Raw genomic sequence first — 55,976 nt, forward strand, 5'->3', positions numbered from 1 at the left:
CATCCGACCCGACAGTGGGCCCGATGGTGGGGGCATGGAGCCGCCTGGGGGAATCGAACCCCCGACCTATTCATTACGAGTGAATCGCTCTACCGACTGAGCTAAGGCGGCGTGCTCGGCGAACCGGGCGGCACGAGTCTACGGCAGGGCCGGGCCAGCTCCAAAGTCAGCCGCGCAGCGCCTGCCCGACCGTGGCGACCATCGCATCGACCGCGAACTTCGGCTTGACGTTGACGGCCAGGGCCTCGCGGCATTCCAGCACCGCCTCGATGCAGCGCAGCAACCTGTCCGGTGACGCGTGCGCAGCCATCGCCGCCACCTTGTCGGCCATATCGGGGTGGTTGGCCGTCACACCCGTCGCCCCCGACGACACCAGCAGCGCATCGCGGAAGTACGTCGCGAGGTCGATCAATGCTCGATCCAGCGCGTCGCGCGACGCCCGGGTCTGCCGAGATTTCTGGCGTTTCTCCAGCTCTTTGAGCGCACCCGCGGCGCCTCGCATGGTGCCCGCGGTGCCCTTGCCGGTACCGCCGGCGCCGAGCGCCGTCTTGAGCTCTTCGGCCTCGGTCTCGTTGCGGCCCGCCGTCAGAGCCAGCGCCTCGGCTTCGGCGACTGCGACCATCTCCTCGGCGGCGGCATAGGCCCGTGCCGGGGTGGCCGCGTCGCGGGCCAGCCCGAGTGCCCGCTTCCGGCGCTCCCTGGCTTCGGGATCGGTCGCGAGCCGCCGGGCCCGCCCGACGTGCCCACCGCTGACCGAGGCGGCCCAGCGAGCGTCTTCCTCGGGCAGGCCGTCACCGCTCATCAGCACGTCGGCGATGGCGTCCGCGCCCGGCGTCGTCAACGCCACGTGCCGGCAACGCGACCGCAGGGTGATCGCGATGTCCTCGGGGTCCACCGAGGGCGCGCAGAGCAGGAACACGGTCGACGGCGGCGGTTCCTCCACCACCTTGAGCAGCGCATTGGCAGCGCCCTCGGTGAGCCGGTCCGCGTCCTCGATGACGACGATCTGCCAGCGCCCGGTACCGGGCCGCCGGGAGGCGATCTGGACGATCTCGCGCATCTCCCTGACCGCGATGGACAGCCCCTCGGGAATGATGCGGCGCACATCGGCGTGCGTGCCCGCCATCGTCGTCGTACAAGCGCGGCACTGTCCGCATCCGGGCGTCTCGTCCGACGTGCACTGCAACGCGGCAGCAAAACAAAGCGCGGCCACCGACCGGCCCGAGCCCGGAGGCCCTGTGATCAGCCAGGCATGTGTCATGGATCCTGTCGCGGTGCCGTTGTGCGCGGAATCACCCCGCGCCGCCGCGGCGGCCGCCACCAGCTCCTGTTCAACCGCGTCCTGGCCCACCAGCCGCGAAAACACACCGCTCATCACGGCCAACAGTAGTGGTCCGGGCCGACACAACCTGCACACAGCGGCGCTGAACGTCGCCCGGGACCGATACGGTGAACGGGTGAGCACGGGGGCAGTCCCGATCGGGCGAATCAGCGCATTCGTCCGATGGGTCGCGCGTACCCCATGGCCGGTCTTCACGCTGGGCATGCTGCAGTCCGACATCATCGGCGCGCTGTTCGTTCTCGGCTTCCTCAGATTCGGGCTGCCACCCGAGGATCGCATCCAGCTGCAAGACCTACCGGCCGCCAACCTGGCGGTCTTTCTCGGCTACCTGTTCATCGCGTTCACGGTCGGCGCCTACCTGAGCCTGCGCCTGCTGCTGCCGGTCATCCGCTGGCAACGCCGCGACACCCTGATGACCGACGGTGACCCGGCCATCACCGAACTGGCCCGCACCCGCGCGCTGCGGATGCCGTTCTACCGAACGCTGATCAGCGTCACCAACTGGTGCCTGGGTTCGGTCGTTTTCATCGTGGCGAGCTGGCCGGTGGCCAGCCGGTCGGCACCCGTGGTCGCGGTGGCCACCGCGCTGGGCGCCACCGCCACCGCCATCATCGGCTACCTGCAATCCGAACGCGTGCTGCGCCCTGTGGCGGTCGCGGCACTGCGGGGCGGCGTGCCGGAGAACTTCCACGCCCCCGGGGTCATCCTGCGCCAGGTGCTGACGTGGGTGTTGTCCACGGGTGTGCCGCTGTTGTCCATCGTGCTGGCCCTGGTCGCCAGCAAGTTCTCGATCCTGACCGCGACGGCCGATCAGCTGACCACCCCGTTGCTGTTGCTCGCCGTCGCGGCGCTGGTGATCGGGCTGGCCGGCACCGTGCTGGTGGCCATGTCGATCGCCGACCCGCTACGCCAGCTGCGCTGGGCGCTGGGCGAGGTGCAGCGGGGCAACTACAACGCCCACATGCAGATCTACGACGCCAGTGAGCTGGGCCTGCTGCAGGCCGGGTTCAACGACATGGTGCGCGACCTGGCCGAACGGCAGCGCCTGCGGGATCTGTTCGGCCGCTATGTCGGCGAGGACGTCGCCCGCCGGGCGCTCGAACGCGGCACCGAGCTCGGTGGCCAGGAGCGCGACGTGGCGGTGCTGTTCGTCGACCTGGTGGGCTCCACCCATCTGGCGTCGACCATTCCCGCCGCCGAGGTCGTGAACCTGCTCAACGAGTTCTTCCGGGTGATCGTCGACACCGTCAACCGCCACGGTGGTTTCGTCAACAAGTTCCAGGGCGACGCCGCGCTGGCCATCTTCGGTGCCCCCATCGAACATCCCGACGCCTCCGGCGCTGCGCTGGCGGCCTCTCGCGAGCTGCACGACGAACTGCTCACGGTGCTGGGCAGCGACACCGAATTCGGTATCGGCGTCTCGGCCGGCCGCGCGATCGCCGGGCACATCGGCGCGCAGGCCCGGTTCGAGTACACCGTGATCGGCGACCCGGTCAACGAAGCAGCCCGCCTGACCGAGCTGGCCAAGATGGAAGAGGGCCATGTGCTGGCCTCGGCCATCGCCGTCAGCGGTGCACTCGACGCCGAGGCGCTGTGCTGGGACGTGTGCGAGATCGTCGAACTGCGCGGCCGCACCGTACCCACCCAGCTGGCCCGCCCGGTGAACCTGGTCACGCCTGCCGAACTCGACGCCGAACGCCAACTCGTATCGGAGAATTCGCCCGAATCCGGGGCGTGAGCCCGCAGATTTGGTCAGGCCTTCTTGGCCGCAGCCTTCTTCGCCGGCGCCTTCTTGGCCGCAGCCTTCTTCGCCGGCGCCTTCTTGGCTGCCTTCTTGACCGGGCCGCGGGCCCGGCGATCGGCCAGCAGTTCCGAAGCGCGCTCGTCGGTGATGGATGCGACGTCGTCGCCCTTGCGCAGGCTCGCGTTGGTCTCGCCGTCGGTGACGTACGGGCCGAACCGGCCGTCCTTGATCACCATCGGCTTGCCAGATGCCGGGTCATTACCCAGTTCTCGCAGCGGTGGAGCCGACGCAGCCTGGCGGCCACGGCGTTTGGGCTCGGCATAGATCTTGAGTGCCTCGTCGAGGGTGATGGTGAACATCTGCTCCTCGTTGGCCAACGACCGAGAGTCGGTGCCGCGCTTGAGGTATGGCCCGTAGCGGCCGTTCTGCGCGGTGATCTCCTCGTTGTTCGACGGGTCGACACCCACCACCCGCGGCAGCGACAACAGCTTCAGCGCGTCGTCGAGCGTCACCGTCTCGAGGTCCATCGAGCGCAGCAGCGACCCGGTGCGCGGCTTGGGGCCGGTCGGCTTCTTGCCCTTCTTCGCCGTCGCACCGGCGGCACCGTCGTCGGGCTCCTCCGGCTCGGGCAGGATCTCGGTGACGTACGGGCCGAACCGGCCGTCCTTGGCCACGATCTCGTGCCCGGTGGCCGGATCGACACCCAGCACCCGACCCTCTTGCGGTGTGGCGAAGAGCTTTTCGGCGAGTTCCAGGGTCAGCTCGTCGGGCGTCAGCTCGTCCTTGAGGTTGGCGCGCTGCGGTTTGAGCTCACCGGGATTGTCGGGATCGGTGACCATGCGCTCCAGGTACGCCCCGTTACGGCCCACCCGGACGTTGATGGCACGCCCCTCGGAATCGTCAAAGAGCTTGATGGAGTTGACTTCTCGAGCATCGATGCCCTCGAGGTTGACGCCGACGAGCTTCTTGAGCCCACCCGCGCGGGCCACCGAGCCCTCGACTCCGTGATCGCCGCCGAAGTAGAAGTTGTTGAGCCAGTTGGTGCGTCGCTCCTGGCCGTTGGCGATCTCGTCGAGCTCGTCCTCCATGGCCGCGGTGAAGTCGTAATCCACCAACCGGCCGAAGTGCTGCTCGAGCAGGCCGACGACGGCGAACGCCACCCACGACGGCACCAGGGCGCTGCCCTTCTTCTGCACGTAACCGCGGTCCTGGATGGTCTTGATGATCGAGCTGTACGTCGACGGGCGACCGATGCCCAGCTCTTCGAGCACCTTGATCAACGAGGCTTCGGTGAAGCGCGCCGGTGGCGACGTGGTGTGACCGTCGGCGGTCAGATCGGCTGCGTCGACGCGCTGGCCCTGGGTCAGGTTGGGCAACCGGCTCTCGGCGTCGTCGGACTCGCCGCCTGCGAGCTCGTCGATGCTCTCCACGTAGGCCTTGAGGAAGCCCGGGAACGTGATGGTGCGGCCCGAGGCGTTGAACACCACCTGCTCGCCGGAAGCCGCGGTTCCGGAGATCCGCAGGCTGAGCGTCGTGCCGCGGGCGTCGGCCATCTGCGACGCGACGGTGCGCTGCCAGATCAGCTCGTAGAGCCGGAACTCGTCGGTGTCGAGCTGAGCGTGCAGCTGGCCAGGGGTCTGGAAGACGTCACCGGCCGGACGGATGGCCTCGTGCGCTTCCTGGGCGTTCTTCACCTTGCGGGTGTACTGCCGAGGCGTCGGGTGCACGTACTCGTCGCCGTAGAGCTGGCGGGCCTGGTTGCGTGCGGCATTGATGGCCGACTCCGACAGCGTGGTCGAGTCGGTACGCATGTAGGTGATGTAGCCGTTCTCGTACAGCCGCTGCGCGATGCTCATCGTGCGCTCGGAGGAGAACCGCAGCTTGCGACCCGCTTCCTGCTGCAGCGTCGAGGTCATGAACGGGGCGTACGGGCGCCGGGTGTACGGCTTCTGCTCGACCGAGCTGACGGCCAGCTGAGCGCCGCGCAGCCCGGCAGCGAGGGCGGACGCACCGGCCTCGTCGAGCACCAGCACCTCGTCGGGCTTCTTGACCTGGCCGAGCGAGTCGAAGTCGCGGCCGGTCGCCACCCGGCGGCCGTCGACGGTGTTGAGCTTGGCGGTGAACTTGGGAGGCGTGGCCTCCGGATCGGACACGCTGGCGTCCAGCTCGGCGGTGACATCCCAGTACCCCGCGCTGCGGAACGCCATGCGCTCGCGCTCGCGGTTGACGATGATGCGGGTCGCCACGGACTGCACGCGGCCCGCCGACAGCTTCGGCGCGACCTTCTTCCACAGCACCGGGCTGACCTCGTAGCCGTACAGCCGGTCGAGGATGCGGCGGGTCTCTTGCGCGTCGACCAGGGAGATGTCCAGGTCACGCGGGTTTTCGGCGGCCGCGCGGATGGCGGGCTCGGTGATCTCGTGGAACACCATCCGCCGGACCGGGACGCGTGGTTTCAGCGTCTCCAGCAGGTGCCAGGCGATCGCCTCGCCCTCGCGGTCACCGTCCGTCGCCAGATAGAGCTCGTCGACGTCCTTGAGCAGGCCTTTGAGCTCGGCGACCGTGGTCTTCTTGTCAGGACTGACGATGTACAGCGGCTCGAAGTTGTCGTCGACATTGACTCCGAGGCGGGCCCAAGGCTCGGATTTGTACTTCGCCGGCACGTCCGCGGCGTTGCGCGGCAAGTCCCGAATATGGCCGCGCGAGGACTCCACAACATAGTTGGAGCCCAGGTAGCTGGCTATTTTGCGCGCTTTTGTCGGCGACTCGACAATGACGAGTCGCCGGACATTACCGGTCCTACCGCTACTGGCCCTTTTAGGGTCGTCGCCAGCCAACTGTGCCTACGCTCCACTTCTGTCAACGCCCCGACGTGCAGGGCAACTGACAATTTCGCATTCTGCGCGAGCCTACGCAAACTGGCTCCCCCATGGGCAACCATTAAATACGTGGCCAGTGCGCTAACGCAGCAGGCTCCCGCGGTGGTTCCCCCACGTTTTCTACCAGGCGCGATAGCCGACGCCTGCCGCTGACCCGCAACGCCGGGTGCGAACCACGGGTCCCGATGAGCGTCGGGGCGATGCCGACCCGCATCATCGCCGCTGCAAGTGGGGCGTGCGTATCGGGTGCATGGGGGTCCAGGCCCAGCAGGTAGCGGTCGTCGGCCTCGGGCGTCCCGGCCGCCAGCGTCCAGGCCCGAAGCTCCCGCGCACCGGGCAGCCAGGACGCCGGGACCGTCTTGACGGCGCCCCTGGTCCAGTCCCGGGCGATCGGCAGCAGCTGGGGGTCCACCGCGGTGCGCACCAGCGGCGTGTTCTCGTCGGTGCGCGCGATCTCCGGCCTCAGGCCGGCCTGGCGCATCATCTCGGCCAGTGCCGTGGCCCGCCACGGTGCGTCTACCACCACGGAGATGCGGGCCGCCTGCTGCCCGTCGACGTTGACCAGCACGATCTGTCCCGGGCCTGCGAGCAAGCCGGTGAGATCGGTGACCGTAGGGGGCACCGACTCCGCCGAGAAAAAGGACAGCTGGCTCACAAATCGACAGTAGGCCAGCCGACGTCAGAAAGCAGAACACCCCCGCGGGTGTCCGGTGTGGGACTGTCGCGGGGGTGTCCTATCAGGTTTGGGTTGGCTCAGACTGCCCGAACACCCGTGGCCTGCGGCCCCTTGGGGCTCTGGCCGACCTCGAACTCAACCTTCTGGTTTTCCTCCAGGGTGCGGAATCCGCTGCCCTGGATTTCCGTGTAGTGGACAAACACGTCGGCGGAGCCGTCCTCGGGGGCGATGAAGCCGAAGCCCTTCTCCGCGTTGAACCACTTCACAGTTCCCTGTGGCATCTCTCGTTCTTTCCTTCTCTTCTTACCGGGTGCGGTCCACCGACTTCCGGCGTACCGGGCCCGTTCCGACCGCCATACCTTCGTGGAGTCGTCGGAACTGACCCGACCTACAACCCTCGCAGGAACCGCGATCGCAACGACGATCCTGCGAGTGCGAGTGACAAACACAGAAGCTGCGACCGTCGTTAGTCAATCACGTTCTCCGCTGGTGCGACAGTCTCGACGTGCACTGTGTGGTGAACAATTCGTTTACAAAGCCGGGTGGGTAGCCCCGGGGGACGTTTCAGGAGGTCACGGAGTGTCGGATCGCGGGTCGGAATTGGGCCGCGGACGCGAGGAGCAATTGGGCAGAGGACGCGAGGAGCAATCAGGCAGAGGACGCGAGGAGCAATTGGGCAGAGGGTTCGGCCGCGAGCTGCTGGCGTGCGCGGTCGACGGCACACCGGCCGACGAGCATCCGCTGCGGCACGTCGCCGACTTGCCCCCGCGTCAGGGACACCGAGCCGACTGGCCGGCGTGGGCTCATCCAGATGTGGTGCGGGCGTTCCATGATCAGGGCATCACCGCGCCCTGGGCGCATCAGCTGGCGGCCGCCCAACTCGCCCACGAAGGCAGGCATGTGGTGATCTCCACCGGTACCGCCTCAGGCAAGTCGCTGGCCTACCAACTGCCGATCCTGTCGGCCTTGGCGAGCGATCCTCGTGCCCGGGTGCTGTACCTGTCCCCCACCAAGGCGCTCGGACACGATCAGCTGCGCACTGCTCACGTGATGACCGAAAGCATCACCGCGCTACGGGATGTCGCGCCGGTGTCCTATGACGGCGACAGCCCCACCGAGGTGCGCCGCTTCGCGCGCGAGCGGTCGCGGTGGATCTTCTCCAATCCCGACATGATCCATCTGTCGCTGTTGCGCAACCATGCCCGCTGGGCGGTATTCTTGCGCAATCTGAAGTTCGTCGTCGTCGACGAATGCCATTATTACCGCGGCATTTTCGGATCCAACGTGGCGATGGTGCTGCGCAGGCTGCTGCGGTTGTGCGAGCGCTACGCGCCGGGCGGGACCGAATCGGTCGCGCCGACGGTGATCTTCGCGAGCGCCACCACCTCCGCACCCGCCGACACCGCTGCCGAGTTGATCGGCCAAACGGTCACTGCGGTGACCGACGACGCGTCGCCGCAGGGCGCCCGCACCATCGCACTGTGGGAGCCGGCACTGCTGCCGGATGTGACGGGTGAGAACGGCGCTCCGGTACGACGCTCGGCCGGGGCCGAAGCCGCCCGGGTGATGGCCGATCTGGTCGCCGACGGCGCCCGCACCCTGACGTTCGTGCGGTCGCGGCGCGGCGCCGAACTCACCGCGCTGGGCGCCAGGACCCGATTGGCCGACACCGCACCGGAGCTGGCCGAGCGGGTCGCGTCCTACCGCGCCGGCTACCTCGCCGAGGACCGCCGCGAGCTCGAGCGCGCGCTGGCCGACGGACAGCTGCGGGGGCTGGCCACCACCAACGCGCTCGAACTCGGCATCGACATCGCCGGCCTGGACGCGGTGGTGCTGGCAGGCTTTCCCGGCACGGTCACGTCCTTCTGGCAGCAGGCCGGGCGCTCCGGGCGACGCGGGCAGGGCGCCTTGATCGTGTTGGTCGCGCGCGACGATCCGCTGGACACCTACCTCGTGCATCACCCCGCCGCGCTGTTGGACAAGCCGATCGAGCGCGTGGTCATCGACCCCACCAACCCGTACGTGCTCGGGCCTCAACTGCTCTGCGCCGCAGTCGAACTCCCGCTGACCGACGCCGAGGTCCGCCGGTGGGACGCCGAAGCGGTGGCCGCGACGCTCGTCGACGACGGATTGCTGCGGCGGCGGGCAGGCAGCTACTTCCCCACTCCCGGCGCCGATCCGCATCCCGCAGTGGACATTCGCGGCTCCATCGGCGGGCAGATCGCCATCCTCGAGGCCGACACCGGCCGGATGCTGGGCAGCGCCGGCGCCGGGCAGGCGGCCGCCTCGATTCATCCGGGCGCGGTCTATCTGCACCAGGGCGACAGCTATATCGTCGACTCGCTGGATTTCGAAGACGGCATCGCATTCGTGCACGCCGCCGATCCCGATTACCGCACCTACGCCCGCGAGATCACCGACATCACCGTCACCGGCGAGGGCGAACGCGCCACGTACGGACCGGTGACCGTCGGCCTGGTTCCGGTTTCGGTGAGCACCAGCGTCGTCGGCTATCTCCGTCGGGGCCTCGACGGAGAGGTCATCGATTTCGTCGAACTCGACATGCCCACCAGCACCCTGGACACCATGGCCGTGATGTGCACCATCACTCCGGAAGCACTGCAGGACAACGGCATTGACATGTTGGCGACCCCGGGCGCCCTGCATGCCGCCGAGCACGCCTCGATCGGCCTGCTGCCGCTGGTGGCCAGTTGCGACCGCGGCGACATCGGCGGAGTGTCAACGGCGGTGGGCCCTTCCGGCGTCGGTGGGCTGCCCGCCATCTTCGTCTACGACGGCTATCCGGGCGGGGCGGGATTCGCCGACCGCGGATTCCGACAGCTGAGCACCTGGTGGGGCGCGACGGCCGCGGCGATCGAGGCATGCGAGTGCCCGCACGGCTGCCCCTCGTGCGTCCAATCGCCGAAGTGCGGCAACGGTAACGATCCGCTCGACAAAGCGGGCGCGGTGCGGGTACTCCGTCTGGTGCTCGGCGCGCTGAATAATGCCTGAGCGTGACCCCCGACCGCGACGACGACCGACCCCTCGACGGTCGACTGCGCGGATCGACATCTCTGCCACGTTCGGGCACGCCGAACACACAGACGTTGCAATGAACGGTCGGACAACGCGATCCGTTCTCAATCCCGGAGGCCGGGTGCAGTCGCAAAGTACTTGAATCCACTCATGTTTGCAACTCACTCGCCGGTCTGGAGAGCGCACGTGGCGGCATCCGCGCTCCGACTGCTACGGATTTCGTCGTTGCTCGGGCGATAACCGGGCCCGACACCACCGGTAAAATGCCCGCCATGACCCACGACTGGCTGCTCGTGGAGACACTGGGTGACGAGCCCGCCGTGGTCGCCCGGGGTTCTCAGACGAAGAACCTCGTTCCGATCAGTGTGTTTCTGCGCCGCAACCCCAACCTGATGGCCATCCAGAGTGCCATCGGGGCAACCGTGCGGGCTGGTCAGGGCCTGAGCAGCATCACCCCGAAGAACGACCGCGTGATCCGCACCGAAGTGGTCCAGATGTCCGACGGACGCATCCACGGCGTGCACGTCTGGATCGGTCCAGCCGACGTCGAGCCACCGCAACGCCCCATCCCAGGCCCGCTGAAATGGGATCTGACCAATGGCGTCGCGACCGATACTGCGGAATCCATACGTAACAGCGGCATGAATCCCGAAACCGAGGCCACCCACGGACGGGCGTTCGCCGACGATCTGCCCACCCGCGATCTCAACGCCGGGGAAACCAAAGTGTTGTCGATGGCAATAAAACCGGAACCGGGCAACACTCTCTGCACCACGTGGGATGTCACCGATTTCCGCGGTGAGCCGATCACCGTCGGATTCGTGGCCCGCGTCGCGTTCGAGCCTGATGACGACGGCACCGAGAACCTGATCTGCCGGGCAATGAACTGGCGTAGCGAACGCGAAGGGACCGTGGTCGCCGCCGATTATCTGGCGCAACGCATCCTCGACGGCCTCGCCCGGCCCGGCGTGCACCGCGCGCTGGTCGATCTCAAGAACTGGAAGTTGTTGAAATGGCTCGATGAACCGGCGCCTTTCTTCGACTGGCGCAGCAGCGACGGCGGGCCTGCACGCGTACATTCCGCCGATGCGCGCCACATGGCCAGGATGACAACGGAATTCGCCGGCGGCATGACGGCCGCGGTGCTACGGATGCGCGCGGCCGACGACAGCTGGCACCCGATCCACATCACGATCAACCGGATCGAACTCGAACCGGGCACCTTCGCCGGCCTGGTCGCTCTGCGGCTGCCCACCGAAGCCGAGATCACCGCCGCCGACCTCGACGCCATCGAATAGCTAAGCCGCCGAATCCGTTTCACTCGGTCCCGCCCGGGCCGCGGCTGTCGCCGGACCGAGGCCCCACCGACCCAGCCGCACCTCGGCGTGCACCGTGAGCACCACGTCGAGACCGTCCACCCGGCACTGCGCCACCGTGGCACGCATCGCCGACGTGACCGCTGCCGCCTGGGCGCACGCCGCATCCGGTCCCGCGGTCAGCGCTCCCGCCGCGGCGAGCGCACCCAGATCCGCTGCGGCCTGGGCCCGGTGCCGTGCGATCACGGCCGCACCGAGACTCGCACCCGCCACCGCGAACGTGATGAGCACGCCGATCATCGCGGCAGCCAGCACACTGGCCGACCCGGTGTCACCGCACACCCGGCTCCATCGCCGCGGCGGCCTCGGCCGCGATGGTGAGCCCCGGCATCTCAGCGGCCACGCTGACCCGCGCCACCACCAAGGCGCCTTCACGCCGCAACTGCACCACCGCTTCTCGCGGGGCGATGCGCTGGGCCACCTCGGTGGCCGAACGATCGTCGCCACGGGCCGCCAGCCGAGCCGCTTCCCGCGCCGCGTCGACACAGCGGACCTGCATCGACACCGCACCCAGCCCGGCCAGGCACATCGCAAGAACGACCACAAGGGCCGCGATCGCGAAGGCCGCCTCGACAGTGACCGCACCGCGGTCACCTAGACCTTGGTGCTCAGCGCGCGGCTGATGATGTTGGTCAATGCCGTGACGATCGAGTCTCCGGTGACCACTGTGTAGAGAATCGCGCCGAAGGCTGCCGCGGCGATGGTGCCGATGGCATATTCGACCGTCGACATGCCGTCCTCGTCGACCGCCAACACCGCCAACCGTGTCTGAATCTGCGCAATCAGTTTTCCCGCCATGATGTTTCCTCCCGATGTGTGCCGATGTCACCACAAACCTGAACTCAGAACGTCCCCCGCGAGCCCTGCCACGACGGGGATGATTCCCAGGCACACAAAGGCCGGGAGGTAGCACAGCCCGAGCGGCCCGGCGATGAGTACCCCGGCCCGTTCGGCGGCGGCCTCGGCTGCCGCGGCGGCTTCATGGCGGGACTGGTCGGCCAACTCGGCGACACCACGGGCCAGTGCCGATCCCGACGACGCCGACCTGCGGGCGAGCCGCAGCAGTGCCTCGGCATTGCGATCTTTCAAGCCAACATCATTCGGCCACGCCGTCACGGGGTCCGCCCCCAGAGCGAGGAGATCAGCGGACCGGGTGAGCAATCCGGCGAGCGGCTCGGGTGCCGACGGCGCGGCGGCGGCCGCCGCGCTCGACACCGCCATGCCCGCGGACAGGCAGGCGGCGAACAACTCGAACGTCGATGCCGCGGCCAGCGGGTCGTCGGCCGACGGTCGCAGCGATTGCCGCGCCGGCCCGGCCGTCGGGTGCGCCCGCAACCGCGTCGCGGGCCGATCCGCCGACACCAGCAGTGCCGTCGCCAGAAGGATTGCTGCCCAGGTCATCTCAGCACCCCGCCCACGATCCGGTCCGACCACAACAGGCCGGCGCACGCCAGCAGCACTCCGATGACCAACAGCCATCCGCCCGCGCCGGGAGCCAGCAGGAACGCCATGGGCTCCGCACCGATCAACTGCCCGAGCGCGATACCGATCACCGGCAGCCCGGCCAGCATGGCCGCGGTAGTGCGAGCCCCCGCCATCGCGGCGGTGACGCGTGCGGAAAAGCGTTCCCGCTCAACGATGTCCTGCGCGGCGGTCTGCATCAGCGTGGCGACGGCCAGGCCGCGGGCCTCTGCCAGTCGCCAGCACACCGCGAGCCGGTGCCAGTGCATCGGCAGCGGCGACGCCACAGCGACATCGTCGAGCCCGGCCGCGACATCGGCACCCAGCCGGGCCCGTGCCGCCACAGCGCGCATCCCACCGGCCACCGGTCCGGAGACCTCTTGTGCTGCAACGGTGAACGCGGCAACCGGGTGCGCTCCGACGCGGAGTTCACCGACCAATACCTCCAGCGCTGATTGCAGCGCAACAGATTCGGCCGCTCGGCGCCGCTGGATGTTTCGCCGATGACGGCGCAGTGCCACGGTGCCCACCATCGCGCCTGCCGCCACCGCGACCGGGAGCGGCACCAGCCACGCCAGCGCGATCAGCACCGGCGTGAGCAATGCCCACGGGCGACGCCGCGGCGGGCGGGGCAACGCGCGTAGCCGCCGGGGCGCCGCGGGCCACACCAGCAGGGCCGCCGCGAGAGCCAACGCTGCGGCGGTCACGACACACCCCGTTCGGCGAGCATCCGCCGCAGAGTGCTTGCGCCGGATGCGAGTCCGGTGTCCGCGTGCCATGCGGTGCGCACGTCGAGAACACCGTCGACACCGCGCTGCAGCACAGCGATCTCCGAGAGCCGGCGCCGCCCTTCGCGGTCCCTGCCGACATGGAGTAGTACCTGCACAGCGGCCGCAACCTGGCTGCGCAGCGCGGCCGTACCGAGGCCGCCGAGCGCCCCGAGTGCCTCCAATCGGGCAGGCACCTCGGCGGGGCTGTTGGCATGCACCGTGCCCGCGCCGCCGTCGTGCCCGGTGTTGAGGGCTCCCAGGAGATCGACGACCTCAGCCCCGCGCACCTCTCCCACGACGATGCGATCCGGTCGCATCCGCAAGGCCTGCCGCACCAGATCGCGGACCGTGATCTCGCCGATCCCTTCGACATTGGCACCGCGAGCCACGAGCTTCACCAGATGGGGATGTGGCGGGGCGAGTTCGGCGGCGTCCTCTACGCAGACGATCCGTTCGCTTGCGGCCACCGCACCGAGCAACGCCGCGAGCAGCGTCGTCTTGCCACATCCGGTTCCGCCGGAGATCAGGAACGCCAGCCGGGCGTCGATGACCGCCCGTAGCAGCTCGGCCGCGTCGGACGCGATGGCGCCGGATGCGGTGAGGGAGGCCAGATCCTGGGTGGCAGGACGCAACACGCGCAGGGACAGGCAGGTGCCGTCGACCGCCACGGGCGGCAGCACCGCGTGCAGCCGTACCGTAGCCCCGCCCGGCCCGGCGAGCTGACCGTCGACCCACGGTTGCGCCTCATCAAGCCGGCGCCCGGCCAGCAGGGCCAGTCGTTGCGCCAGCCGTCGCACTGCCGCCTCGTCGGGGAACCGGACGGTGCTGCGCCGCAGGCCGTTACCGTCATCGACCCACACCGCGTCCGGCGCGGTGACGAGCACGTCGGTGGTGCCGTCGGCCGACAGCAGCGGTTCGAGCAGCCCCGCGCCGGTCAGTTCGGTCTGCAGTACCCGCAGACTGCTCAGCACCTCGGTATCGCCCAGCAGCCCACCGGATTCGGCCCGGATGGCCGCGGCGACCACTCCCGGCGTGAGCGGGCTGGCTTCGGTTGCCAACCGCTCACGCACCCGTTCGATCAGCGATGCCGTCATGCCGCCGCACCCACGGGGTGAGACGCCAGCACGGCGAGCACCCGCCGGGCCGCCCCGGCCAGCGGTGCCCGCCGGCGCATCCGCAAGCCACCACGCTCGAGAAGTTCGGTGATGCCGGGCTCCGGCCGCATGGCGGCCAACAGCGGCAGTTCCACGATGCGGGCCACCTCGGCCGAGCGCAATCCTCCCGGGGCCGGACCGCGCACCACCACACCGGCATTCGGGTTGCAGGCCAGCAGCCATGGACGGGCGGCGGCGGCCGCTGCGCAGGACCGCACATCGGCGGGCGCCACGACAACGACGAGATCGGCGGCATCCAGCGCGCCCTCCACAGCGGTGGTACACCGGCGCGGTACGTCGCACACCACCGTCGCACCTCCTCGGCATCCGGCGTCGATGACCGCGCCGAGCGGCCCAGCATCGATGTCGACAGCTGTTCTGCCGCTGGACAACACGCTGACCTGACTACGGCGCGGCAAGGCGTCGCGCAGCGCGGGGAAGGCCAACCGGCCGCTCTGCAGCGCGAGGTCGGGCCATCGCAGACCCGGCACGTCCTCGGTCCCCATCACCAGGTCGATGCCGCCGCTCCACGGGTCGGCGTCGACCAGGAGCGCCGGTCCGGTGTCGGCGGCAGTCTGTGCCAATGCGGCGGCGAACACGGAAGCCCCGGCGCCGCCGCGGGATCCGACGACGGCCAGCACCGGGCCGCGGCTGCCGTCGTCGGCCACCGCGGCGGCCGACAGCGCGGCGACCAGTTCGGCATCCTGCGCAGGCAGGGTCAGGACCTGTTGGGCCCCAACCGAGATCGCGGCCTGCCAGTCCGCGGGCGCAGGTGCGGCGGCGCTGACGAGCGTCACGCGGTCGCGCCGCGGCAGCACCCGCCGGGCGCAGCGGGCCGCCGCGTCGGCGTCGAGAAGCACGGCCGCCGCTGCCGTCCACGCCTTGCGACTGGAGGGTTCGCCGACGTGAACGAGTGCCACACCTGCAGCGGCGGCAACGCGATCGGCATCGTCGCGCAGCACCGGATCACCGATCATGGCGAGCACCGCGTGCGTCGAACTGGTCATGGCCCCAAGCCTGTGGCTGTCGAGGCCGAGGCGCCAGCGCCGAACCGAAGAATGTGGATGAACGACGGGTTGGGGATAACTCACCACGGGCCGTGCGTCGGCGAATTTCTCCCCGGAAAAAGAGACGACCCCCGCCAGGGGGGGAGGAGGCGGAGGTCGTCGTGTATCAGCCCCGGGGGGTCGGGCTGATGCACCTCGGCATAAGCCGAGTAATGCTCACTATACACACGGAACTGCCCAAAGACGCAAGAGATACGACTGCGAGTTAACAACGCGCCGCCTGTGAGACAGATCGCCTCGACATGTGCCGTGAACTGCCCATTTGTCGGCTCCGTCGGAGCGCCGCGGACACCGGCCTCTATGCTGGCGCATGTGAGTGCATCCGATCCGGTTGCCGGGGAGCCGATCGCACCGCAAGCCGGGCCGACCAACGGTCGCCCGGTGCGCACAGCGGCGTTCTTCGACCTCGACAAGACGGTGATCGCCAAGTCCAGCACGCTTGCCTTCAGCAAACCTTTCTTCGATCAGGGTCTGCTGAACCGCCGCGCTGTTCTCAAGTCGACGTACGCGCAGTTCCTCTTTCTGATGTCGGGCGCCGACCACGACCAGATGGACCGCATGCGGTCGTACGTCACCAACATGTGTACGGGCTGGGACGTCGAACAGGTCAAGTCGATCGTCGGGGAGACGCTGCACGACATCGTCGACCCGTTGGTGTTCGCCGAAGCCGCCGAACTGATCGCCGACCACAAGCTGTGCGGGCGCGACATCGTCGTGGTGTCGGCGTCCGGTGAGGAGATCGTCGCTCCGATCGCGCGGGCGTTGGGCGCCACCCACGCCATGGCCACCCGGATGGTCGTCGAGGACGGCCGCTACACCGGTGAGATCGCGTTCTACTGCTACGGCGAGGGCAAGGTCGAGGCCATCCGGGCGCTGGCCGCCCGCGAGGGCTACGCGCTCGACCACTGCTACGCGTACTCCGATTCGGTGACCGACATCCCGATGCTCGAGTCGGTGGGCCACCCCACTGCGGTGAACCCGGACCGGGCGTTGCGCAAGGAGGCTCTTGCGCGCGACTGGCCGGTGCTGACGTTCACCAAACCGGTGTCGCTGCGCGACCGGCTGCCTGCCGCCCCGTCAGGGGCCGCCGTGGCCACCACCGCCGCGGTGGGTGTGAGTGCGCTGGCGGCCGGCGCGCTGACGTATTCACTGTTGCGCCGCTTCACTTTCTGAGCTACCGGGTGTAGTAGCTGAGGCGTGGGCGTAACGATCGGGAAACTCGCTCATTTTGGGCCTTGATGTGACTGTGGTCACGTAGTACAAAGGAACCACGGAAGCTTGGAGAAGCCAAGATATAGCCAGAAGAGAAGGCTAAATCTCCCGAACCAGGCTCCCTAGCACGGGTCCCGGCACCCACGCGGAGCACATGCCGCGGAATAGGTAAAAGTGTTGCGGGCCTGCGTGATTGCGAGAAGCGGACGGACACGACGGCCTCTTGGGTGGGGTTGCATCCGAAGCGCATCGCAAGGACGCCGAGGCCACCCACGCAACCCACATTGCACGCTTGGTAACCGGAATCCGTGCTAGCGGGCGGCGAGCCGAACACAGTTCGGAACGCCGCCCGCTTTGCGTTTGCTGGACGGATCGCCGAGAAGTGCTCAGCCAGCAGCAGACTGGGCGATCTGCAGCGCTTCCCGGGCACCGGCGTGCAGGGCCTCAGAGCTCAGCAGCAGCCACGCCGTCAACCCCTCGCGGGTGCCCGCCGCGAATCCCCGTGCGGCAGCACGGTAGTCGCCCGACTTCTTCATCCAGTGCACCTCGGGCACGCCGAGGCCGTGTGGATCCAGACCGCTGGAGATGGTCACCAGTCGTGACAGTCCGCGGGCCACCACGCCGTCGGCCGTACCGAACGGCTCCAACGTCAACAGTTCGCCGTGCGCGACGGCAGCCAGAATCGGCGCGGGTACGCGCGATCCTCCGGTGAGGATTTCGGCGAGCATTTCCAACCGGCGGCCCACGGCCGGATCCGTCCGTGGCCGGCCCAGATGTTCGTCGTCGGTGAGATCTGCGGCGGCCAGCGCATGCAGCCGGGCCAGCGCCTGCAACGGCGCCCGCTGCCACACCCCGACCAGCGTCGTCGCGCCACCCTCGAGGGCTTCGGCAACGCGGATCGCGCCTGCTGTCACGGGATCCGGCTCGCCGTCGGGGGTCAGTTGGATGGACCCGCCGTCGAGCACCGCCGAGGCCCGGGCCGCCCGCATCGCGGCCTCGCCCGCGGTCTGTGGCCAGCCGCGCAGGTTGAAGCGGTGCCGGTGCGCCCGCCCGAGCGCCTCCCTGGCCTCATCACACGCCGCGGCCACGCCGGGAAGCTCGGCGAGCGGCGCGAGTGGGTCCGTGTTGGTCACGCCCACATACGCTAGCCGACCGCTGGACGCCGGATCTTCGACCGTTCGGCGCATCGGGCGCGCCGCCCGGCCGACGGCGTTGGGCGTCTCCAACGCCGGTGCAACGTTCGGTGACTAGGCTCACAAACATGTCGAACCCGTCAGTGACGCACGCCGAAGCTCCGTCAGCCTATCCCCCACCCGCCGACTTCGCGGCCAGCGCGAATGCGACGGGCGAGTTGTATGCCGAGGCCGAACGAGACCGGCTGGCGTTCTGGGGTGAGCAGGCCGAGCGGCTCGCCTGGCAGACCCCGTTCACCGAGGTGCTGGACTGGTCGGAGGCGCCGTTCGCGAAGTGGTTCGTCGGCGGCAAGCTCAACGTCGCCTACAACTGCGTCGACCGGCACGTCGAGGCGGGCAACGGCGACCGGGTCGCGATCCACTGGGTCGGCGAACCGGTCGACGACGCGCGCGACATCACCTACGCGCAGCTCAAGGATGAGGTGAGCAAGGCGGCCAACACCCTGACCGATCTCGGTCTGGTGGCCGGTGACCGGGTCGCCATCTACATGCCGATGGTGCCCGAGGCCATCATCGCCATGCTGGCCTGCGCGCGCCTGGGCGTCATGCACAGTGTCGTTTTCGCCGGGTTCTCCGCCAGCGCGCTGCGCGCCCGCGTCGAGGACGCGCAGGCCAAGCTCGTCATCACCACTGACGGGCAGTACCGGCGTGGCGAGGCCGCGTCGTTGAAGTCCGCCGTCGACGAGGCGGTCGCCGATCAGGCGTCGGTGCAGAACGTTCTTGTGGTGCGGCGCACCGGAATTGACGTCGACTGGACACCTGGCCGGGATCTCTGGTGGCACGAGACGGTGGAGCAGGCATCGCCCGACCACACCCCGGAGGCTTTCGACGCCGAGCAGCCGCTGTTCCTGCTGTACACCTCGGGCACCACGGGCAAGCCCAAGGGCATCGTGCACACCTCGGGCGGGTTCCTGACCCAGGCGGCCTACACCCACCACAACGTCTTCGACATCAAGCCCGAAACCGACGTGTACTGGTGCACAGCCGATATCGGCTGGGTCACCGGGCACACCTACATCGTCTACGGGCCGCTGGCGAATGGCGTCACGCAGGTGGTCTACGAGGGCACCCCGGCCTCGCCCACCATGCACCGGCATTTCGAGGTCATCGAAAAGTACGGCGTGACAATCTATTACACGGCGCCGACGCTGATCCGCACGTTCATGAAGTGGGGGCGCGTACTGCCCGAGGGCCACGACCTGAGCAGCCTGCGGCTGCTGGGCTCGGTCGGTGAGCCGATCAACCCCGAGGCGTGGCGCTGGTACCGCGAGTTCATCGGAGGCAACCGCACCCCGATCGTGGACACCTGGTGGCAGACCGAGACCGGGGCCATCATGATCTCCCCGCTGCCCGGGGTGACGGCCGCCAAGCCCGGCTCGGCGATGACCCCCCTGCCCGGCATCGCGGCCAAGATCGTCGACGACGAAGGCAACGACCTGGTCCCCGGCGCCGACGAAGCCGAGCACGTCACCGGATACCTGGTGCTCGACAAGCCGTGGCCGGCCATGCTGCGCGGCATCTGGGGTGATCCGGAGCGGTTCAAGGAGACCTACTGGTCGCGCTTCGCCGAGCAGGGCTGGTATTTCGCCGGCGACGGCGCCCGGTACGACTCGGACGGCAACATCTGGGTGCTGGGCCGCATCGACGACGTCATGAACATCTCGGGCCACCGCATCTCGACCGCAGAGGTCGAGTCGGCGCTCGTCGGCCATTCCGGGGTCGCCGAGGCCGCGGTCGTGGGCGCGTCGGATGAGACCACCGGCCAGGCCATCTGCGCCTTCGTCATCCTCAAAGAAAGCGCCCACGGCGGTGCGGCGAACATGATCGAGGAATTGCGCGCGCAGGTGTCCCGCGAGATCTCCCCGATCGCCAAACCCCGCGAGATCCACGTGGTGCCCGAGCTGCCCAAGACCCGCAGCGGCAAGATCATGCGCCGGCTGCTGCGTGACGTGGCAGAGGGCCGCGAACTCGGCGACACCTCGACACTGGTCGACCCGAGCGTGTTCGAAGCCATCCGCGCCAGCAAGTAGGCGCCTTCTCTTTCACCGGAACTGCATTCCGGGTGGTCAAATCGCGAGATTAACGACCTGGAATGCAGTTCCGCGGGAAGGGGGGTCAGGCGATCGGCACGTACCCCGTACCGGGCCGGTTCTTGGCGGTGATGTCGGCGAGTTGCGTGTTGATCGACATGGTCACCGCGGGCGTGTGCAGCGGCACGTATTTCACGACGCAGGTCGGCAGATCGTTGGTGTAGGCCCCGTGCAGCATGCCCACCAGCTTGTTGTCGACCGTGACGGGCGCACCGGAATCGCCGGGCTGACCGCACACCTGGTTGACGATGGTGCCCGGGTCCTGCCCCGGTCCCCACGTGACACCGCACGAATAGCCGGTGGTGCGGCCCAGCTTGCAGGCGATCTGGCCGAACACCGGGTCGGGGCCGATACCGTCGATCTGGAAGCCGTTGACGTTGTCGGTCGGCGTGACCTTCTGCGGGTCGAACTGGATCACCGCGTAGTCCAGGAGCTCGTTGCCTGCGACCATGGTGCCCAGCTGCCCGGCCCCGGTGGCGTTCTCGGCCGCGACCGTCGCGCCTGGGCCACCGCAGTGCGCCGAGGTGAAGCCGATCAGCCGGCCCGCGTTGTCGTGACCGATCGTGGTGAGAGTGCAGAACGTGTCGCCGTTGACGACGATGCCGGAGCCTCCACCCAGCACCACCGGATCAGCGTGTGCGACCCCCGGCGTCAGCATGGCGGCCAGCGCCAGAATCATTGTCCCGACAACGAACTTCCAGCGGCGTCTGGTCGCCAAGTGTCCTCCCATCGACGCGCCCCGACCCGCGCACCCCAAGCGAATACTCGCATCCTACTTGTGCTCAGATGTCGGCCGGGATCGTTATCCGAGCCACCACATGGCAACATGAACCGCGACCACACCACCGCAACCAGGCATCGGACCCGGGGAGGAAGCTACTTGTGAGCAACGGCGACCGCAGGACCGGAATTCCGGCAACTGTGACCTCGATTCCGCTGGTAGATCCGCACGCGCCCAAGCCCGACCCGTCCATCGGAGACCTGGTCAAAGATGCGACCGCCCAGGTGTCGACCCTGGTCCGGGCCGAGGTGGCACTGGCAAAGGCCGAGATCACCCGCGACGTCAAGAAGGGTTTGACCGGCAGCATCTTTTTCATCGCCGCGCTGGTCGTGCTGTTCTACTCGACCTTCTTTTTCTTCTTCTTCGTTGCCGAACTGCTCGACACCTGGCTGTACCGCTGGGCGGCGTTCCTGATCGTGTTCGGGATCATGGTGCTGACGACCGTGGCGTTGGCGCTGTTCGGTTTCCTCAAGGTGCGCCGGATCCGCGGACCGCGGCAGACCATCGAGTCGGTGAGAGAAACCCGTGAGGCACTGACGCCCGGGCACGACAAGTCCGTCGCGCTGTCCACGGCCGACGCGGCGCGGGCCAAGGCGACCCCGGCCGACCCCTCGGGCTGGTAATGCCCCCACCCGACCCGTCGATCACCCGGATCGACGGGCCATGGCGGCATCTGCAGGTGCACGCCAACGGCATTCGCTTCCACGTTGTAGAGGGCGAGAGCGCGCAGCCCGACCGTGGGAAAGCGGGCGAGAGCTCGCAGCCCGACCGTCCGCTGGTCATCCTGCTGCACGGATTCGGCTCGTTCTGGTGGTCTTGGCGTCATCAGCTCACCGGGTTGCCCGACGCGCGCGTCGTCGCCGTAGACCTGCGTGGCTACGGCGGCAGCGACAAGCCCCCACGCGGCTACGACGGCTGGACCCTGGCCGGCGACACCGCCGGGTTGGTGCGCGCTCTGGGCCACAAGACCGCGACGCTGGTGGGTCACGCCGATGGAGGCCTGGTGTGCTGGGCGACGGCCGTGCTGCACCCGCGGGTGGTGCGGGCGATCGCGTTGGTCAGCTCGCCGCATCCGGTGGCGCTGCGCGCCTCGGCGCTGACCCGGCGCGATCAGGGCCGCGCGCTGCTCCCGTCGCTGATGCGTTATCAGCTACCGATGCTGCCCGAGCGCGCGTTGACCCGGCACGACGGCGAGGAGCTGGAACGCCTGGTACGCAGCCGGGCAGGCACCAAATGGCAAGCCACCCAAGACTTCTCCGAGACCCTCGGTCACATGCGGCGAGCCATTCAGATCTCGGGAGCGGCCCATTCGGCGCTGGAGTACCAGCGCTGGGCGGTGCGCAGCCAGCTGCGCGGTGAGGGCAGGCGCTTCATGCGGTCGATGAAGCGGCCGATCAATGTGCCGGTGCTACATCTGCGCGGCGACGCCGACCCCTACGTGCTGGCCGATCCGGTCTACCGCACCCAGCACTTCGCGCCGCACGGCCGCTACGTGTCTCTCGCCGGTTCAGGGCACTTCGGCCACGAAGAAGATCCGGACATGGTCAACGAGCAGTTGCGCAGATTCCTCGCGCACCTGGGCGAGCACTGATCAGGAGCTGATGCACGTCCCGGTGGCCACCCGCTGGGTGTTGCCGATCTTGGCCATCTGCTGTTCCACTTCCTTTGCGGTCAGCACGAATCCGGTGTCGGCGTCGTCGACGGCCGCGCCGAACACGACACCCAGCACCTTGCCGGCCCGGTTGATCATCGGCCCGCCCGAATTGCCCTGCCGCACACTGCCCCGCACCGTGTAGACCTCACGGGTGACGGTCGTGGTGCGGTAGATGTCGGGACCTTTGAGCTCGATGATCTCGCGGACGCGGGCCGGGGTGGCCAGGAAGTCGCCGCCGCCTGGATACCCCATCACCACCGCGTCGGTGCCCTGCGGGGCCGCCTGCTCGGCGAAGGTCAGCGGGGCGGTCGGCAGGTCGGGCACATCGAGGATGGAGATGTCGGCGTTGGGGTCATAGGACACGACGCTCGCGTCGTAGGTCTTGCCCTCGGCTTCGACGGTCACGCTGTCCGCTCCGGCGACCACGTGCGCGTTGGACATCACCCGGTTGGGCGCCACGACGAATCCGCTGCCCTCCAACACCTTCTGGCAGCTCGGTGCGACACCCTTGATCTTGACCACGCTCGGCCGGGTCGCGGCGACGACGGCGTCGGTGGCCAGGCTCGCATCGGGCGCGTCGACGTTGACGATGGGGGTGCGGCCGAATGGCTGCAAGACGTCGAACCCGGACGTGTCCAGCAGGCTGGACAAGCGCGTCGGCACCGACTTCAACCACGGCGGAGCCACCTTGTCCACCTCGGTCAGCACCCGCGAATTCTTCACGGCGGCAGCGAGGTTCGGCTGGTCCGACGATGTCAGCGGGGTGGCCAGCAGGTAGGCGGCCACCAGGACGGCCACCAGTTGCAGGGCCACGCCGGTGGCCGAGTCGAACACCCGGAGCACCGGGTTGCGCAACGCGCTGCGGACCGCGCGGCCGAGCACCACGCCTGCGATCTCGCCGACCACCACGAGCGCCAGGATCAGGAACAGCGACGCGAACAGTTTGGTGCGCGGACCGTCGATGTGGCTGACGATGTGCGGGGCGAGCAGCAGGCCCGCGACCGCGCCGAGCACCACGCCCACGAAGGACAGCAGCGAGCCGAGCGCGCCGGAACGCCAGCCGGAGATGGCGGCGACGAACGCGATGCCGATGATGGCCAGGTCAAGCCAAAGCGAAGGTGTCATCTACTTCCAGTTCAACGTTGCGCTTCACCGTAGCCGTTCGGATGCCCGACGAGCGCCATTGCCTCGTCGAGTTCCCGTACGTCGTCGGTGTTCCACGGCTGCGCCCAGCCCGCGACATCGAGGATGGCCGAGATGACCTGCCCGGTGAAACCCCACACCAGCATCTCGTTCAGCAGAAACGCCGGGCCGGCGAACCGGCGGGTGGCCGCTTCGCGACAGACCATGAGCCGATTCTCCGGATTGATGAACGCGCGCACAGGCACCCGCGCGACCACCGCGGTCTCGGACGGGTCGACGACGGCCACCGGGCCTGGGTCCGGTGAGTAGGCCAGCACCGGGACGACGTGGAATCCCGACGGCGGGATGAACATGCGTTCCAGTGTGGCCAGCGGACGTAACCGTCCGGTATCGATGCCCGTTTCCTCCCACGCCTCGCGAAACGCCGTGGCCACCGGGCCGTCGTCGCCCGGATCGGTGGCGCCCCCGGGAAAGGCGGCCTGCCCGGCGTGGTGCCGCAGCGTCGACGCCCGGACCGTGACCAACAGGTCGGCATCGTCGGGAAGGTGGGGCGCAGGCAGATCGGCGGGGCCGGAGAACAACACGAGCACCGCGGCGTCCCGGCGGGCACCGGCCAGGACCGCCTGTTTGTCCAATTCGACGATGCTGGCCAGCACGTCCGGCGGAACCCGGCGACGATACGCGTCGGGCACCCCGTCGACGTTGTCCACCAGAGGTCGCAGCCACGGCGGTGCGGCATCGGGATTCAGCTCGCCGAGCTGGGAAGTCAACGCGCCGCTCCTAGGCCCAATTTGTCCGACACGGCCGCGGCGATCTCGTCAGCGTTGGAGAAGGGCCGCGGCAGGATTCCGGCAACGCTACCGTCTGCGCGCAACACCACCGTCGCAGGCATCACGTTGGGCACCCGCAGAGCGGCGGCGACCAACCGACGACCGTCCTGCAGCGTCGGCAGCCGAACCCCGAGCTCGGCCAGCCGCAGCAGTGCAGCGGCCTCGTTCTCGTCCTGGTGCACCGTGACGACGAGGATGTCGGACCCCATGCGGCGCTGATACTCGGCCATCGCGGGCAGTTCGTCGGCGCACGGTCCGCACCAATACGCCCACAGGTTCAGCACCACCGTGCGTCCGGCGAGTGCGCGAGCCACGTCGACCGCGGCGCCGTCACCGACACACTGCAGCGTGATACCGCCCAGTGCTTGCGGGCCTGGCCCTTGCCCGGGCGGCGGGCACGGCGGCAGGGCCGCTCGGGCACGCGGACCGGCGAGGGCCTGCGGGGTGTCGGCATCGCGGTGATCGCGGCCGGCCGCAGGCGCGACGCCTGTGCTCGGGACGTCGCGCATCTGCATCCAGAACGCCGCACCCAAGGCCACCAGGACCACCAGCACGGCGATGGTCCACCGGGTCGAAGTCTTCACAACCCGGCGAGAGCCAGCAGGTGCTCGGTCTCGGGGCCTTTGACCAGCGGGGCGGCGATCAGCGGATCGGTGGGACCGGTGCCGAAGGACGGACAGTCCTTGGCCAGCACGCACACACCGCAGGCCGGTTTGCGGGCATGGCACACCCGGCGGCCGTGGAAGATCACCCGGTGGCTGAGCAGCGTCCACTCGCTGCGTTCGATCAGCTCACCGACGGCGTGCTCGACCTTCACCGGATCTTCCTCTTCGGTCCAGCGCCAGCGCCGCACCAGCCTGCCGAAATGGGTGTCGACGGTGATGCCGGGGATGTCGAAGGCGTTGCCCAGGATCACGTTCGCTGTCTTGCGGCCGATGCCCGGCAGCGTCACCAGGTCTTCCATGGTGGCGGGCACCTGACCGTCGAACCGCTCGACCAGCTCCTGGCCCAACCGGATGAGCGACGTGGTCTTGTTGCGATAGAACCCGGTCGGCCGGATCAGCTCTTCCATCTCGGTGCGGTCGGCTTGCGCATAGTCCAGCGCGGTGCGGTATTTGAGGAACAACGCCGGGGTGGTCAGGTTGACGCGCTTGTCGGTGCTCTGCGCCGACAGGATGGTTGCGACGGCGAGCTCGAGCGGGTTGGTGAAGTCCAGCTCGCAGTACACATGCGGAAAAGCTTGCGCCAGCTCACGATTCATGCGTCTGGCGCGGCGGACCAGGCCAAGGTGCGTCTCGGTGTCCCATTTTTTGGGACGGGCTGTTTTCCCTGTTCGGACGGCACCCGTGCTCACCCTTGTCAGGGTACTGATTCCCTCCGACACACCCGGCAGCGGACCTGGTGGCATTTCGTGACCTCCCTGAGACCTACACCGTGTTTACTTCACCCTTGTGTCGTGGTTGCTGGTGGCGCTCGTCCCCGCCTTGCTGATGCTGGTGGCGGTCGGGCTCGGCCGGCTCGAGAATTGGCTCGCCACCGAGCGCCCGGCCGGTGCGCGCGACACGTTCAACGGTCTGCAGCGGCGGCTCGCGAGCCTCGACGGCGACCGTTTGCCCACGCGGGTCTACAGCCAGCATGCGACGAATCCCGGATTTCATACGCCTCGCCATGCCAATCGTGTGTAGCGTGGGCTAGTCGCGAAACCGCGTACCTCTAGACTGATCATGAATTGTCAATAGAGGGTCAATATCACCCGACACCTTAAGAGGAACAACGTGGACGAGATCCTGGCCAGGGCCGGAATCTTCCAGGGAGTCGAACCCACCGCCGTATCAGCGCTCACCAAGCAGCTGCAGCCAGTCGACTTCCCGCGCGGGCATACCGTGTTCGCCGAAGGCGAGCCCGGTGACCGGCTGTACATCATCATCTCCGGCAAGGTGAAGATCGGCCGCCGCTCACCGGACGGCCGAGAGAACCTGCTGACCATCATGGGTCCGTCGGACATGTTCGGTGAACTGTCGATCTTCGACCCGGGTCCGCGTACCTCGAGCGCCACCACCATCACCGAGGTGCGCGCCGTGTCCATGGACCGCGACGCCCTGCGGGCCTGGATCGCCGACCGGCCCGAGATCGCCGAGCAGCTGCTGCGCGTGCTCGCCCGTCGCCTCCGGCGTACCAACAACAACCTGGCCGACCTGATCTTCACCGACGTGCCAGGCCGCGTCGCCAAGCAGCTGCTGCAGCTCGCCCAGCGGTTCGGCACCCAGGAGGGCGGCGCGCTGCGCGTCACCCACGACCTGACGCAGGAAGAGATCGCTCAGCTGGTCGGCGCCTCACGGGAGACCGTGAACAAGGCCCTTGCCGACTTCGCCCACCGCGGCTGGATCCGCCTGGAGGGCAAGAGCGTGCTGATCAGTGACAGCGAGCGCCTCGCGAGGCGAGCGCGCTAGCCGCGTAGATAGTCCAGCTGGGCCTGCACCGACCATTCGGCTGCAGGCCACAGTTTTTCGTCGACATCGGTGTACACATGCTCGACGACCGCACGCGCGGTCGCATCGTCGCCGAGTTCCCGCAATGCACCCCGGACCTGATTGAGCCGGTCCTCGCGGTGCGCCAGGTACATCTGGGCGACGGCCGCGAGGTCGCCCAGCTCCGGGCCGTGTCCGGGCAGCACCGTACGCCCGCCCAGGCCCTGCAGCCGGCGCAGTGACTCCAGATAGTCACGCAGGCTCCCGTCCTCGGTGTCGATGACGGTGGTGCCGCGGCCCAGCACGGTGTCCGCGGTCAGCACCGCGTCGTCGAGGACGAAGCTCAACGAGTCGGCGGTGTGCCCAGGGGTGGCCATGACGGTGATCCGCAGGCCGGCCGCGTCGATCACCTCGCCATCGGACAGCGGGCCGCCGAGGCCGCGCAGGAAGCCGCTGCCCACCGAGCGCACGGTGGCGCCCGTTGCGTCGACGACCTTGTCGATGGCACCCGTGTGGTCGTCGTGCTTGTGACTGATCAGCACCAGCGGAATCCGGCCGAGTTCGGCGATGCGCGCGATGTGCTCGTCATCGTCGGGGCCGGGATCCACGACGACCATCTCGTCGCTGCCCGGCGCGCGCAACACCCAGGTGTTGGTGCCCTCCAAGGTCATCAAACCCGGGTTGTTGCACAGCAGCACCGAGGCCGACACCGTGTCTGTTTCGATGACCGGCCTCAACAGCCCGTAGGCCGGGTGCTGCAGCTCCGCGCCAGAGGTCACGCGACCTCTACGATGATCTCGACCTCCACCGGCGCATTCCGCGGCAACTCCGACACGCCGACCGCCGAACGCGCGTGTGCGCCTGCCTCGCCGAACACGGCACCGAAGAGTTCGGAGGCGCCGTTGACGACGCCGGGTTGCCCGCTGAAGCCGGGAGCCGACGCGACGAAGCCGACCACCTTGACGACCTTGACGACGGAGTCGATGCCGACCAGGGCGTGCACTGCGGCCAGCGCGTTGAGCCCGCACAGCCGGGCCAGGTCGCTGGCCTGCTCGGGGCTGACTTCGGCGCCGACCTTGCCGGTCGCGACGAGCTCGCCGTTCTGGATGGGCAGCTGCCCTGCCGTGTACACCAGATTCCCGGTGCGGGTCGCCGGCACGTACGCGGCCAGCGGCGCCACCACCTCGGGCAGTTCGATGCCCAGTTCGGTCAGTCGCTGCGAAATGGTCACTTCGGCCTCTTCAGGTAGGCGACATGCTGTTCACCGGTCGGGCCGGGCAGCACGGAAACCAGCTCCCAGCCGTCATGGCCCCACTGGTCGAGAATCTGTTTTGTGGCGTGCGTCAGCAACGGCACGGTTGCGTACTCCCACCGGGTCGGTTCGCTCATGGGCTGAGCTTATCGGGCGGGGTTCGGTCAATGGTTAGCATGCAGTGGTGGCAACCACAGAAAGCGCGGCCAAGCACGTCGCCTGGCCGTCGCGGCTGACCAAGGCCCGTCTGCATTTCGTGTCAGGCAAGGGCGGTACCGGCAAATCCACCATCGCCGCAGCTCTGGCCCTGGCCCTTGCGGCCGGCGGACGCCGGGTCTTGCTGGTGGAAGTCGAGGAACGGCAGGGCATCGCGCAGCTGTTCGACGTTCCGCCACTGCCGTACGAGGAGGTCAAGATTGCCACCGCCGAGGGCGGCGGCCAGGTCAACGCCCTGGCCATCGACATCGAGGCGGCGTTCCTGGAGTACCTCGACATGTTCTACAACCTCGGCCTGGCCGGCCGGGCGATGCGCCGCATCGGTGCCATCGAATTCGCCACCACCATCGCGCCCGGCCTGCGTGACGTGCTGCTCACCGGCAAGATCAAAGAGATCGTGACGCGCACCGACCGCAGCGAGAAGGCCAAGCGCATCGCCTATGACGCGGTCGTCGTCGATTCTCCTCCCACCGGCCGCATCTCGCGGTTCCTCGACGTCACCAAGGCCGTGTCCGATCTGGCCAAGGGCGGCCCGGTGCACTCGCAGGCCGACGGCGTGGTCAAGCTGCTGCACTCCGAGCAGACCGCGATCCATCTCGTGACCCTGCTGGAGGCCCTGCCCATCCAGGAGACGCTGGAGGCCATCGACGAGCTCAACGAGCTGGGCCTGCCGATCGGCAGCGTCATCGTCAACCGCAACATCCCGGCCTACCTGTCCCCCGAGGATCTGGCCAAGGCTGCCGACGGCGACATCGACGCCGACGCGGTGCGGGCCGGCTTGGCGAAGGTCGGAATCACGTTGTCCGACAGCGATTTCGCGGGGCTGCTCACAGAGACCATCCAGCACGCCACCCGGCTCACCGCCCGTGCGGAGAGCGCCGAGCAGCTCGACGCCCTCGACGTCCCGCGCCTCGAGCTGCCTGCCCTGTCCGACGGCGTCGATCTGGGCAGTCTGTACGAACTCGCCGAAGCTCTTGCCCAACAGGGGGTCCGATAACCGTGAGCACCAAGCCCGCTGCCCTCGACATGGGCGCCATCCTGGCCGACACCTCCAACCGCGTCGTAGTGTGTTGCGGCGCAGGCGGTGTCGGCAAGACCACCACCGCGGCGGCGATGGCGCTGCGCGCCGCCGAGTACGGCCGCACGGTCGTGGTGCTCACCATCGACCCGGCCAAACGACTGGCGCAGGCACTGGGCATCAAGGATCTCGGCAATACCCCGCAACGGGTTCCGCTGGCACCCGAGGTCACCGGCGAACTGCACGCGATGATGCTGGACATGCGTCGCACGTTCGACGAGATGGTGATCCAGTACTCGGGGCCGGGCCGCGCCGACTCCATCCTGGAGAACCAGTTCTACCAAACCGTGGCGACCTCACTGGCCGGCACGCAGGAATACATGGCCATGGAGAAGCTCGGTCAGCTACTGGCCGAGGACAAGTGGGATCTCGTCGTCGTCGACACCCCACCGTCACGCAATGCGCTGGACTTTCTCGACGCACCAAAGCGGTTGGGCAGCTTCATGGACAGCAGGCTGTGGCGCATGCTGCTGGCCCCCGGCCGCGGCATCGGCCGGCTGGTCACCGGCGCGATGGGGCTGGCGATGAAAGCCCTGTCCACCGTGCTGGGGTCTCAAATGCTTTCTGACGCAGCGGGTTTCGTCCAGTCACTGGACGCCACGTTCGGCGGATTCCGCGAAAAAGCCGACCGCACTTATGAATTGCTCAAGCGCCGCGGCACCCAGTTCGTCGTGGTGTCCGCCGCCGAGCCCGATGCGCTGCGGGAGGCGTCGTTCTTCGTCGACCGCCTCGCCGGGGAGAACATGCCACTCGCGGGGCTGATCCTCAACCGGACCCATCCGACGTTGAGCGATCTGCACGCCGAAAAGGCCGAAGAAGCCGCTGACGACCTGGCGACCGAAGATCCCGATGCGCTGGCCGTGGCGGTGTTGCGCATCCACGCCGACCGGGCGCAGACCGCCAAGCGCGAGGTGCGGCTGCTGTCTCGGTTCACGGGGGCCAATCCGCACGTCGCGATCGTCGGCGTGCCGTCGCTGCCGTTCGACGTGTCGGATCTCGAAGCGTTGCGGGCGATCGCCGATCAGATCACCGGCGTCGGAGAACCCGTCTAGAGGGGCGCGCTAAACAGCGCTGCGATGTTTGCGCTGGGCGGCGAAGAAGTCGGCCCAGGAAACAACTTCGGGGTGCTGCTTGAGCAGTGCGCGACGCTGGCGCTCGGTCATCCCGCCCCAGACGCCGAACTCGACGCGGTTGTCCAACGCGTCGGCCCCGCACTCGAGGATCACCGGGCAGTGCCTGCAGATCACCGCGGCTTTGCGCTGGGCCGCGCCACGGACGAACAGTTCATCAGGATCGGCCTGCCTGCACCGGGCCTGCGACACCCATGCGATGCGCGCCTCTGCCTCGGCTCCGTGTGCCAAACTGTGAGCAGGGCTGGATGTGGCCGTAGTCGTCTTGCGCGTGACAGTCCGTGAATCTGACACCTGCGATCCCTTCGTTCCAACCTTCGACCGCTATGGCCGACGGTGAGCCCTCCGGTGTAGAACGCCGATGCGATCTACGCCACATTGCGCCAGCCTGTGTTACCTGGGTCGCACTGTGTGTCCAAGCTAGGTGGTCAGAGGGTATTAACGCAACAGTTTGCGAGGCACTTTTTTGGGACGGCCGTGCAGTCTGATCATGCATCGCAGCGTTTACGCCGTTTCCCCAGCGAGATCGTGATAACGCCGTTCGCGCGCTCGCCGGTGGACCCCCAGGGAAGCGTCGTTACTCTGTACCCATGCCAGACCAGCCGACGCGACCGCCCACCACGGTCACGGTCATAAAGCTCGCCTGGTGCTGCCTACTGGCCAGCGTGCTCGCGGCCGCCTTCATGTTCCCGGTTGTCGGCGGATTCGGGCTGATGTCCAACCGAGCCTCCGACGTCGTTGCCAACGGCTCGGCCGCATTGGTGGAAGGCGACGTGCCGCAGGTGTCGACGATGGTCGACGCCAAGGGCAACACCATCGCGTGGCTCTACTCGCAGCGCCGGTTCGAAGTACCGAGCGATCAGATCGCCAACACCATGAAGCTGGCGATCGTCTCCATCGAGGACAAACGGTTTGCCGAACATAACGGTGTGGACTGGCAGGGCACCCTGACCGGCCTGTCCGGTTATCTGTCCGGGAATGCCGACACCCGTGGTGGCTCAACGCTCGAACAGCAGTATGTGAAGAACTACCAACTGCTGGTGGTCGCGCAGACCGACGCCGAGCGCCGCGCCGCCATCGAGACCACCCCGGCCCGCAAGCTCCGCGAGATCCGGATGGCGTTGACGCTGGACAAGACGTTCACCAAGCCCGAGATCCTCACCCGCTACCTCAATCTGGTGTCGTTCGGCAACGGTTCCTTCGGCATCCAGGACGCGGCCCAGACCTATTTCGGCATCAATGCCTCCGAGCTGAACTGGCAGCAGGCCGCCCTGCTGGCGGGCATGGTGCAGTCGACCAGCACGCTCAATCCGTACACCAACCCCGACGGCGCCCTCGCCCGCCGGAACCTGGTGCTGGACACGATGATCGACAACATCCCGCAGGAAGCCGACGCGCTGCGGGCCGCCAAGGAGCAGCCGCTGGGCATCCTGCCGCAGCCCAACCAGCTCCCGCGCGGCTGCATCGCCGCGGGTGACCGGGCGTTCTTCTGCGATTACGCGCTGGAGTACCTGGCCCGGGCAGGCCTGAGCAAGGAGCAGGTCGCCAAGGGCGGTTACCTGATCAAGACCACGCTGGATCCCGATGTGCAGGTGCCGGTGAAGTCGGCGATCGATGGCATCGCGAGCCCGACCATCGACGGCATCGCGAGCGTGATGAGCGTGGTCAAGCCGGGCAAGACGTCGCACCCGGTGGTCGCGATGGCCAGCAACCGCACCTACGGCCTGAACACCGACGCGGGCGAAACCATGCAGCCGCAACCGTTCTCCCTCGTCGGCAACGGTGCTGGGTCGATCTTCAAGCTCTTCACCACGGCCGCGGCCATGGACATGGGGATGGGCATCAACACCACACTGCCCGTGCCCGGGTTCTTCCAGGCCAAGGGTCTGGGCAGCAGCGACACCCCGGGCTGCCCGAAGGAAACCTGGTGTGTGAAGAACGCGGGCAACTACAAGGGCTCCATGAGCGTCACCGAAGCGCTGGCCACCTCGCCGAACACCGCGTTCGCCAAGCTGATCTCGCAGATCGGCGTGCCGCGGGTGGTCGACATGGCGGTCAAGCTGGGCCTGCGGTCCTACGCGATGCCCGGCACGGCACGCGATTACGACCCGGAGAGCAACGAGAGCCTGGCTGATTTCGTCAAGAGACAGAACATCGGGTCGTTCACGCTGGGGCCGCTGGAGGTGAACGGGCTGGAGCTGTCGAATGTGGCGGCCACCCTGGCATCCGGTGGTATGTGGTGCCCGCCCAATCCGATCGACAAGGTCGTCGACCGCCACGGTCAGGAGGTCTCGGTGACCACCGAGACCTGCGAACAGGTGGTGCCGGAAGGGTTGGCCAACACCTTGGCCAACGCCATGAGCAAGGACGACACCGGTTCGGGCACCTCGGCGGGTGCGGCCGGCTCGGTGGGCTGGGATCTGCCGATGTCCGGTAAGACCGGCACGACCGAGAACAACAAGTCCTCGGCGTTCCTCGGTTTCACCAACCAGTACGCCGCGTCCAACTACATCTATGACGACTCGTCCACTCCCAGTGAGCTGTGCTCGTTCCCGCTGCGTCAATGCGGGAACGGCAACCTCTTCGGTGGTAACGAGCCCGCCCGCACCTGGTTCACCGCGATGAAGCCGATCGCCAACAACTTCGGCCCGGTCGCGCTGCCGCCCACCGATCCGCGCTACGTGGACGGCGGCCCCGGCTCGCAGGTGCCCACCGTGAACGGCCTGGACGAGAACGCGGCGCGGCAGCGTCTCAAGGAGGCCGGTTTCCAGGTCGCCGACGGCAGCGCGTCGGTCAACAGCAGCGCCAAGTACGGCACCGTCGTCGGCACGACACCCAGCGGGCAGACCATCCCTGGCTCGATCATCACGATCCAGATCAGCAACGGCATCCCGCCACCACCGCCGCCTCCACCGGTGGCGATACCGCTGCCGGGCGGTCCGCCGCCCGAGATCGGTCAGACGGTCGTGGAGATCCCTGGCCTGCCACCGATCACCGTGCCGGTGCTCGGACCGCCGCCACCGCCATGACGGTCTGATCGTGATGTGCATCGGCCCACCCTGACCGGCCAAGAATGGGTGCGGCACAGCATCGGGCAGTAGGCTGCCAGCATGTCAGCCGCCTCGGTAGCCAAGAAGACAGCCGCCGTCGCCACCGGCTCGTTGGTGGCCGGGATCGGGTACGCGTCGCTCATCGAACGCAATGCCTTCGTCCTGCGCGAAGCGACCATGCCGGTGCTGGCACCGGGTTCGTCGCCGCTGCGCGTGCTGCACCTGTCCGATCTGCACATGCGGCCCGGTCAGCGCCGCAAGCAGGCGTGGTTGCGCGACCTGGCCCGCCTCGAGCCGGACCTGGTGGTCAACACCGGCGACAACCTGGCGCACACCAAGGCGGTTCCCGCCGTCGTGCAGTCGCTGAGCGAGCTGCTGTCGGTGCCGGGCCTGTTCGTGTTCGGCAGCAACGACTACTTCGCGCCGCGGCTGAAGAACCCGCTGAACTACGTGACCAAACCGCAGCACCGCGTGCACGGCGATCCGCTGCCATGGCAGGACCTGCGGGCGGCGTTCACCGAGCGGGGCTGGTATGACCTCACCCATACGCGTCGCGACATCGAGGTGGCCGGGCTGCACATCTCGGTCGCCGGGGTCGACGATCCGCACCTGAAGCGGGACAGATACGACACCATCGCCGGGGCGGCCAACAGCGCCGCGAACCTCACGCTCGGGTTGACCCACTCCCCCGAACCGCGGGTGCTCGACCGCTTCGCGGCCGACGGCTACCAGCTCGTGCTGGCCGGTCACACCCACGGCGGGCAGCTGTGCCTGCCCTTCTACGGCGCGCTCGTCACCAACTGCGATCTGGACCGGTCGCGGGCCAAGGGCGCCTCTCGCTGGGGCGCGAACATGGCACTGCACGTCTCGGCGGGCATCGGCACGTCCCCGTACGCCCCCATGCGGTTCTGCTGCCGCCCGGAGGCGACGCTGCTGACGCTGGTTGCAGCGCCCACCGGTGGTGGTCATGTCGGCACACGCGCCGGCACGTCGTCGCCGACCGTCTCCGCACGGTGAACACACCTGCGGGCACGGCGTCGCGCAGCCAGCCCCGTGACTGGGTGGACAACGCGGTCCGATTGATCGAGGCCGACGCCCGGCGCAGCGCCGACACCCACCTGTTGCGCTACCCCTTGCCCTCGGCATGGTGTGACGGCGTCGACGTGGCGCTGTATCTCAAGGACGAGTCGACTCACATCACCGGAAGCCTCAAGCACCGGCTGGCCCGGTCGCTGTTCCTCTACGGGCTGTGCAACGGCTGGATCGCCGAGAAGACCACGGTGATCGAGGCGTCTTCGGGATCCACCGCGGTCTCTGAGGCGTATTTCGCGGCGCTGCTGGGCCTTCCGTTCATCGCGGTGGTGCCGTCATCGACCAGCACGGCCAAGATCGCCCTCATCGAATCTCAGGGCGGCCGTTGCCATTTCGTCGCGAAATCCTCGCAGGTGTACGAGGAGGCGCAACGGCTGGCCGCCGAGACCGGCGGGCACTACCTGGATCAGTTCACCAACGCCGAGCGGGCCACCGACTGGCGCGGAAACAACAACATCGCCGTGTCGATCTTCGAGCAGATGCAGATGGAGGCCCATCCGATTCCGGAGTGGATCGTGGTGGGCGCGGGCACCGGCGGCACCAGCGCGACGATCGGCCGGTTCATCCGGTACCGCCGCCACGCGACCCGGCTGTGCGTCGTCGACCCCGAGAACTCCGCGTTCTTCCCCGCCTACGCACAGGGGCGCAGCGACATCGTCACGGGCGCGTCGTCGCGCATCGAGGGAATCGGCCGACCACGGGTCGAGCCGTCGTTCCTGCCCGATGTGGTGGACCGCATGGTGTCAGTGCCCGATGCCGCGTCGGTCGCGGCGGCACGCCACGTCAGCGCCGTCCTGGGACGCCGGGTCGGGCCGTCCACGGGCACCAACATCTGGGGTGCGTTCGGATTGCTCGCCGAGATGGTCAAGCACGGGCAGAGCGGGTCGGTGGTGACCCTGTTGGCCGACAGCGGCGACCGCTACGCCGACACCTACTTCAATGACGACTGGGTGAGCGCCCAAGGGCTGGACCCGTCCGGGCCCGCTGCGGTGCTCGCAGAGTTCGAACGCTCGGGATCCTGGTCCTGATCGTCTGCGCCGTCAGCCGTTGCGAACAGCCACAGCGCTGCGACCGCGAAAAAACCCAGGTAGATGGTGGCGCCCAAGGTTGTCATGGTGGTCTCCAGTCGTGCCGGTGGCTTCAGTGTGCACAACGCCACCGACATGCCGAATCCATCCCGCGGCGGATGGTGATGTACGCCGCGACGCGGATGCCGCCGTGAGCCGGCCGGACTAGGTTGCGGATATGGACGCCAGCGCCGATCACCGCCGCCCGGCGTTGTGGCTGGTGCCGCTGCTCGTCGCGGTCATCCAGGTGGCCGGAAGCACCGGGATGCGTCATCACCGCGGCCCCGAACTGGCGCCGCTGACCTGGTTCGGATTTGTGCTGCTGCTGGCCGGGCCGCTGATGCTGTTGGCCCGTTACCGCCACCCCTGTCCGGTTCTGCTGGCCGTCACGGCGATCACCGCGACGTACGTGCTGGCCGGGTTCGGTCCCGGGCCGGTGTTCTTGTCGCTCGTGGTGGCATTCGTGCGGGCCGCGACGGTGTGCCCGCGGTGGTGGACCTACCCGCTGCCGCTGATCGGCTGGGCGGCCGCGTGGGTGATCCCGTGGCTGGCCGGCCGGCCCCGTCCGCCACTCGAGGCGATCGGCGGGCTGGGTGCGTGGCTGCTGGTGCTGGTCGCCATCGCCGAGGGGTTGCGCCAGCGCCGCTCGGTGGTGGAGGCCCGCCGGCTGCGGCAGGACGCCATGGCGTCGGCGGCGCGTTCCGAGCGGCAGCGGGAGGCGACGGCCGCGCGGCTGGCCATCGCCCGCGAGTTGCACGACGTGCTGGCGCACAGCCTGTCGATGATCAACGTGCAGTCGTCGGTGGCGCTCGAGCTCCTCGACAAGCAACCCGAGCGGGCCGGTCCGGCCCTGGCGGCCATCAAAGATGCCAGCCGCCAAGCGATTTCAGATGTGCACTCACTGGTCACCGCGTTGCGCGCCGAAGGCGGCGAGCCCACCGCACCGACCCCGGGCATCGCCGATCTCGACGGCCTGCTGGGGCCCGCCCGCGCGACCGGGCTGACCGTGACGACGACGGTGACGGGCTCGCCGCGGACCTTGCCCGCGGTGATCGACGTGGCCGCGGCCCGCATCGTGCAGGAGTCCCTGACCAACGTCGTGCGCCACTCCACCGCCACCACGGCTGCGGTCACCGTGGACTACACCGCATCTCGGTTGTCTGTGGCCGTCGACGACAACGGCACTCCGCGTGGCAGCACCTCGGCGGGCGGCAGTGGGATCACCGGCATGCGGGAGCGGGCGCGGGCACTCGGCGGCTCGTTCAGCGCCGGGCGGGTTCCCGGCGGCGGGTTCAGCGTGCGGGCCGGCCTGCCCATCGACGAAAGCGCTTACCCCTCATGACGATTCGAGTTGTGGTGGCCGATGATCAAGCGCTCGTGCGGGCCGGTTTTGTGGCCCTGCTCGATGCGCAGGACGGCATCGAGGTGGTGGCCGAGGCCGACACGGGAGCCCGAGCCCTGGCAGCCGCCGTCGAGTTACGCCCGGATGTGGTGTTGATGGACATCCGGATGCCGGATATGGACGGCCTGGCCGCCACGCGGGCCATCGCGGGCGATCCCGAGCTGACCGGTGTGCGGGTGGTGGTGCTGACCACCTTCGAGCTCGACGAGTACGTGTTCGAGGCGATGCGAGCCGGGGCCAGCGGGTTTCTGGTCAAGCACACCGAGCCGGCCGAACTGGTCCGCGCCGTGCGCGTGGTTGCCGACGGCGATGCGCTGCTCTCACCGTCGGTGACGCGCCGGCTGGTGGCGGAGTTCGCCGCGCACGCCAAGACCCCGGCCGCTCCGGCACTGCCCGATCTGACCTCACGGGAGCGGGAGGTGATGACGCTGGTCGCCGAGGGGCTGAGCAACGCCGAGATCGGCGAGCGGCTGTTCATGAGCCCCGCCACGGCCCGCACCCACGTCAGCCGCATCCTGATGAAGCTGGGCGCCCGCGATCGCACCCAGCTGGTCGTGATGGCCTACGAGAGCGGGCTGGTACGCCCACGGTGGCAGGGCTGACGTCGTCACTACGCGCCGGCGCGTACCGCAGATGACGCCCGCGGGCCGATGTCCCCGACGCCGACGCCCAGCAGGCTTGAGGTATGAACATTCACGAAATCACCCCCACCACAACCACATTCCTCGCCGAGCACGGGCCACGGTTCGCCGAGCACGCGTGGAATCCCTGGTTCCTGCTGATCCCGCTGACGTTCTGGACGCTCGTGATCGTCGGCATCGTCTTCACGGTCCGACGGTTCCGCGGCCGCCAAGGTGAACGCACCCTGCGGGACGCCTACGCCAAGGGCGAGGTCAACGAGGCCGAGTACCGCGGGCGCCTGGCCGTCCTGCGGGAAACACGTCGCTGATCTGCGGTGGAACACCGATTTTGACGCCAGGGTCGTGACCGTGGCCGATCGACGACCCTGGTGTCGAACTCGGCGACCGTAACCGTTTGGCTTTCGACCACCCCTGTGCGATACGCTGTCGAGGCTTCACGCGGGGTGTGGCGCAGCTTGGTAGCGCGCTTCGTTCGGGACGAAGAGGTCGTGGGTTCGAATCCCGCCACCCCGACAGTGAGAAGTGCAGGTAGCGGCATCGAGAACGATTGCCCTACCTGCATTTTTGTTTGCGGCGGCGCGCACTGCTGATGTAATGAGTCGATGCAGTTTCGCCATGACAACATGACCGGCGTGCAGCTCGCTGCCGACCTCGTGAACCTGCACAGCGGCGATTGGTCGGTCGCGAATGTGGAGTCGGTGCTGCGCGACCACGGCATCCGGCGTGTCGAGGTGGACGGTGCTGTGGCCACCGCACTTCGCCGGTGGTCGGCGCGGCTGCGCACGGTGTTCGTGGCGTCAACCGTGACGGAACGGTGTCAGGCCGTCAATGCATTGCTGGTGGACGGCGCCGGCAGCGTGTATCTCACCACCCACGACAATTTCGGGCCCCATCTGCACTTCGCACCGGACGACGATGACCTTGTCGGGCGTGTGATGGCCGTGACGGCAGGCGGTCTCGCGATCTTCACGGTCGAGGCAGAGGGCAGTCGGTTGGGGGCGTGCTCACGCAGAGGGTGTCCGCTGGTGTTCGTGGACACCAGCCGCACGGGCCGCCGCGCGTACTGCTCGGCACGGTGTGGCAACACCGATGCCGTCCAGCGTCACCGCGCCCGGACGGCACCATAGCCGCCGACCAGCCGCAGATGGCGGGGCGTCGGTTGCGCGGTCTGCATCTCGACAGCCATGTCACCGCCTTCGCGCACCACGCGCCATCCGCCGGCGCCCCGTTGGTACATCACGCGGCCCTCGCTGGTCATATGCACCGACACCGTGACCCAGACAGGTTGCAGATCATTCACGCGAACAAGGCTTCCGCAATGAGTTATTGCGTTTCAACCATTACATCGGACACGCCTCAGTCGTGGCGGCCCTTCTTCTTGCCGTGCGGCGGCTTTTCATCGCCCTGGTCCGCGGGCACGGTCGGCGGATGTGGCACCACGCTCATGAGAGCCGTGGGCTCCGTCGTCGTCGGCGGCGCCACGGGGTTCGCGGGTGCCTGCTGCGGTGAACGATCGACGGCCAGCAGGATCACCCCGAGAATCACCGCGGCCGCCGCAGCGGCGGCGATCAGCGCGATCTTGACGCGGGAACGCCGCCCCGGCGGACGAACCGGCGGAGGCGGCAGGACCGTCGACGCCGGCTCCATGGGCAGCGGCGTCGTCATCACGCGGGTCGCCGGGCGGGCGGCAGGCTGTCCGGTCAGGGCTGCCCGCATGGCTTCGGCGTCGCCGAAACGGAACTGCGGCTCCCGGGCCATCGCCGACTCCAGCACAAAGACCACACCCGGGTCGGCGTCTGGGCGCAGCTTTCTGATCGGCACCGCAGGCTCGTCGAGGATGGCCCGCATGGTGGCCGCCGGGTTGTCCCGGTCGAAGGGTCGCAGACCGGTCAGCGCCTCGTAGCCGAGGACGCCGACGGCATACAGATCGTCGGACGGCGACGCCGGTTGGCCCGTAAGGCGTTGCGGGCTCAGATAACTCATGGTGCCGAACAGTTCACCGGTGCGCGTGAGGTTGCCGCCTCCGGTCTTGGCGATGCCGAAGTCGGAGAGCTTGGCGGCGCCGGATGACGTGATGAGGACGTTGCCGGGCTTGATGTCGCGGTGCAGGATACCTGCTGCGTGGGCAGCCGACAAGCCCGCGAGCACGTCGGCCAGTACCGCGCGAACCCGGTCGATGGACATCGGACCGGCGGCGATCTCGTCGGCAAGGGAGCGTCCCGGCAGCCTCTCCATGACGATGAACGGCGTGCCGTGATGCTCGCCGCTGTCATGCACCACGACTATGTTCGGATGGTTGAGCGCCGCCGCGGCGCGCGCCTCGTCGTCGAACCGGCGCCGCAGGCCATGGTCGGCGACCCAGTCCGCGTGCAGCAACTTGATCGCGACCGGCCGCGACAAGCGGGTGTCCCACCCGTCGCGAACCTCGGCCATCCCGCCGCGGCCCAGGATGCTGCGCAGCTCGTAGCGGTCGACGAGGAGTTCATCGGTTCTCCCCATATCCGGACTATCGCACACCCGGCTGAACCCCTGGCATGCTCAACGGATGCCCCGGTTCACACTGGAATCCGCCGACGCCGATTTCTTCACCACCGCGCCGCACATCTTCCGTTACGCCAAACAGTTTGCCGCGCCACCAGAACGGGTGTGGGATTCGCTGACCTCCGACGAGTCGCTGGCTGCCTGGGGACCGTCGGTCACGCGCCTCACCTGGCTGTCGCCGCGGCCGTTCGGGGTCGGCACTTCTCGGGAGGTGGTGCTCGCCCCGGGCGTGGTGAAGGTCCACGAGACGTTCTTCCGCTGGGAGGACGGCCGTCGATATTCGTTCGCTGCGGACCACGCGAACATTCCGTCGCTGCGGCGGTTCGCCGAGGACTACCTGATCGAGCCCGCCGGCGAGGGGCGCACGCAGTTCACCTGGATCGTGGCGATCGAGCCGAAGCCGGCATTCGCGCTGCCGTTCAAGGCGCTGGCCCCGGTGCTCAAGGCGGCATTCGGCCGGTTGGCCTCCGACGGTGAGCGGTACTTCGCCAGGCAGGTGTGAGACAGCTCCCAACCAAGTGGTTGATAGCGTCTGGCCGATGACCGCGCACAGCTGGATCGCCCATCTGCTGAAGTTCGAGCGGGACGGCGACACCTTCCGGATCAAAGAGCCCGGGCGCTCGGCCGTCGCGCGCCTCTACGGCGGGCTGATCGCCGCTCAGGCGCTGGCCGCGGCGGGCGCCACTGTCGGGCCCGGCAAACTACCGCAGTCGCTGCACGCATACTTCGTCCGCGGCGGCCGCTATGACGCCGAGGTCCAGTTCCAGGTCGAGCGCACCCGCGACGGCCGCAGCTTCGACACCCGCCGGGTCACCGCGATCCAGAACGACGCGGTGATCCTGGAGATGATCGCGTCCTTCCACCTGCCGGAGCCGGGTGCCGACTGGTACCCCGACATCCCGACGAAACTCGAATTCGACTCTGCCGCACCGAAAGAGACGCCACTCGACTTCGGCGAATGGTTCGAGCTGCGTACCGTGCCGGGCGACGAGACGGAGTTCGCGGTCCCGCCGTTCTGGATCCGGTCACGCAAACAGATCGAGGACGACCCACTGATCAGAGCCGCCACGCTGGCATTCATGTCGGACCTCGGTCCCGTCCCGGCCGCGCTGCCGCCGCATGTCGAGTTGCGACGCGATCTCGGCTTCGCCGCCAGCCTGGATCACGCCATCTGGTTTCACCGGCCGTTCCAGCCCGACCAATGGCACCGGTATGAGGTCCGGTCGGTGAACCACAACGATTCGCGCGGCCTGTCGGTCGGATCGCTCTATGCCGCGGACGGGACACTGATCGCCAGCACGACCCAGGAAGCCCTCTGGCGCCTGTGACGCGCGTTGACACGTGTCGAGAACTGTGACGAAGCGCGCGTTGACGCGGTAAACCCACCGATCAGACAATTATTTGCGTGTTGGGAAAAAGCGAGCGGGAACTGGTGGCTGACGTCGAGGAGCGATTGGTCAAGCGCTTCGATCAGCTACCGCCCGCTCGTGTGTCCACTGCGGTGCTCGCCGCCCACACCCGATTTCAGGACAGCTCGATCCGCGACTTCATCCCGCTTCTGGTGGAGCGTCGCGTCAGTGCCGAACTTGCCGCGCTGAGCTGAGCTACAACCGCGACTTCACGGCCGCCGACAGCCGCGCGCCGTCGGCCTTGCCGTCGGCGATGGCCGTCGCGACCTTCATCACCTGGCCCATCTGACGCATGCTCGGACGCTCGCCGATGTCCTCGGCCACTTGGGCGATGGCCGAGTCGGCGACATCGGCCAACTCCGCGTCGGTCAACGGCGTCGGCAGGTATTCGTCGATGACCCTGGCCTCGGCATGCTCATTGGCCGCCAACTCGCCTCGGCCGTTCTGCGTGTAGATCGCTGCGGCTTCACCGCGCTTCTTGGATTCGCGCGACAGCACGGCGATCACCTCGGCATCGGAGAGCTCGCGCGCCTGCTTGCCGGCGACCTCTTCGGTCTGTATCGCGGCCAACAACATTCGCAGCGTCGCGGTACGCAACTTGTCCTGCGACTTCATCGCCGCGGTCAGATCTGCGCGCAACTGCTCCTTGAGTTCGGCCATGGCCACAACCTACGCCGCCCGGCAGCGGGTCACGTTGTCAATTTTGCCGGTGATCGACAGGATGGAGAGATGACCAACGACGCCGGCGGGTATTCGCCGTACCCGCCGCCGCCGGGCCAGCCGGGTTACGGACCCCCGCCCGGCTACCAGCCACCGCCTGGGTACGGTCCCCCTCCTGGGTATGGTTACGGGCCGCCACCGGGGTACGGGCCACCGCCGGGGTACGGGCCACCGCCTGGCTATCCGCCGCCGCCACCGGGCTACGGACCCCCACCCGGCTATCCCCCGTATGGGCCGCCACCCGGGTATCCGGTGGCGTTCAAGCCGGGCGTCATACCGCTACGGCCACTGAGCCTTTCGGACATCTTCAACGGCGCCGTCGGGTATGTGCGGGCCAACCCCAAGGCCACGCTCGGACTGACCACCGTCGTCGTGGTGGTCGCGCAGGTCATATCGCTGCTGCTGCAGATCGGCCCGCTGACCACGTTCAGCGATTTCAACTCGACGCTGCAGGGCGACAAGCCGTCTCCGGAAGCTCTCGCAATGGTCTCGGCGGGCAGCTTGGCAGGAGTCATCGTCGCGGCGCTGTCGGGTGTGCTGCTCAGCGGCATGCTGACCGTGGTGGTGGGGCGTGCGGTCTTCGGCGGAACCATCACCATCGGCGACGCCTGGCAGCGGCTACGCGGCAGATTCTGGGCGTTGCTGGGCCTGACCGCCTTGGAAGCCTTGGCATTCGGTCTTCTCGGCGCGATCATCGCGCTCATCATCGTGATCGCCGCGCACGCGGGCGGTGGCGTGGCGGCGTTCGTCGTCGGCGCACCGCTGGTGTTGGCGGCCATCGTCGGCCTGGTCTACGCGGCCACCGTGCTGCTGTTCGCGCCGCCGCTGATCGTGCTGGAACAGCAACGGGTATTCGCTGCCATCGCACGGTCGTTCGCTCTGGTGAAGGGCGACTTCTGGCGCGTGCTGGGCATCTGGCTGTTGGCGGGCATCGTGGCCAGCATGGTCGCCGCGGCGGTCGGGATCCCCTTCGGCATCGTGGGCGGGCTGCTCAGTGGACCCGCCGGCATCTCGATACCGGGATTGGTCATCTCGGCGATCGGCAGTGTCATCGGACAGATCATCACCGCGCCGTTCAATGCCGGTGTCGTCGTGCTGCTCTACACCGACCGGCGTATCCGCGCCGAAGCCTTCGATCTGGTGCTGCAGACCGGTGCGGCCGGGCCCGCGGAATCCACGGACCAGCTGTGGCTGACTCGACCGAGGTGACGTGAGCGCCATCGACATCGACCGCGACGCGGCGCACGACGCTGCGCAGAACGAGCTGAGCAAGCCGATCTATCCGAGATCCTCACCGACTCAACAGTTCCTCGACTGGATCACCGAGCTGTTCTATCGCCTGGCGATGCAGGGCTCGAAGATCCCCGGCGGCTGGTTCACTATTGCCGTGCTGGCGATCCTCGTCGTGCTCGCCGTGGTGGTTGCGGTGCGGACCGCGCGGCGCACGATGCGCACCAACCGCGACCGGCCGTACGCGCTGTTCGGCAGTCAGGAACTCAGCGCAGCCGAGCATCGCCGCACGGCCGAGCAGTATGCAGCCCAGGGCAATTGGGCGGCCGCCATCCGGCACCGGCTGCGTGCGGTGGCCAAACATCTGGAGGAGACGGGGGTTCTCGACCCGGTGCCGGGCCGAACGGCGACCGAGCTGGCAAGCGACGCATCAGTGACGCTCGGCGATTTGTCGAGCGAACTCTTCAGCGCAGCAAGCGTATTCAACGATGTCAGCTACGGTGAACAACCGGGCACCGAGCCGGGATACCGCATGATCGCCGATCTCGACAGCCGTCTGCACGCTCACGGCCGCACACCGGTGGGCGCCACGGCGGCAACCCCCGGCACCGACACCTGGACGCCGGTGCGATGACGTTGCGTTGGCGCACGGCGCGATGGGTGCTGTTGGCAGCCGTCGCCATCGTGGCGGTGGCGACGGTCACCACCTATCTGACCGCACCGCGCCCGGGCGGCAGGCTGGATCCCGAAGCGACCGGGCCCGACGGCGCACATGCCCTGGTCTCCCTGCTGCGCCAGCACGGGGTCGAGGTGATCACCGCCGAGACCATCGGCGACGTTCAGCGCGCCGCCACGCCCGACAGCTTGGTGGTGGCAGCGCAGACGTTGTACCTGTCGGGCGATGACCAGCTGCACCAACTGGCCTCGGCCCCGGGCGATCTGCTGCTGATCGAACCCGCAGGCAAGACCAGGGAGGCGCTGACTCCCCGGATCAAGCAGGGCAAGGCCAGTTCGTTCGGCGGAGGTGCGCCGGGCTGTGACCTACCCGAGGCCACCCGCTCCGGCGATGTCGAACTCGGCCTGACCAACACGTTCGAGCCGGTCGACGACGCTCAGGTGACGCGTTGCTATGAGGGCGCGGTGGTGCGCTACCAGGACGGCCGCCGAACCGTCACTGTCGTGGGCACCGGGGACTTCATGGCCAACAGCGGCCTGCTCAAGGCCGGCAATGCCGCCCTCGCGATGAATCTGGCCGGTGACCGGTCCCGGGTGATCTGGTATGCACCGCAGCACCCAGAAGGCGAATCACCCGGCAACACCGGCATTTCCGATCTGCTACCCAAACAGGTGCGGTGGGTCGTGCTGCAGCTGGCTCTCGTTGTGGCGCTGCTCGCGGTGGCCAGTGCGCGCCGACTCGGGCCTCTGGTCGCCGAATCGCTGCCGGTGGTGGTGCGCGCGTCGGAGACGGTCGAGGGCCGCGGCAGGCTGTACCGCAGCCGGCGCGCACGCGACCGCGCTGCCGACGCCCTGCGGGCAGCCACCGTGACACGGCTGCTGCCGCGGCTCGGCCTCACCACCGGCGCCACGCCGCAGGCGATCGCGGCCGCGGTCGCCGCACGTGGCGGGGGCGACCCCGGCACGGTCGGCCACACACTGTTCGGCCCATCCCCTGGCACCGATTCCGATCTCGTACTTCTGGCCCACCAACTCGACGACATCGAAAGGCAGGTCGTGCAGTCGTGACTCAGCCCGTCCTTGATTCCGATACAGCGCGAAATGCCCTGCTGTCCTTGCGAAATGAGATCGCCAAAGCGGTCGTCGGCCAGGATGCGGTGGTCAGCGGCCTGGTCATCGCACTGCTCTGCCGCGGCCACGTCCTGCTCGAAGGTGTCCCCGGCGTGGCCAAGACCCTGCTGGTGCGCACGCTGGCCGCCGCGCTGCAACTGGAATTCAAACGCGTGCAGTTCACGCCGGACCTGATGCCCGGTGACGTCACCGGATCGTTGGTGTACGACGCGCGCACCGCGGAGTTCGAGTTCCGCGCCGGGCCGGTGTTCACCAATCTTCTTCTCGCCGATGAAATCAACCGGACGCCGCCGAAAACCCAAGCGGCACTCCTGGAGGCGATGGAGGAACGACAGGTCAGCGTCGACGGACAGCCCCGGCCGTTGCCCGACCCGTTCATCGTGGCGGCCACCCAGAACCCCATCGAGTACGAGGGCACCTACCAGCTGCCCGAGGCGCAGCTCGACCGGTTCCTACTCAAGCTCAATGTGCCGCTGCCGCCGCGAGATCAAGAGATCGCGATCCTGGGCCGCCACGCCCACGGTTTCGACCCTCGCGACTTGTCCGCGGTGCGACCGGTGGCCGGTGCCGCCGAGTTGGCCGCCGGTCGCGAAGCAGTTCGGCAGGTGTTGGTGGCCGACGAGGTGCTCGGTTATATCGTCGACATCGTCGGTGCCACACGGCATTCCCCGGCCCTGCAGCTGGGCGTGTCGCCGCGCGGCGGTACCGCGTTGCTGGCTACCGCGCGGTCCTGGGCCTGGCTGTCCGGCCGCAACTACGTCACGCCTGACGACGTCAAAGCCATGGCACGTTCCACGCTGCGGCACCGCATCGCGCTGCGGCCCGAGGCCGAGCTGGAAGGTGCGACCCCCGACGGTGTACTCGACGGCATCCTGGCGGCCGTGCCGGTCCCGCGCTGATGGTTCTCACCCGCCGGGCCGGTGTCGCCGCGCTGATCGCCACCGTGCCGATCGCGCTGGCACCGTGGCCGGCAACGGTTTTCGTGGTCCTGCTGGCCTTGCTGGCGATCGCGGTCGCGCTGGATGTGACGCTGGCCGGCCGCCCGGCATCGGCGGCAATCGTGCGCAGCGGGGACAGCACGGCGCGGCTGGGGCAGACCGTCGACGCGGTGCTGACGGTGCAGAACACCGGCCATCGCCGCATCAGGGGACAACTGCGTGACGCCTGGGCGCCAAGTGCGGGCGCCGATCCACGCACCCACCCGCTGAATATCGCTGCCGGGCAACAGGTTCAGCTCACCACCCGGTTGCGGCCGGTGCGGCGCGGAGACCTACGGTCGGAGTTCATCGCGGTGCGTTCGATCGGCCCGCTCGGGCTCGCCGGCCGTCAGCGGACATTACCGGTCGCGGGGCAGGTGCGGATCCTGCCACCCTTCCTGTCCCGCAAGCATTTACCGTCGCGACTGGCCCGACTGCGCGAGCTGGACGGCGCCATACCGGTGCTGATCCGCGGGCAGGGCACCGAATTCGACTCGCTGCGTGAGTATGTCGTCGGCGACGACGTCCGCTCCATCGACTGGCGCGCCACCGCCCGCCGCGCCGACGTGGTGGTGCGCACCTGGCGCCCGGAACGGGACCGTCGGGTGGTGATCGTGCTCGACACCGGGCGCACGTCGGCCGGTCGCGTCGGCGTCGCCCCGACCGCTAGTGATCCGAGCGGCTGGCCCCGGCTGGACTGGTCGATGGATGCGGCGCTGCTACTGGCGGCGTTGGCATCGCGGGCCGGTGATCACGTGGATTTCCTTGCCTTCGACCGAGTTACCCGCGCCGGGGTGTGGGGCGCGTCGCGCACCGAGCTGCTGGCCCAGCTGGTGGAGGCGATGGCGCCGCTGCAGCCGGCCCTGGTGGAGTCCGACGCGTCGGCGCTGGTCGCCGCGGTGACCCGGCGGGTGCGCCAACGCGCTCTGGTGGTGCTGCTGACCGACCTCAACGCCTCGGCACTCGACGAAGGCCTCATGGCGGTGCTACCCCGGCTGTCGACGAAACATCAGGTGCTGCTCGCAGCGGTGGCAGACCCTCGGGTCGAGCGGCTGGCCGCCGGCCGTGACGACGCAGCGCAGGTGTACGACGCGGCAGCTGCGGAGCGGGCCCGCAACGACCGGCGAGCCATCGCAACCCGGCTGCGGCGCAACGGTGTTGACGTGGTCGATGCCGCGCCCGAAGAACTGGCGCCGACCCTGGCCGACCACTATCTCGCGATGAAGGCGGCCGGAAAGCTCTAGTTCCCTTGCGCGAACAGACAGCTGGGTACCGGAAACGCCGCGTGTCGCGTACCGCAACGTCTGCTCGCGGGAGGGCTCAGCCCACCGGCAAGACGTCTGGGGCGTCCTCGACGTCGCCGGTCTCACCGGCCCGCACGGCCTTTCGCCCGAAGTAGATGACGTAGGCCAGGAACGCGACCTCGACGGTGATCCCGATCCCGATCCGCACCGCGGTGGGTAGCGGTGACGGCGTCACCATCGCCTCGACCAGGCCGGAGACCAGCAGCACCGCCGCCAGACCTACGGCGACTGCCACCACCGCCCGGCCCTGCTCGGCGAGCACCTGCCCGCGCGGCCGGTCCCCGGGCGCGATCACCATCCAGCCCAACCGCATCCCGACGGCTCCGGCGAGGAACACGGCAGTGAGCTCGAGTAGGCCGTGCGGCAGGATCAGGCCCAGAAACAGATCACCCTTGTTGGCGGAGAACATCAGCCCGGCGATGACGCCCAGGTTGGCCGCGTTCTGGAACAGCAGATACGGGATGGGTAGTCCGAGCAGGATCGCAAACCCGATGCATTGGGCGGCGACCCAGGAGTTGTTCACCCACACCTGCAGTGCGAACGAGCCTGCCGGGTTCTCGCTGTAGTACGACGCGAAATCATGATTGACCAATTGGTCGATCTCGCTAGGGGTTCCGATGGCCGTGTGCACATCGGGATTGCCGCCGACCCAGAAGGCCAGCGCGAACACCACCGCCATGAACACCACGGCTGTGCCGAGCCACCAGCGCCATGACCGGTAGGCCACCACCGGAAAAGACACCGTCCAGAACCGGACCAGCTCGCGCCACAGCGGGGCATGCGCACCGGTCACCACGGAACGGGCCTGCGCCACCAACCCCGACAGCTTGCCGATCAGCACCGAATCACTCGATGCCGATCGCACCATCGACAGATGAGTGGACACCCGCTGGTAAAGGTCCACCAGCTCGTCCACCTCGGCGCCGGTCAGCCGTCTGCGCCGTTTGACCAACTGCTCCAGCCGGTCCCAGGTGGCGCGATGGGCCAGCACGAACGCATCGACATCCACCCGGCCGATGGTAATCGGTAGGTTGGGACGCTATGTCCTTCCAACCGGCGTCAGCGCCCGGGCCGCTGGTGACCGGGGATGCGGTGATCCTCGACATCCAGATCGCGCAGCTGCCGGTGCGCGCCCTCGCCTCGATGATCGACATCCTGGTGATCGTCGCGGGGTACATCGCGGGCGTGATGCTGTGGGCGCTGACCCTCACTCAGCTCGACGATGCGCTGTCGGCGGCCATCCTGATCATCTTCACGGTGCTGACACTGGTGGGTTATCCGCTGGTCATGGAGACGACGACACGCGGCCGCTCGCTGGGCAAGATGGCGCTGGGATTGCGCGTGGTATCCGAGGACGGCAGCCCGGAACGCTTCCGCCAGGCGCTGTTTCGGGCGTTGTCCGGCTTCATCGAGATCTTCATGTTCACCGGAGGCCCCGCGGTGATCTGCAGCCTGATCTCGCCCAAGGGCAAACGGATCGGCGACATCTTCGCCGGCACGCTGGTGATCAGCGAGCGCGGCCCCAAGCTGACGCCGCCGCCGGTCATGCCGCCAATGCTGGCGTGGTGGGCGTCGTCGCTGCAGCTCTCCGGACTCGGCCCCGACCAGGTCGAGTTGGCCCGGCAGTTCCTGTCCCGGGCCGGCCAGCTCAACCCCCGCATCCGCGACGAAATGGGCCAGCGGGTGCTGCACGAGGTCGCGACCCGCATATCGCCGCCACCGCCGCCCGGCGCTCCGCCGCAGTACGTGCTGGCCGCGGTGCTCGCCGAACGGCACCGCCGCGAGGTTGCCCGGCTGCTGCCGCCCACACCGGGTCCGTACCCGCAGGCTCCGCAGTACGCGCCACCACCGGCGATCCCGCCACAACCGCCTGCTCAGCCCGGCGGATTCGCTCCGCCCAACTGACCGCACACTCCGGCCGCATCGGTGATGGGACACACATGTCCCATTTTGGCCCAATCGTGCTACATTTTGATGCATGAGTATCCAGGTGGCCACCCAGGGCGGAGTGCGTGAGCGCACCCGCAGGGCGATCCTGGATGCCGCGATGACCATGCTGGCCGACCATCCGGCCGCCAGCATGGCCGAAATCGCCGCGGCCGCGAACGTCGGGCGCAGCACGGTGCACCGCTACTACGCCGAGCGGTCCGATCTGCTGCGCGCGGTCGCCTACCACGTGCACGCGCTGAGCAGCGCCGCGATCGAACTCGCCGAGCCCACCAACGGCCCGCCAGAAGCAGCGCTGCGCCGTGTGGTGGAGAGCCAGCTGGACCTCGGCCCCATCGTGCTCTACATCTACAGCGAACCGACCATTCAGGCCGATCGCGAGCTGGCAGCCCACTTGGACACCGGCGACGAGGCCATCACCGAGGTTCTCGAGCGAGCTTCGGCGGACTGTCCCGAATATCCCCCTGGATGGGCCCGCCGGGTGTTCTGGGCGCTGCTGCTCGCCGGCTACGAGGCCATCAAGCAGGACGGCACCGCGCGGCATCAGGTGGTCGACGCCATCATGAACAGCCTCACCGTCGGCACCGTTCACCTGCCGCGTAGCTGAACTTCTCTGCACCACACCGCTTTCCATTTTTTCTCATTTTGAACTACAGGAGTCTTCTCATGTCCGCCTGCCTCGACGCAACGCCGTCGCAGACAGTCACCACCCCCAAACGCGCCTGGATGGCGCTGGCCGTCCTGATGCTGCCGGTGCTGCTCATCGCCATCGACAACACCGTGCTGGCTTTCGCGCTACCGATGATCGCCGAGGATTTCCGCCCCGCGGCATCGGTCCAGCTCTGGATCGTCGACGTCTATTCACTGGTGCTGGCCGCGCTGCTGGTCGCCATGGGCAGCTTCGGTGACCGGATCGGCAGGCGCCGCATCCTGCTGATCGGCGCCAGCGGCTTCGCCGTCATGTCGGTCGCGGCCGCGTTCGCCCCCAGCGCGGCGTACCTCGTCGCGGCCCGCGCGGCCCTGGGCGTGTTCGGCGCGATGCTGATGCCCGCGACACTGTCGCTGATCCGGAACATCTTCACCGAGGCGGGCCCTCGCCGGCTCGCCATCGCGATCTGGGCGTCCTGCTTCACGGCAGGCACCACGCTGGGCCCCATCGTCGGTGGCGCTCTGCTGCAGCACTTCCACTGGGGTTCGGTGTTCCTTGTCGCCGTGCCGATCCTGCTGCCGCTGCTGGTGCTCGGCCCGCGCCTGGTCCCCGAGTCCCGTGACCCGAATCCGGGCCCTGTCGACCTGCTGAGCGTGACCCTGTCGTTCACCGCGATGCTGCCGTTTGTCTGGGCCGTCAAAACCGTCGCGCACGACGGGTTGTCGGTGCCGGTCGGGATCGGATTCGCCGTCGGCATCGTCTCGGGTGTGTTGTTCGTGCGCCGGCAGAACCGCAGTGCCACACCGATGCTCGATATGAGCCTGTTCTCCTACGGCCCGTTCAGCTCGTCGGTGCTCGCGAACTTCCTGTCCATCGTGGGCTTGATCGGGTTCGTGTTCTTCATCTCCCAGCACCTGCAGCTGGTGCTCGGCCTCTCGCCGCTGGCGGCCGGTCTGGTCACCCTGCCCGGCGCCCTGGTGTCGATGATCGCCGGTATCGCCGTGGTGAAGGCAGCCAAACGCTTTTCGGTGCCGACGCTGATGGTGGGCGGTTTGACGTTCGTCGCGGCCGGCTTCGGAATGATCATGCTGTTCCGTCATGACCTGACGGTGGTCGCGGTGATCGTGTCGTTCATCGTGCTGGAACTCGGCGTCGGTGTTTCGCAGACCGTGTCCAACGACACCATCGTCGCCTCGGTGCCTGCCGCGAAAGCCGGTGCCGCATCGGCGGTCTCGGAGACTGCCTATGAGCTGGGCGCCGTGGTGGGTACCGCGACACTGGGGACCATCTTCAGCGCGTTCTACCGCACCAACGTCGAGATTCCGGCCGGGCTGACGCCCGAGCAGGCCGGTGCGGCCGGCGAGAGCATCGGCGGCGCCGTATCGGTGGCCACCGAGCTGCCCGCGGAAACCGCGGCGCGCCTGCTGGATTCGGCCCGCGCGGCGTTCGACTCCGGCATCGCGCCGACGGCCTTGATCGCGGCGGCGCTGTCGCTGACGGCCGCGGCGATCGTGGCGTGGTCGTTCCGCGGAGCTGCTCAGCGGTAACGCAGCCCGGCCATCAGCAGTGCCCCGGCGAGGAATCCGCTGACCGTACGGACATGGTTCCACGCCGTCCAGGTGCTCAGGTATGCCTGCCATTCGGTGGCGGCATCGGCCAGGTCGACACCGTCGAGGTGGTTGTTCAACGGCACGTTGAACGCCATGGTGACGACCAGGGGAAGCACCCCGACGACCGCACCGGCCAGCAGCAGCCAGCCGCCCGGCCGGCTCAACTGGAACAGGGCGACCACGCCGACCGCCATCGCCAGCACCGCCGATCCGAGGAAGAACAACAGGAACGCGGGGTTGGCGTTGGCCTCGGCGTTGATCCCGCGCATGGCGGTGATCGCGGCGACCGGGCCCGTGCGGTCCAGACCGCGCATGACGAACGTCGAGAAGGCATAGAACAGGCCACCGGCGGCGGCACCGGCCAGTGCGGTGGTGGCGGTCAGGATGGTGATGGGGCTGAGATTCATGGCTTCAGTCAACGGCCACAGGCCAAGACGTTCCATCGCTGGAAGTCCTGTTTGCATACGCAGGAGTCTTGAGAGGATGTGCGTGATGACGCGCGATTTCGATGCGCTGGTCGCCGAGGCCGACGCCGCACCGATCGACGGGTGGGATTTCTCCTGGCTCGACGGGCGGGCCACCGAAGCCCGGCCGTCGTGGCGATACCAGCAGCTGCTCGGGCAGCGACTGTCCTCGGTGGCGTCGGCGCTGGATCTGCAGACCGGTGGGGGCGAGGTGCTCGCCGGTGTACCCGCGTTCCCTCCGACCATGGCGGCGACCGAGGCCTGGCCGGCCAATCTGGACCGGGCCACCCGGCTGCTGGGCCCGCGCGGCGTCGTGGTGGTCGCCGCTCGCGACGAGCCGCCACTTCCGTTCGCCGACGCCGCATTCGAACTCGTGACGAGCCGGCATCCCGTCACGGTGTGGTGGGCGGAGATCGCCAGGGTGCTCACACCCGGGGGAAGCTACTTCGCTCAACATGTCGGGCCGGCAAGCGTTTTCGAGCTGGTGGAGTTCTTCCTCGGCCCGCAGCCCGACGCCCGCCGCAAACGCGATGCCGTCACGGAGAGCGCGGCAGCCCGGGCCGCAGGCCTCGAGATTGTCGACCTGCGCTCCGAACGGCTGCGGATGGAGTTCTTCGACGTCGGCGCAGTGGTGTACTTCCTGCGCAAGGTGGTCTGGACGGTGCCCGGATTCACCGTGGCCCGCTACCGCGACCGCCTGCTGCACCTGCATCGCCAGATCGAGTCGGATGGGCCGTTCGTGGCGCACTCGTCGCGACATCTGATCGAAGCCCGCAAACCGGGCTGACGGTTACGCTACGGCTGTGGACGCGCTGGCCGGACTACTCGACGGCGTGCGGGCGCGAGGTGCGTTCGTGTTGCGGATGCAGCTGGACCCGCCGTGGTCGATGCGTATCCGCGACGAGGCACCGCTGACCCTGATCTGCCAGACCGCGGGCCGAGCAGTCATCGTCGGCGATACCACCGGTCTGACCTGGCTGGGTCCCGGGGATGTGGCGGTGACGCGCGGTGCCGAGCACTACACGTTCGCCGACGATCCCGCGACGACGCCGTCGGTGGTGATCCACCCCGGGCAGCGCTGCACCACGCTCGCAGGCGCCGATCTGCGGTTCGAGTTCTCGCTCGGCGTGCGGACCTGGGGCAACGCCGCAGCAGGCGCGAGCCAGTCCGTGGTGTGCGCTTACGAGGGCCGCAGCGCGGTGAGCGCCCGGCTGCTCGACGCGCTACCCGACGTGCTGGTGGTGCGCAGCACCGACTGGGATTCCCCGCTGGTGAACCTGCTCGCCACAGAGGCAGGCAACGACGGCCCGGGGCAGGAAGCCTACCTCGACCGGCTGCTCGACCTGTTGCTGATGGCCGTGCTGCGCAGCTGGTTCGCCCAGCCCGGCAATGCTCCCGCCTGGTGGCGGGCCGAGCGGGATCCGGTCGTCGGCCCTGCGCTTCGGCTCATGCACCACAACCCGGCGCACCCGTGGACCGTCGCCAATCTTGCTGCCGCCGTGGGATGTTCACGCGCCGTCTTCGCCCGCAGGTTCACCGAGCAGGTCGGCGAGCCGCCGATCGCGTTCCTCACCGGCTGGCGACTGGCCCTGGCTGCCGATCTGCTCGCAGGCAGCCAGGCCACGGTCGCCGCGGTGGCCCGAGAGGTGGGCTACTCGACGCCGTTCGCACTCAGCAGTGCCTTCAAACGGGCCTACGGCATCAGCCCCAACGCGCACCGCGCGCTGGCGGGTTGAGACTTGACGGAAGACCTCGCACTCGCGACTATCTCAGCGACTTCGCAGACCCTTTGACACAGAACGGATATCACATGTCGATACGTTGGGGAATCGTCGGGCCCGGTCGAATCGCGGCGAAGCTGGTGAGCGACTTCGCCCACGTACCCGACGCGACAGTCCTCGCGGTGGCGTCCCGATCCGCTGATCGCGCAAGCGCTTTTGCCGACAAGTACGGCATCGAGCGCAGCTACGGGTCGTACCGGGAAATCATCGCCGACCCCGAAATCGACGTGCTGTACATCGCGACCCCGCATACGCACCACCTCGCCATCGGGCTCGCCGCTGCCGCGGCAGGCAAGGCGTTGCTGGTGGAGAAGTCCTTCACCGCCACCATCGAAGGCGCCGAGGCACTGGTCGAGGCGGTGCGCCGGCACCGCGTGTTCGCGATGGAGGCGATGTGGACCCGCTTCCAGCCCGCGGTCGTGGCCGCGCGCAAATTGCTCGCCGACGGTGCGATCGGCACGGTTCGGTCGGTGCAGGCCGACCTCGGCGTGACCCGAACGTTCGACCCGACCGATCGGGTATTCGCCCATGAACTCGGTGGTGGCGCCCTCTTGGACCTGGGCGTCTACGTGGTGTCGTTTGCGCAGATGGTGCTGGGAAATCCGACGTCCGTTTCGGCGCTGGGGTCGCTCGAACCGTCGGGGGTGGACGCCGACGCCACCCTGCTGCTCGGTTTCGACGAGGGTAGGACCGCCACGCTGATGTGCTCGTTGCACAGCCCGATGCCCGGACACGCCCGGATATTCGGCAGCACGGGGTGGATCGACATCCTCCCGCGCTTCCATCACCCGAATTCCTTTGTGCTGCACCGGCAAGGCCACGACTCCGAACAGTTCGACCTGCCCGCGCTCGGAGATGGGTTCTCGCACGAACTCATCGAGGTCACCGAGGCACTCAAGGCCGGCCGCACCGAAAGCGCGGTCATGCCGCTCGATGACACGCTGACCGTGCAACGGGCATTGGAGGATGCGCTGAGGCAACTCGGCGTCCGCTTTGTCGAGGAGCCCGCGGGTTTCTGACCGCGCAGCCCTTGTCTGCCCCGGCGCGCGCCTACCCGCGCCGGGGACGCTTCCTACTCAAACGGGTAGATCAAACCATCCCAATTTGGCGTTCCTCCCACCCTCAAATGCCAGGACGATGTGTAGTCAGGTCCCACCTCTGGATGAGGAGAAGAGAATCATGTCCGTCGCCAAGACCTACCCCGCCTCGGAAGTAACCCGGGACAGCATCACCAAGAACATCGCCCTGGTTCGGGACGAGATCGCGAGCACCACCTCCAAAGTCAACCAAGAGCAGGTGGCCATCCTGGCCCGCCACCTCGTCCGCGGCGGTCGAGTGTTCGTGGCAGGCGCGGGCCGCAGCGGCCTGGTCCTGCGCATGGCCGCCATGCGCCTGATGCACTTCGGCCTCAACGTGCACGTCGCGGGAGACACCACCACGCCGGCGATCGCCGATGGTGACCTGCTGCTGGTGGCGTCCGGCTCGGGCACCACCTCCGGTGTGGTCAAGTCCGCCCAGACCGCGAAGAAGGCCGGGGCGCGCATCGCCGCCTTCACCACCGATCCGAACTCGCCGCTGGCCGGTCTCGCCGACGCTCTGGTGATCATCCCCGCCGCGCAGAAGACCGATCACGGCTCGCACATCTCGCGGCAGTACGCCGGATCCCTTTTCGAGCAGGTGCTGTTCGTCGTCACCGAGGCCGTCTTCCAGTCGCTGTGGGATCACACCGACGTC

The 55,976-nt window shown here is 68.3% G+C and carries 59 protein-coding genes and 2 tRNA genes (1 of these 61 running past the window's edge); 34 read left to right on the top strand and 27 right to left on the bottom strand.

The window, feature by feature from the left end; all coding sequences use genetic code 11:
* Positions 1–35 precede the first annotated feature (35 nt).
* A tRNA-Thr gene (locus BST13_RS28250) sits at positions 36–111 on the bottom strand.
* Between the two features lie 55 nt (positions 112–166).
* Positions 167–1,375: a DNA polymerase III subunit delta' gene (locus BST13_RS28255; protein WP_083168133.1), complete on the bottom strand. Its 1,209-nt coding sequence runs from the start codon at positions 1,373–1,375 to the stop codon at positions 167–169.
* An 82-nt stretch (positions 1,376–1,457) separates the two neighbouring features.
* Here BST13_RS28255 and BST13_RS28260 point away from each other — a divergent pair, with 82 nt between their 5' ends.
* Positions 1,458–3,080, top strand: coding sequence for an adenylate/guanylate cyclase domain-containing protein (locus BST13_RS28260; RefSeq protein ID WP_083168136.1), 1,623 nt, complete (start codon positions 1,458–1,460; stop codon positions 3,078–3,080).
* A gap of 14 nt (positions 3,081–3,094) precedes the next feature.
* Here the strand turns inward: BST13_RS28260 and topA are convergent, their stop codons facing one another.
* From topA to BST13_RS28275, 3 genes are all read right to left on the bottom strand, one after another.
* The gene (gene topA, locus BST13_RS28265; protein ID WP_083168138.1) at positions 3,095–5,923 is read right to left on the bottom strand and encodes a type I DNA topoisomerase; all 2,829 of its coding nucleotides are present in this window, start codon (positions 5,921–5,923) and stop codon (positions 3,095–3,097) included.
* Between the two features lie 103 nt (positions 5,924–6,026).
* Positions 6,027–6,620, bottom strand: a complete 594-nt coding sequence (locus BST13_RS28270; protein ID WP_083168141.1) for a hypothetical protein — start codon at positions 6,618–6,620, stop codon at positions 6,027–6,029.
* 98 nt (positions 6,621–6,718) lie between these two features.
* The gene (locus tag BST13_RS28275; protein WP_006243848.1) at positions 6,719–6,922 is read right to left on the bottom strand and encodes a cold-shock protein; all 204 of its coding nucleotides are present in this window, start codon (positions 6,920–6,922) and stop codon (positions 6,719–6,721) included.
* A 391-nt stretch (positions 6,923–7,313) separates the two neighbouring features.
* Here BST13_RS28275 and BST13_RS28280 point away from each other — a divergent pair, with 391 nt between their 5' ends.
* Positions 7,314–9,653: a DEAD/DEAH box helicase gene (locus tag BST13_RS28280; protein ID WP_083168143.1), complete on the top strand. Its 2,340-nt coding sequence runs from the start codon at positions 7,314–7,316 to the stop codon at positions 9,651–9,653.
* 296 nt (positions 9,654–9,949) lie between these two features.
* The gene (locus BST13_RS28285; protein WP_083168295.1) at positions 9,950–10,975 is read left to right on the top strand and encodes a PAS domain-containing protein; all 1,026 of its coding nucleotides are present in this window, start codon (positions 9,950–9,952) and stop codon (positions 10,973–10,975) included.
* Here the strand turns inward: BST13_RS28285 and BST13_RS28290 are convergent, their stop codons facing one another.
* The 7 genes from BST13_RS28290 to ssd form a co-directional block, all read right to left on the bottom strand.
* Positions 10,976–11,335 carry an Rv3654c family TadE-like protein gene (locus tag BST13_RS28290; RefSeq protein ID WP_281254770.1) on the bottom strand — a complete coding sequence of 120 codons (360 nt, stop codon included), beginning with the start codon at positions 11,333–11,335 and terminating at the stop codon, positions 10,976–10,978. It abuts the gene before it with no gap.
* Positions 11,325–11,582 carry a TadE family type IV pilus minor pilin gene (locus BST13_RS28295; protein ID WP_211296201.1) on the bottom strand — a complete coding sequence of 86 codons (258 nt, stop codon included), beginning with the start codon at positions 11,580–11,582 and terminating at the stop codon, positions 11,325–11,327. Before BST13_RS28295 ends, BST13_RS28290 begins: the two co-directional genes overlap by 11 nt.
* Positions 11,583–11,647: 65 nt before the next feature.
* Positions 11,648–11,851, bottom strand: a complete 204-nt coding sequence (locus tag BST13_RS28300; RefSeq protein WP_083168148.1) for a DUF4244 domain-containing protein — start codon at positions 11,849–11,851, stop codon at positions 11,648–11,650.
* A 27-nt stretch (positions 11,852–11,878) separates the two neighbouring features.
* On the bottom strand, positions 11,879–12,454 hold the full coding sequence (locus tag BST13_RS28305; RefSeq protein ID WP_083168151.1) for a type II secretion system F family protein: 576 nt from the start codon (positions 12,452–12,454) through the stop codon (positions 11,879–11,881).
* Entirely contained in the window at positions 12,451–13,221 is a 771-nt protein-coding gene (locus tag BST13_RS28310) for a type II secretion system F family protein (protein WP_083168154.1), read from the bottom strand. The genes BST13_RS28305 and BST13_RS28310 overlap by 4 nt, the downstream gene beginning before the upstream one ends.
* The gene (locus BST13_RS28315; protein WP_083168156.1) at positions 13,218–14,378 is read right to left on the bottom strand and encodes a TadA family conjugal transfer-associated ATPase; all 1,161 of its coding nucleotides are present in this window, start codon (positions 14,376–14,378) and stop codon (positions 13,218–13,220) included. The genes BST13_RS28310 and BST13_RS28315 overlap by 4 nt, the downstream gene beginning before the upstream one ends.
* Positions 14,375–15,445: a septum site-determining protein Ssd gene (gene ssd, locus BST13_RS28320; protein ID WP_083168159.1), complete on the bottom strand. Its 1,071-nt coding sequence runs from the start codon at positions 15,443–15,445 to the stop codon at positions 14,375–14,377. The genes BST13_RS28315 and ssd overlap by 4 nt, the downstream gene beginning before the upstream one ends.
* Before the next feature lie 360 nt (positions 15,446–15,805).
* Between ssd and BST13_RS28325 the strand changes: the two genes are divergently transcribed.
* Positions 15,806–16,678 carry an HAD-IB family hydrolase gene (locus tag BST13_RS28325; protein WP_083168162.1) on the top strand — a complete coding sequence of 291 codons (873 nt, stop codon included), beginning with the start codon at positions 15,806–15,808 and terminating at the stop codon, positions 16,676–16,678.
* Between the two features lie 425 nt (positions 16,679–17,103).
* Here the strand turns inward: BST13_RS28325 and BST13_RS28335 are convergent, their stop codons facing one another.
* A complete protein-coding gene (locus BST13_RS28335; RefSeq protein ID WP_083168300.1) occupies positions 17,104–17,904 on the bottom strand; it encodes a Fic family protein in 801 nt (266 codons plus the stop codon).
* Between the two features lie 74 nt (positions 17,905–17,978).
* Between BST13_RS28335 and acs the strand changes: the two genes are divergently transcribed.
* Complete coding sequence (acs, locus tag BST13_RS28340; protein WP_083168164.1) at positions 17,979–19,940, top strand: acetate--CoA ligase; 1,962 nt, start codon at positions 17,979–17,981, stop codon at positions 19,938–19,940.
* An 85-nt stretch (positions 19,941–20,025) separates the two neighbouring features.
* Here acs and BST13_RS28345 read toward each other — a convergent pair whose 3' ends face one another.
* Positions 20,026–20,679: a S1 family peptidase gene (locus BST13_RS28345; protein WP_083168167.1), complete on the bottom strand. Its 654-nt coding sequence runs from the start codon at positions 20,677–20,679 to the stop codon at positions 20,026–20,028.
* 203 nt (positions 20,680–20,882) lie between these two features.
* Between BST13_RS28345 and BST13_RS28350 the strand changes: the two genes are divergently transcribed.
* Together BST13_RS28350 and BST13_RS28355 are read left to right on the top strand one after the other, a co-directional pair.
* A complete protein-coding gene (locus BST13_RS28350) occupies positions 20,883–21,404 on the top strand; it encodes a phage holin family protein (RefSeq protein ID WP_083168169.1) in 522 nt (173 codons plus the stop codon).
* Entirely contained in the window at positions 21,404–22,372 is a 969-nt protein-coding gene (locus tag BST13_RS28355) for an alpha/beta fold hydrolase (RefSeq protein WP_083168172.1), read from the top strand. The genes BST13_RS28350 and BST13_RS28355 overlap by 1 nt, the downstream gene beginning before the upstream one ends.
* Here BST13_RS28355 and marP read toward each other — a convergent pair whose 3' ends face one another.
* The 4 genes from marP to nth are packed head-to-tail and all read right to left on the bottom strand — an operon-like array spanning position 22,373 to position 25,669.
* Positions 22,373–23,560 (bottom strand): acid resistance serine protease MarP, encoded by a 1,188-nt coding sequence (gene marP, locus BST13_RS28360; RefSeq protein ID WP_083168174.1) that lies wholly within the window; start codon positions 23,558–23,560, stop codon positions 22,373–22,375.
* 11 nt (positions 23,561–23,571) lie between these two features.
* The gene (locus BST13_RS28365) at positions 23,572–24,348 is read right to left on the bottom strand and encodes an NUDIX hydrolase (RefSeq protein ID WP_083168177.1); all 777 of its coding nucleotides are present in this window, start codon (positions 24,346–24,348) and stop codon (positions 23,572–23,574) included.
* Positions 24,345–24,992, bottom strand: a complete 648-nt coding sequence (locus tag BST13_RS28370; protein ID WP_083168180.1) for a TlpA family protein disulfide reductase — start codon at positions 24,990–24,992, stop codon at positions 24,345–24,347. The genes BST13_RS28365 and BST13_RS28370 overlap by 4 nt, the downstream gene beginning before the upstream one ends.
* On the bottom strand, positions 24,989–25,669 hold the full coding sequence (gene nth / locus BST13_RS28375; protein ID WP_170064350.1) for an endonuclease III: 681 nt from the start codon (positions 25,667–25,669) through the stop codon (positions 24,989–24,991). Before nth ends, BST13_RS28370 begins: the two co-directional genes overlap by 4 nt.
* Positions 25,670–25,859: 190 nt before the next feature.
* Between nth and BST13_RS28380 the strand changes: the two genes are divergently transcribed.
* Positions 25,860–26,093 (top strand): hypothetical protein, encoded by a 234-nt coding sequence (locus BST13_RS28380; RefSeq protein WP_083168185.1) that lies wholly within the window; start codon positions 25,860–25,862, stop codon positions 26,091–26,093.
* Between the two features lie 90 nt (positions 26,094–26,183).
* Positions 26,184–26,858: a cAMP-activated global transcriptional regulator CRP gene (gene crp / locus BST13_RS28385; RefSeq protein WP_003883807.1), complete on the top strand. Its 675-nt coding sequence runs from the start codon at positions 26,184–26,186 to the stop codon at positions 26,856–26,858.
* On the opposite strand, the gene BST13_RS28390 is transcribed toward crp, so the two are convergent.
* Genes BST13_RS28390 through sp36 form a run of 3 tightly spaced genes read right to left on the bottom strand, consistent with a single transcriptional unit; the run spans position 26,855 to position 28,265 of the window.
* On the bottom strand, positions 26,855–27,655 hold the full coding sequence (locus BST13_RS28390) for an MBL fold metallo-hydrolase (RefSeq protein ID WP_083168187.1): 801 nt from the start codon (positions 27,653–27,655) through the stop codon (positions 26,855–26,857). The two genes, crp and BST13_RS28390, sit on opposite strands and share 4 nt — an antisense overlap.
* A complete protein-coding gene (locus BST13_RS28395) occupies positions 27,652–28,107 on the bottom strand; it encodes a RidA family protein (protein WP_083168190.1) in 456 nt (151 codons plus the stop codon). Before BST13_RS28395 ends, BST13_RS28390 begins: the two co-directional genes overlap by 4 nt.
* Entirely contained in the window at positions 28,104–28,265 is a 162-nt protein-coding gene (sp36, locus tag BST13_RS38415; protein WP_018603531.1) for a Sp36 family protein, read from the bottom strand. Before sp36 ends, BST13_RS28395 begins: the two co-directional genes overlap by 4 nt.
* 44 nt (positions 28,266–28,309) lie before the next feature.
* Here sp36 and bagA point away from each other — a divergent pair, with 44 nt between their 5' ends.
* Together bagA and bagB are read left to right on the top strand one after the other, a co-directional pair.
* Positions 28,310–29,341, top strand: a complete 1,032-nt coding sequence (gene bagA, locus BST13_RS28400; RefSeq protein WP_170064349.1) for an ATPase BagA — start codon at positions 28,310–28,312, stop codon at positions 29,339–29,341.
* 29 nt (positions 29,342–29,370) lie between these two features.
* Positions 29,371–30,474 carry an ATPase BagB gene (gene bagB, locus BST13_RS28405; protein ID WP_170064351.1) on the top strand — a complete coding sequence of 368 codons (1,104 nt, stop codon included), beginning with the start codon at positions 29,371–29,373 and terminating at the stop codon, positions 30,472–30,474.
* Positions 30,475–30,483: 9 nt separating this feature from the next.
* Here bagB and BST13_RS28410 read toward each other — a convergent pair whose 3' ends face one another.
* Complete coding sequence (locus tag BST13_RS28410) at positions 30,484–30,783, bottom strand: WhiB family transcriptional regulator (RefSeq protein WP_165606267.1); 300 nt, start codon at positions 30,781–30,783, stop codon at positions 30,484–30,486.
* Between the two features lie 359 nt (positions 30,784–31,142).
* On the opposite strand from BST13_RS28410, the gene ponA2 reads away from it, so the two are divergent.
* The 8 genes from ponA2 (at position 31,143) to BST13_RS28450 (ending at position 38,931) form a co-directional block, all read left to right on the top strand.
* On the top strand, positions 31,143–33,581 hold the full coding sequence (gene ponA2, locus BST13_RS28415) for a transglycosylase/D,D-transpeptidase PonA2 (RefSeq protein WP_083168197.1): 2,439 nt from the start codon (positions 31,143–31,145) through the stop codon (positions 33,579–33,581).
* Between the two features lie 81 nt (positions 33,582–33,662).
* Positions 33,663–34,619 (top strand): metallophosphoesterase, encoded by a 957-nt coding sequence (locus BST13_RS28420; RefSeq protein ID WP_083168200.1) that lies wholly within the window; start codon positions 33,663–33,665, stop codon positions 34,617–34,619.
* Positions 34,616–35,722: an L-cysteine desulfhydrase Cds1 gene (gene cds1, locus BST13_RS28425; RefSeq protein ID WP_083168203.1), complete on the top strand. Its 1,107-nt coding sequence runs from the start codon at positions 34,616–34,618 to the stop codon at positions 35,720–35,722. The genes BST13_RS28420 and cds1 overlap by 4 nt, the downstream gene beginning before the upstream one ends.
* A gap of 217 nt (positions 35,723–35,939) precedes the next feature.
* Positions 35,940–37,103, top strand: a complete 1,164-nt coding sequence (locus tag BST13_RS28430; RefSeq protein WP_083168205.1) for a sensor histidine kinase — start codon at positions 35,940–35,942, stop codon at positions 37,101–37,103.
* The gene (locus BST13_RS28435; RefSeq protein ID WP_083168208.1) at positions 37,100–37,765 is read left to right on the top strand and encodes a response regulator transcription factor; all 666 of its coding nucleotides are present in this window, start codon (positions 37,100–37,102) and stop codon (positions 37,763–37,765) included. Before BST13_RS28430 ends, BST13_RS28435 begins: the two co-directional genes overlap by 4 nt.
* Positions 37,766–37,848: 83 nt before the next feature.
* Positions 37,849–38,112 (top strand): SHOCT domain-containing protein, encoded by a 264-nt coding sequence (locus tag BST13_RS28440; RefSeq protein ID WP_083168210.1) that lies wholly within the window; start codon positions 37,849–37,851, stop codon positions 38,110–38,112.
* 131 nt (positions 38,113–38,243) lie between these two features.
* Positions 38,244–38,317: transfer RNA gene (locus BST13_RS28445), tRNA-Pro, on the top strand.
* A gap of 89 nt (positions 38,318–38,406) precedes the next feature.
* On the top strand, positions 38,407–38,931 hold the full coding sequence (locus BST13_RS28450) for a CGNR zinc finger domain-containing protein (protein ID WP_083168213.1): 525 nt from the start codon (positions 38,407–38,409) through the stop codon (positions 38,929–38,931).
* On the opposite strand, the gene BST13_RS28455 is transcribed toward BST13_RS28450, so the two are convergent.
* Together BST13_RS28455 and BST13_RS28460 are read right to left on the bottom strand one after the other, a co-directional pair.
* Positions 38,907–39,104: a hypothetical protein gene (locus BST13_RS28455; RefSeq protein WP_083168216.1), complete on the bottom strand. Its 198-nt coding sequence runs from the start codon at positions 39,102–39,104 to the stop codon at positions 38,907–38,909. The genes BST13_RS28450 and BST13_RS28455 overlap by 25 nt on opposite strands.
* A 56-nt stretch (positions 39,105–39,160) precedes the next feature.
* Positions 39,161–40,303 carry a serine/threonine-protein kinase gene (locus BST13_RS28460; protein WP_083168218.1) on the bottom strand — a complete coding sequence of 381 codons (1,143 nt, stop codon included), beginning with the start codon at positions 40,301–40,303 and terminating at the stop codon, positions 39,161–39,163.
* A 46-nt stretch (positions 40,304–40,349) separates the two neighbouring features.
* Between BST13_RS28460 and BST13_RS28465 the strand changes: the two genes are divergently transcribed.
* From BST13_RS28465 to BST13_RS28475, 3 genes are all read left to right on the top strand, one after another.
* On the top strand, positions 40,350–40,847 hold the full coding sequence (locus tag BST13_RS28465) for an SRPBCC family protein (RefSeq protein ID WP_083168220.1): 498 nt from the start codon (positions 40,350–40,352) through the stop codon (positions 40,845–40,847).
* Positions 40,848–40,884: 37 nt separating this feature from the next.
* A complete protein-coding gene (locus BST13_RS28470; RefSeq protein WP_083168222.1) occupies positions 40,885–41,673 on the top strand; it encodes an acyl-CoA thioesterase in 789 nt (262 codons plus the stop codon).
* Between the two features lie 77 nt (positions 41,674–41,750).
* Positions 41,751–41,948 carry a three-helix bundle dimerization domain-containing protein gene (locus BST13_RS28475; RefSeq protein ID WP_083168225.1) on the top strand — a complete coding sequence of 66 codons (198 nt, stop codon included), beginning with the start codon at positions 41,751–41,753 and terminating at the stop codon, positions 41,946–41,948.
* Between the two features lies 1 nt (position 41,949).
* Here BST13_RS28475 and BST13_RS28480 read toward each other — a convergent pair whose 3' ends face one another.
* Complete coding sequence (locus BST13_RS28480) at positions 41,950–42,414, bottom strand: GatB/YqeY domain-containing protein (protein WP_083168305.1); 465 nt, start codon at positions 42,412–42,414, stop codon at positions 41,950–41,952.
* 69 nt (positions 42,415–42,483) lie between these two features.
* Between BST13_RS28480 and BST13_RS28485 the strand changes: the two genes are divergently transcribed.
* The 5 genes from BST13_RS28485 to BST13_RS28505 are packed head-to-tail and all read left to right on the top strand — an operon-like array spanning position 42,484 to position 47,731.
* Entirely contained in the window at positions 42,484–43,683 is a 1,200-nt protein-coding gene (locus BST13_RS28485; RefSeq protein ID WP_083168228.1) for a DUF7847 domain-containing protein, read from the top strand.
* A 1-nt stretch (position 43,684) separates the two neighbouring features.
* On the top strand, positions 43,685–44,338 hold the full coding sequence (locus tag BST13_RS28490; RefSeq protein WP_083168230.1) for a DUF4129 domain-containing protein: 654 nt from the start codon (positions 43,685–43,687) through the stop codon (positions 44,336–44,338).
* Complete coding sequence (locus BST13_RS28495) at positions 44,335–45,447, top strand: DUF4350 domain-containing protein (RefSeq protein ID WP_083168233.1); 1,113 nt, start codon at positions 44,335–44,337, stop codon at positions 45,445–45,447. The genes BST13_RS28490 and BST13_RS28495 overlap by 4 nt, the downstream gene beginning before the upstream one ends.
* A complete protein-coding gene (locus BST13_RS28500) occupies positions 45,444–46,409 on the top strand; it encodes an AAA family ATPase (protein WP_083168235.1) in 966 nt (321 codons plus the stop codon). Before BST13_RS28495 ends, BST13_RS28500 begins: the two co-directional genes overlap by 4 nt.
* Complete coding sequence (locus BST13_RS28505) at positions 46,409–47,731, top strand: DUF58 domain-containing protein (protein WP_083168238.1); 1,323 nt, start codon at positions 46,409–46,411, stop codon at positions 47,729–47,731. Before BST13_RS28500 ends, BST13_RS28505 begins: the two co-directional genes overlap by 1 nt.
* A gap of 76 nt (positions 47,732–47,807) precedes the next feature.
* Here BST13_RS28505 and BST13_RS28510 read toward each other — a convergent pair whose 3' ends face one another.
* Positions 47,808–48,800 (bottom strand): stage II sporulation protein M, encoded by a 993-nt coding sequence (locus tag BST13_RS28510; RefSeq protein WP_083168240.1) that lies wholly within the window; start codon positions 48,798–48,800, stop codon positions 47,808–47,810.
* A gap of 32 nt (positions 48,801–48,832) precedes the next feature.
* Between BST13_RS28510 and BST13_RS28515 the strand changes: the two genes are divergently transcribed.
* The 3 genes from BST13_RS28515 to lfrA all read left to right on the top strand — a co-directional run bounded on the left by BST13_RS28515 (position 48,833) and on the right by lfrA (position 51,934).
* Positions 48,833–49,696: an RDD family protein gene (locus BST13_RS28515; RefSeq protein WP_083168243.1), complete on the top strand. Its 864-nt coding sequence runs from the start codon at positions 48,833–48,835 to the stop codon at positions 49,694–49,696.
* Between the two features lie 73 nt (positions 49,697–49,769).
* Positions 49,770–50,345, top strand: a complete 576-nt coding sequence (locus tag BST13_RS28520) for a TetR/AcrR family transcriptional regulator (RefSeq protein ID WP_083168245.1) — start codon at positions 49,770–49,772, stop codon at positions 50,343–50,345.
* A gap of 59 nt (positions 50,346–50,404) precedes the next feature.
* Positions 50,405–51,934: an efflux MFS transporter LfrA gene (lfrA, locus tag BST13_RS28525; RefSeq protein ID WP_083168248.1), complete on the top strand. Its 1,530-nt coding sequence runs from the start codon at positions 50,405–50,407 to the stop codon at positions 51,932–51,934.
* On the opposite strand, the gene BST13_RS28530 is transcribed toward lfrA, so the two are convergent.
* Positions 51,925–52,404, bottom strand: coding sequence for an anthrone oxygenase family protein (locus BST13_RS28530; protein WP_083168251.1), 480 nt, complete (start codon positions 52,402–52,404; stop codon positions 51,925–51,927). The two genes, lfrA and BST13_RS28530, sit on opposite strands and share 10 nt — an antisense overlap.
* An 85-nt stretch (positions 52,405–52,489) precedes the next feature.
* On the opposite strand from BST13_RS28530, the gene BST13_RS28535 reads away from it, so the two are divergent.
* The 4 genes from BST13_RS28535 to hxlB form a co-directional block, all read left to right on the top strand.
* A complete protein-coding gene (locus BST13_RS28535; RefSeq protein ID WP_083168253.1) occupies positions 52,490–53,248 on the top strand; it encodes a methyltransferase domain-containing protein in 759 nt (252 codons plus the stop codon).
* A 16-nt stretch (positions 53,249–53,264) separates the two neighbouring features.
* The gene (locus BST13_RS28540; protein ID WP_083168256.1) at positions 53,265–54,197 is read left to right on the top strand and encodes an AraC family transcriptional regulator; all 933 of its coding nucleotides are present in this window, start codon (positions 53,265–53,267) and stop codon (positions 54,195–54,197) included.
* Positions 54,198–54,271: 74 nt separating this feature from the next.
* Positions 54,272–55,261 (top strand): Gfo/Idh/MocA family protein, encoded by a 990-nt coding sequence (locus tag BST13_RS28545; protein WP_083168258.1) that lies wholly within the window; start codon positions 54,272–54,274, stop codon positions 55,259–55,261.
* 160 nt (positions 55,262–55,421) lie between these two features.
* Positions 55,422–55,976: the 5' portion of a 6-phospho-3-hexuloisomerase gene (hxlB, locus tag BST13_RS28550; RefSeq protein ID WP_083168261.1), read on the top strand. The gene runs 42 nt beyond the window's last position; 555 of the gene's 597 nt are visible here — the first part of the coding sequence; the start codon lies at positions 55,422–55,424; its stop codon lies beyond the right edge, outside the window.

Origin of the sequence: Mycobacterium aquaticum (assembly GCF_002086485.1) — a bacterium.
Classification (GTDB): domain Bacteria; phylum Actinomycetota; class Actinomycetes; order Mycobacteriales; family Mycobacteriaceae; genus Mycobacterium; species Mycobacterium aquaticum.

Excerpts from the sequence above, each read along its gene's own strand:
- BST13_RS28255 (WP_083168133.1), bottom strand. The coding sequence starts at position 1,375 with ATGAGCGGTGTGTTTTCGCGGCTGGTGGGCCAGGACGCGGTTGAACAG.
- BST13_RS28275 (WP_006243848.1), bottom strand. The coding sequence starts at position 6,922 with ATGCCACAGGGAACTGTGAAGTGGTTCAACGCGGAGAAGGGCTTCGGC.
- BST13_RS28285 (WP_083168295.1), top strand. The coding sequence starts at position 9,950 with ATGACCCACGACTGGCTGCTCGTGGAGACACTGGGTGACGAGCCCGCC.
- BST13_RS28295 (WP_211296201.1), bottom strand. The coding sequence starts at position 11,582 with ATGTGCCTGGCCGGGCTGGGTGCGGTGTCGATGCAGGTCCGCTGTGTC.
- BST13_RS28300 (WP_083168148.1), bottom strand. The coding sequence starts at position 11,851 with ATGGCGGGAAAACTGATTGCGCAGATTCAGACACGGTTGGCGGTGTTG.
- BST13_RS28305 (WP_083168151.1), bottom strand. The coding sequence starts at position 12,454 with ATGACCTGGGCAGCAATCCTTCTGGCGACGGCACTGCTGGTGTCGGCG.
- BST13_RS28315 (WP_083168156.1), bottom strand. The coding sequence starts at position 14,378 with ATGACGGCATCGCTGATCGAACGGGTGCGTGAGCGGTTGGCAACCGAA.
- ssd (WP_083168159.1), bottom strand. The coding sequence starts at position 15,445 with ATGACCAGTTCGACGCACGCGGTGCTCGCCATGATCGGTGATCCGGTG.
- BST13_RS28325 (WP_083168162.1), top strand. The coding sequence starts at position 15,806 with ATGCTGGCGCATGTGAGTGCATCCGATCCGGTTGCCGGGGAGCCGATC.
- BST13_RS28335 (WP_083168300.1), bottom strand. The coding sequence starts at position 17,904 with ATGCGCCGAACGGTCGAAGATCCGGCGTCCAGCGGTCGGCTAGCGTAT.
- acs (WP_083168164.1), top strand. The coding sequence starts at position 17,979 with ATGTCGAACCCGTCAGTGACGCACGCCGAAGCTCCGTCAGCCTATCCC.
- BST13_RS28345 (WP_083168167.1), bottom strand. The coding sequence starts at position 20,679 with ATGATTCTGGCGCTGGCCGCCATGCTGACGCCGGGGGTCGCACACGCT.
- BST13_RS28355 (WP_083168172.1), top strand. The coding sequence starts at position 21,404 with ATGCCCCCACCCGACCCGTCGATCACCCGGATCGACGGGCCATGGCGG.
- marP (WP_083168174.1), bottom strand. The coding sequence starts at position 23,560 with ATGACACCTTCGCTTTGGCTTGACCTGGCCATCATCGGCATCGCGTTC.
- nth (WP_170064350.1), bottom strand. The coding sequence starts at position 25,669 with ATGAATCGTGAGCTGGCGCAAGCTTTTCCGCATGTGTACTGCGAGCTG.
- sp36 (WP_018603531.1), bottom strand. The coding sequence starts at position 28,265 with ATGAGCGAACCGACCCGGTGGGAGTACGCAACCGTGCCGTTGCTGACG.
- bagB (WP_170064351.1), top strand. The coding sequence starts at position 29,371 with ATGGGCGCCATCCTGGCCGACACCTCCAACCGCGTCGTAGTGTGTTGC.
- ponA2 (WP_083168197.1), top strand. The coding sequence starts at position 31,143 with ATGCCAGACCAGCCGACGCGACCGCCCACCACGGTCACGGTCATAAAG.
- BST13_RS28420 (WP_083168200.1), top strand. The coding sequence starts at position 33,663 with ATGTCAGCCGCCTCGGTAGCCAAGAAGACAGCCGCCGTCGCCACCGGC.
- BST13_RS28430 (WP_083168205.1), top strand. The coding sequence starts at position 35,940 with ATGGACGCCAGCGCCGATCACCGCCGCCCGGCGTTGTGGCTGGTGCCG.
- BST13_RS28435 (WP_083168208.1), top strand. The coding sequence starts at position 37,100 with ATGACGATTCGAGTTGTGGTGGCCGATGATCAAGCGCTCGTGCGGGCC.
- BST13_RS28440 (WP_083168210.1), top strand. The coding sequence starts at position 37,849 with ATGAACATTCACGAAATCACCCCCACCACAACCACATTCCTCGCCGAG.
- BST13_RS28450 (WP_083168213.1), top strand. The coding sequence starts at position 38,407 with ATGCAGTTTCGCCATGACAACATGACCGGCGTGCAGCTCGCTGCCGAC.
- BST13_RS28460 (WP_083168218.1), bottom strand. The coding sequence starts at position 40,303 with ATGGGGAGAACCGATGAACTCCTCGTCGACCGCTACGAGCTGCGCAGC.
- BST13_RS28465 (WP_083168220.1), top strand. The coding sequence starts at position 40,350 with ATGCCCCGGTTCACACTGGAATCCGCCGACGCCGATTTCTTCACCACC.
- BST13_RS28470 (WP_083168222.1), top strand. The coding sequence starts at position 40,885 with ATGACCGCGCACAGCTGGATCGCCCATCTGCTGAAGTTCGAGCGGGAC.
- BST13_RS28480 (WP_083168305.1), bottom strand. The coding sequence starts at position 42,414 with ATGGCCGAACTCAAGGAGCAGTTGCGCGCAGATCTGACCGCGGCGATG.
- BST13_RS28485 (WP_083168228.1), top strand. The coding sequence starts at position 42,484 with ATGACCAACGACGCCGGCGGGTATTCGCCGTACCCGCCGCCGCCGGGC.
- BST13_RS28495 (WP_083168233.1), top strand. The coding sequence starts at position 44,335 with ATGACGTTGCGTTGGCGCACGGCGCGATGGGTGCTGTTGGCAGCCGTC.
- BST13_RS28505 (WP_083168238.1), top strand. The coding sequence starts at position 46,409 with ATGGTTCTCACCCGCCGGGCCGGTGTCGCCGCGCTGATCGCCACCGTG.
- BST13_RS28515 (WP_083168243.1), top strand. The coding sequence starts at position 48,833 with ATGTCCTTCCAACCGGCGTCAGCGCCCGGGCCGCTGGTGACCGGGGAT.
- BST13_RS28520 (WP_083168245.1), top strand. The coding sequence starts at position 49,770 with ATGAGTATCCAGGTGGCCACCCAGGGCGGAGTGCGTGAGCGCACCCGC.
- lfrA (WP_083168248.1), top strand. The coding sequence starts at position 50,405 with ATGTCCGCCTGCCTCGACGCAACGCCGTCGCAGACAGTCACCACCCCC.
- BST13_RS28530 (WP_083168251.1), bottom strand. The coding sequence starts at position 52,404 with ATGAATCTCAGCCCCATCACCATCCTGACCGCCACCACCGCACTGGCC.
- BST13_RS28535 (WP_083168253.1), top strand. The coding sequence starts at position 52,490 with ATGACGCGCGATTTCGATGCGCTGGTCGCCGAGGCCGACGCCGCACCG.
- BST13_RS28545 (WP_083168258.1), top strand. The coding sequence starts at position 54,272 with ATGTCGATACGTTGGGGAATCGTCGGGCCCGGTCGAATCGCGGCGAAG.